Source organism: Tardiphaga sp. 172_B4_N1_3 (assembly GCF_052076035.1).
Lineage (GTDB): Bacteria > Pseudomonadota > Alphaproteobacteria > Rhizobiales > Xanthobacteraceae > Tardiphaga > Tardiphaga robiniae.
The window spans coordinates 5,052,833-5,109,816 of sequence record NZ_CP197238.1 but is presented as its reverse complement, the minus strand read 5'-3'; the positions used below and the strand labels follow the sequence as shown (position 1 = coordinate 5,109,816).

The 56,984-nt window shown below is 61.9% G+C and carries 54 protein-coding genes and 1 riboswitch (2 of these 55 running past the window's edge); of the genes, 28 read left to right on the top strand and 26 right to left on the bottom strand.

Features of this window, described 5'->3' with window-relative positions; translation table 11 throughout:
- Positions 1–384 carry the 5' portion of a GNAT family N-acetyltransferase gene (locus AB7783_RS24240; protein ID WP_068737851.1) on the bottom strand. It extends 126 nt beyond the left edge of the window, so 384 of the gene's 510 nt are visible here — the first part of the coding sequence; the start codon lies at positions 382–384; its stop codon lies beyond the left edge, outside the window.
- Positions 385–663: 279 nt separating this feature from the next.
- Between AB7783_RS24240 and AB7783_RS24235 the strand changes: the two genes are divergently transcribed.
- Positions 664–1,548: an alpha/beta hydrolase family protein gene (locus AB7783_RS24235; RefSeq protein WP_441278992.1), complete on the top strand. Its 885-nt coding sequence runs from the start codon at positions 664–666 to the stop codon at positions 1,546–1,548.
- 34 nt (positions 1,549–1,582) lie between these two features.
- Positions 1,583–1,993: a thiol-disulfide oxidoreductase DCC family protein gene (locus tag AB7783_RS24230; protein WP_439078940.1), complete on the top strand. Its 411-nt coding sequence runs from the start codon at positions 1,583–1,585 to the stop codon at positions 1,991–1,993.
- Positions 1,994–2,001: 8 nt separating this feature from the next.
- Here AB7783_RS24230 and AB7783_RS24225 read toward each other — a convergent pair whose 3' ends face one another.
- A complete protein-coding gene (locus AB7783_RS24225) occupies positions 2,002–3,255 on the bottom strand; it encodes a flavin monoamine oxidase family protein (protein WP_441278991.1) in 1,254 nt (417 codons plus the stop codon).
- Between the two features lie 93 nt (positions 3,256–3,348).
- Between AB7783_RS24225 and maiA the strand changes: the two genes are divergently transcribed.
- Positions 3,349–4,014 carry a maleylacetoacetate isomerase gene (maiA, locus tag AB7783_RS24220; protein ID WP_231078520.1) on the top strand — a complete coding sequence of 222 codons (666 nt, stop codon included), beginning with the start codon at positions 3,349–3,351 and terminating at the stop codon, positions 4,012–4,014.
- 193 nt (positions 4,015–4,207) lie between these two features.
- On the opposite strand, the gene typA is transcribed toward maiA, so the two are convergent.
- On the bottom strand, positions 4,208–6,031 hold the full coding sequence (gene typA, locus AB7783_RS24215) for a translational GTPase TypA (RefSeq protein ID WP_089266528.1): 1,824 nt from the start codon (positions 6,029–6,031) through the stop codon (positions 4,208–4,210).
- 232 nt (positions 6,032–6,263) lie between these two features.
- A complete protein-coding gene (locus tag AB7783_RS24210; RefSeq protein ID WP_441278990.1) occupies positions 6,264–7,817 on the bottom strand; it encodes an alkaline phosphatase D family protein in 1,554 nt (517 codons plus the stop codon).
- 144 nt (positions 7,818–7,961) lie between these two features.
- A riboswitch (cobalamin riboswitch) is annotated at positions 7,962–8,150 on the top strand.
- Between the two features lie 175 nt (positions 8,151–8,325).
- Between AB7783_RS24210 and AB7783_RS24205 the strand changes: the two genes are divergently transcribed.
- Positions 8,326–10,539, top strand: coding sequence for a TonB-dependent receptor (locus AB7783_RS24205; protein ID WP_441278989.1), 2,214 nt, complete (start codon positions 8,326–8,328; stop codon positions 10,537–10,539).
- Positions 10,540–10,541: 2 nt separating this feature from the next.
- Entirely contained in the window at positions 10,542–11,990 is a 1,449-nt protein-coding gene (locus tag AB7783_RS24200; RefSeq protein WP_441278988.1) for a PepSY domain-containing protein, read from the top strand.
- Positions 11,991–12,050: 60 nt separating this feature from the next.
- Here the strand turns inward: AB7783_RS24200 and AB7783_RS24195 are convergent, their stop codons facing one another.
- On the bottom strand, positions 12,051–13,469 hold the full coding sequence (locus tag AB7783_RS24195) for a TAXI family TRAP transporter solute-binding subunit (RefSeq protein ID WP_089266522.1): 1,419 nt from the start codon (positions 13,467–13,469) through the stop codon (positions 12,051–12,053).
- A 200-nt stretch (positions 13,470–13,669) separates the two neighbouring features.
- On the opposite strand from AB7783_RS24195, the gene AB7783_RS24190 reads away from it, so the two are divergent.
- On the top strand, positions 13,670–13,993 hold the full coding sequence (locus tag AB7783_RS24190; protein WP_338117629.1) for a 4a-hydroxytetrahydrobiopterin dehydratase: 324 nt from the start codon (positions 13,670–13,672) through the stop codon (positions 13,991–13,993).
- Positions 13,994–14,074: 81 nt separating this feature from the next.
- Positions 14,075–14,458: a YkvA family protein gene (locus AB7783_RS24185; RefSeq protein WP_120287796.1), complete on the top strand. Its 384-nt coding sequence runs from the start codon at positions 14,075–14,077 to the stop codon at positions 14,456–14,458.
- 21 nt (positions 14,459–14,479) lie between these two features.
- On the opposite strand, the gene AB7783_RS24180 is transcribed toward AB7783_RS24185, so the two are convergent.
- Positions 14,480–15,454: an NADPH:quinone oxidoreductase family protein gene (locus AB7783_RS24180; RefSeq protein ID WP_089266519.1), complete on the bottom strand. Its 975-nt coding sequence runs from the start codon at positions 15,452–15,454 to the stop codon at positions 14,480–14,482.
- A gap of 119 nt (positions 15,455–15,573) precedes the next feature.
- Here AB7783_RS24180 and AB7783_RS24175 point away from each other — a divergent pair, with 119 nt between their 5' ends.
- From AB7783_RS24175 to argG, 6 genes are all read left to right on the top strand, one after another.
- Entirely contained in the window at positions 15,574–16,413 is an 840-nt protein-coding gene (locus AB7783_RS24175; RefSeq protein ID WP_441278987.1) for an SDR family oxidoreductase, read from the top strand.
- Positions 16,414–16,615: 202 nt separating this feature from the next.
- Positions 16,616–17,236, top strand: coding sequence for an invasion associated locus B family protein (locus AB7783_RS24170; protein WP_120287794.1), 621 nt, complete (start codon positions 16,616–16,618; stop codon positions 17,234–17,236).
- Between the two features lie 203 nt (positions 17,237–17,439).
- Complete coding sequence (rlmN, locus tag AB7783_RS24165; protein WP_089266898.1) at positions 17,440–18,618, top strand: 23S rRNA (adenine(2503)-C(2))-methyltransferase RlmN; 1,179 nt, start codon at positions 17,440–17,442, stop codon at positions 18,616–18,618.
- Positions 18,619–18,620: 2 nt separating this feature from the next.
- The gene (locus AB7783_RS24160) at positions 18,621–19,097 is read left to right on the top strand and encodes a hypothetical protein (RefSeq protein WP_441278986.1); all 477 of its coding nucleotides are present in this window, start codon (positions 18,621–18,623) and stop codon (positions 19,095–19,097) included.
- Positions 19,098–19,142: 45 nt separating this feature from the next.
- On the top strand, positions 19,143–19,943 hold the full coding sequence (locus AB7783_RS24155; RefSeq protein WP_441278985.1) for a phosphatase PAP2 family protein: 801 nt from the start codon (positions 19,143–19,145) through the stop codon (positions 19,941–19,943).
- Positions 19,944–20,026: 83 nt separating this feature from the next.
- Complete coding sequence (gene argG, locus AB7783_RS24150; RefSeq protein ID WP_441278984.1) at positions 20,027–21,364, top strand: argininosuccinate synthase; 1,338 nt, start codon at positions 20,027–20,029, stop codon at positions 21,362–21,364.
- A 79-nt stretch (positions 21,365–21,443) separates the two neighbouring features.
- Here the strand turns inward: argG and AB7783_RS24145 are convergent, their stop codons facing one another.
- Entirely contained in the window at positions 21,444–22,112 is a 669-nt protein-coding gene (locus tag AB7783_RS24145; protein ID WP_441278983.1) for an O-methyltransferase, read from the bottom strand.
- A 90-nt stretch (positions 22,113–22,202) separates the two neighbouring features.
- On the opposite strand from AB7783_RS24145, the gene AB7783_RS24140 reads away from it, so the two are divergent.
- Together AB7783_RS24140 and AB7783_RS24135 are read left to right on the top strand one after the other, a co-directional pair.
- Entirely contained in the window at positions 22,203–22,841 is a 639-nt protein-coding gene (locus tag AB7783_RS24140; protein WP_441278982.1) for a TetR family transcriptional regulator, read from the top strand.
- A gap of 109 nt (positions 22,842–22,950) precedes the next feature.
- Positions 22,951–24,705, top strand: a complete 1,755-nt coding sequence (locus AB7783_RS24135; protein ID WP_441278981.1) for an alkaline phosphatase — start codon at positions 22,951–22,953, stop codon at positions 24,703–24,705.
- Positions 24,706–24,823: 118 nt separating this feature from the next.
- Here the strand turns inward: AB7783_RS24135 and AB7783_RS24130 are convergent, their stop codons facing one another.
- On the bottom strand, positions 24,824–25,903 hold the full coding sequence (locus AB7783_RS24130) for an OmpA family protein (protein ID WP_441278980.1): 1,080 nt from the start codon (positions 25,901–25,903) through the stop codon (positions 24,824–24,826).
- Positions 25,904–25,968: 65 nt separating this feature from the next.
- On the opposite strand from AB7783_RS24130, the gene AB7783_RS24125 reads away from it, so the two are divergent.
- On the top strand, positions 25,969–26,865 hold the full coding sequence (locus tag AB7783_RS24125; protein WP_441278979.1) for a hypothetical protein: 897 nt from the start codon (positions 25,969–25,971) through the stop codon (positions 26,863–26,865).
- A 196-nt stretch (positions 26,866–27,061) separates the two neighbouring features.
- Here the strand turns inward: AB7783_RS24125 and AB7783_RS24120 are convergent, their stop codons facing one another.
- Positions 27,062–27,301 carry a hypothetical protein gene (locus AB7783_RS24120; RefSeq protein WP_089266509.1) on the bottom strand — a complete coding sequence of 80 codons (240 nt, stop codon included), beginning with the start codon at positions 27,299–27,301 and terminating at the stop codon, positions 27,062–27,064.
- Entirely contained in the window at positions 27,302–27,787 is a 486-nt protein-coding gene (locus AB7783_RS24115; protein ID WP_089266897.1) for a pyridoxamine 5'-phosphate oxidase family protein, read from the bottom strand.
- A 149-nt stretch (positions 27,788–27,936) separates the two neighbouring features.
- Between AB7783_RS24115 and AB7783_RS24110 the strand changes: the two genes are divergently transcribed.
- On the top strand, positions 27,937–28,323 hold the full coding sequence (locus AB7783_RS24110; RefSeq protein WP_441278978.1) for an MAPEG family protein: 387 nt from the start codon (positions 27,937–27,939) through the stop codon (positions 28,321–28,323).
- A gap of 37 nt (positions 28,324–28,360) precedes the next feature.
- Here the strand turns inward: AB7783_RS24110 and AB7783_RS24105 are convergent, their stop codons facing one another.
- The 7 genes from AB7783_RS24105 to AB7783_RS24075 all read right to left on the bottom strand — a co-directional run bounded on the left by AB7783_RS24105 (position 28,361) and on the right by AB7783_RS24075 (position 38,206).
- Positions 28,361–30,352, bottom strand: a complete 1,992-nt coding sequence (locus AB7783_RS24105; RefSeq protein ID WP_441278977.1) for an ABC transporter ATP-binding protein/permease — start codon at positions 30,350–30,352, stop codon at positions 28,361–28,363.
- A gap of 60 nt (positions 30,353–30,412) precedes the next feature.
- Complete coding sequence (locus AB7783_RS24100; protein WP_441278976.1) at positions 30,413–32,542, bottom strand: ATP-binding protein; 2,130 nt, start codon at positions 32,540–32,542, stop codon at positions 30,413–30,415.
- A gap of 99 nt (positions 32,543–32,641) precedes the next feature.
- Positions 32,642–33,415, bottom strand: coding sequence for an ABC transporter permease (locus AB7783_RS24095; protein ID WP_093757930.1), 774 nt, complete (start codon positions 33,413–33,415; stop codon positions 32,642–32,644).
- Positions 33,412–34,200, bottom strand: a complete 789-nt coding sequence (locus AB7783_RS24090) for an ABC transporter ATP-binding protein (protein ID WP_441278975.1) — start codon at positions 34,198–34,200, stop codon at positions 33,412–33,414. The genes AB7783_RS24095 and AB7783_RS24090 overlap by 4 nt, the downstream gene beginning before the upstream one ends.
- Positions 34,201–34,230: 30 nt before the next feature.
- Positions 34,231–35,247, bottom strand: a complete 1,017-nt coding sequence (locus AB7783_RS24085; protein WP_246297930.1) for an ABC transporter substrate-binding protein — start codon at positions 35,245–35,247, stop codon at positions 34,231–34,233.
- Positions 35,248–35,636: 389 nt separating this feature from the next.
- The gene (locus AB7783_RS24080; RefSeq protein WP_441278974.1) at positions 35,637–36,950 is read right to left on the bottom strand and encodes a serine hydrolase domain-containing protein; all 1,314 of its coding nucleotides are present in this window, start codon (positions 36,948–36,950) and stop codon (positions 35,637–35,639) included.
- Between the two features lie 356 nt (positions 36,951–37,306).
- On the bottom strand, positions 37,307–38,206 hold the full coding sequence (locus AB7783_RS24075; protein WP_439065513.1) for an AraC family transcriptional regulator N-terminal domain-containing protein: 900 nt from the start codon (positions 38,204–38,206) through the stop codon (positions 37,307–37,309).
- A 173-nt stretch (positions 38,207–38,379) separates the two neighbouring features.
- Between AB7783_RS24075 and AB7783_RS24070 the strand changes: the two genes are divergently transcribed.
- Genes AB7783_RS24070 through AB7783_RS24060 form a run of 3 tightly spaced genes read left to right on the top strand, consistent with a single transcriptional unit; the run spans position 38,380 to position 40,467 of the window.
- Positions 38,380–39,138: an SDR family NAD(P)-dependent oxidoreductase gene (locus AB7783_RS24070; protein ID WP_439060337.1), complete on the top strand. Its 759-nt coding sequence runs from the start codon at positions 38,380–38,382 to the stop codon at positions 39,136–39,138.
- A gap of 31 nt (positions 39,139–39,169) precedes the next feature.
- Positions 39,170–39,844: a glutathione S-transferase family protein gene (locus tag AB7783_RS24065; protein ID WP_439060336.1), complete on the top strand. Its 675-nt coding sequence runs from the start codon at positions 39,170–39,172 to the stop codon at positions 39,842–39,844.
- Between the two features lie 26 nt (positions 39,845–39,870).
- The gene (locus AB7783_RS24060; RefSeq protein ID WP_441278973.1) at positions 39,871–40,467 is read left to right on the top strand and encodes an isochorismatase family cysteine hydrolase; all 597 of its coding nucleotides are present in this window, start codon (positions 39,871–39,873) and stop codon (positions 40,465–40,467) included.
- Between the two features lie 447 nt (positions 40,468–40,914).
- Here AB7783_RS24060 and AB7783_RS24055 read toward each other — a convergent pair whose 3' ends face one another.
- The 4 genes from AB7783_RS24055 to sdhC are packed head-to-tail and all read right to left on the bottom strand — an operon-like array spanning position 40,915 to position 44,360.
- On the bottom strand, positions 40,915–41,697 hold the full coding sequence (locus AB7783_RS24055) for a succinate dehydrogenase iron-sulfur subunit (RefSeq protein ID WP_441278972.1): 783 nt from the start codon (positions 41,695–41,697) through the stop codon (positions 40,915–40,917).
- Between the two features lie 24 nt (positions 41,698–41,721).
- On the bottom strand, positions 41,722–43,560 hold the full coding sequence (gene sdhA / locus AB7783_RS24050; RefSeq protein ID WP_439060334.1) for a succinate dehydrogenase flavoprotein subunit: 1,839 nt from the start codon (positions 43,558–43,560) through the stop codon (positions 41,722–41,724).
- A gap of 3 nt (positions 43,561–43,563) precedes the next feature.
- On the bottom strand, positions 43,564–43,965 hold the full coding sequence (gene sdhD, locus AB7783_RS24045) for a succinate dehydrogenase, hydrophobic membrane anchor protein (RefSeq protein ID WP_439060333.1): 402 nt from the start codon (positions 43,963–43,965) through the stop codon (positions 43,564–43,566).
- Positions 43,962–44,360 carry a succinate dehydrogenase, cytochrome b556 subunit gene (gene sdhC, locus AB7783_RS24040; RefSeq protein ID WP_439060332.1) on the bottom strand — a complete coding sequence of 133 codons (399 nt, stop codon included), beginning with the start codon at positions 44,358–44,360 and terminating at the stop codon, positions 43,962–43,964. Before sdhC ends, sdhD begins: the two co-directional genes overlap by 4 nt.
- 246 nt (positions 44,361–44,606) lie before the next feature.
- Between sdhC and AB7783_RS24035 the strand changes: the two genes are divergently transcribed.
- Complete coding sequence (locus AB7783_RS24035; RefSeq protein ID WP_441231171.1) at positions 44,607–45,455, top strand: sulfite exporter TauE/SafE family protein; 849 nt, start codon at positions 44,607–44,609, stop codon at positions 45,453–45,455.
- Positions 45,456–45,687: 232 nt separating this feature from the next.
- On the top strand, positions 45,688–46,548 hold the full coding sequence (locus tag AB7783_RS24030) for a cation diffusion facilitator family transporter (RefSeq protein ID WP_441278971.1): 861 nt from the start codon (positions 45,688–45,690) through the stop codon (positions 46,546–46,548).
- Between the two features lie 76 nt (positions 46,549–46,624).
- Here AB7783_RS24030 and AB7783_RS24025 read toward each other — a convergent pair whose 3' ends face one another.
- Entirely contained in the window at positions 46,625–48,139 is a 1,515-nt protein-coding gene (locus AB7783_RS24025) for a malonate--CoA ligase (protein WP_441278970.1), read from the bottom strand.
- A 414-nt stretch (positions 48,140–48,553) separates the two neighbouring features.
- Between AB7783_RS24025 and AB7783_RS24020 the strand changes: the two genes are divergently transcribed.
- The 3 genes from AB7783_RS24020 (at position 48,554) to AB7783_RS24010 (ending at position 50,826) form a co-directional block, all read left to right on the top strand.
- A complete protein-coding gene (locus tag AB7783_RS24020) occupies positions 48,554–49,141 on the top strand; it encodes a fasciclin domain-containing protein (protein WP_093757927.1) in 588 nt (195 codons plus the stop codon).
- Positions 49,142–49,396: 255 nt separating this feature from the next.
- Positions 49,397–50,032 carry a cytochrome b/b6 domain-containing protein gene (locus tag AB7783_RS24015; protein ID WP_441278969.1) on the top strand — a complete coding sequence of 212 codons (636 nt, stop codon included), beginning with the start codon at positions 49,397–49,399 and terminating at the stop codon, positions 50,030–50,032.
- Between the two features lie 11 nt (positions 50,033–50,043).
- A complete protein-coding gene (locus AB7783_RS24010) occupies positions 50,044–50,826 on the top strand; it encodes a molybdopterin-dependent oxidoreductase (protein ID WP_439060328.1) in 783 nt (260 codons plus the stop codon).
- Here AB7783_RS24010 and AB7783_RS24005 read toward each other — a convergent pair.
- Positions 50,813–52,000 carry a YbfB/YjiJ family MFS transporter gene (locus tag AB7783_RS24005; protein ID WP_441278968.1) on the bottom strand — a complete coding sequence of 396 codons (1,188 nt, stop codon included), beginning with the start codon at positions 51,998–52,000 and terminating at the stop codon, positions 50,813–50,815. The genes AB7783_RS24010 and AB7783_RS24005 overlap by 14 nt on opposite strands.
- Positions 52,001–52,138: 138 nt before the next feature.
- Here AB7783_RS24005 and leuB point away from each other — a divergent pair, with 138 nt between their 5' ends.
- The gene (gene leuB, locus AB7783_RS24000; RefSeq protein ID WP_441278967.1) at positions 52,139–53,251 is read left to right on the top strand and encodes a 3-isopropylmalate dehydrogenase; all 1,113 of its coding nucleotides are present in this window, start codon (positions 52,139–52,141) and stop codon (positions 53,249–53,251) included.
- A gap of 75 nt (positions 53,252–53,326) precedes the next feature.
- Here the strand turns inward: leuB and AB7783_RS23995 are convergent, their stop codons facing one another.
- Together AB7783_RS23995 and AB7783_RS23990 are read right to left on the bottom strand one after the other, a co-directional pair.
- Complete coding sequence (locus AB7783_RS23995; RefSeq protein WP_089266485.1) at positions 53,327–53,704, bottom strand: hypothetical protein; 378 nt, start codon at positions 53,702–53,704, stop codon at positions 53,327–53,329.
- A gap of 186 nt (positions 53,705–53,890) precedes the next feature.
- Positions 53,891–54,604 carry a hypothetical protein gene (locus AB7783_RS23990; RefSeq protein WP_441278966.1) on the bottom strand — a complete coding sequence of 238 codons (714 nt, stop codon included), beginning with the start codon at positions 54,602–54,604 and terminating at the stop codon, positions 53,891–53,893.
- Between the two features lie 205 nt (positions 54,605–54,809).
- Between AB7783_RS23990 and AB7783_RS23985 the strand changes: the two genes are divergently transcribed.
- Positions 54,810–55,844 carry an aspartate-semialdehyde dehydrogenase gene (locus AB7783_RS23985; protein WP_441278965.1) on the top strand — a complete coding sequence of 345 codons (1,035 nt, stop codon included), beginning with the start codon at positions 54,810–54,812 and terminating at the stop codon, positions 55,842–55,844.
- Positions 55,845–55,902: 58 nt separating this feature from the next.
- Here the strand turns inward: AB7783_RS23985 and AB7783_RS23980 are convergent, their stop codons facing one another.
- Positions 55,903–56,538 (bottom strand): carbonic anhydrase, encoded by a 636-nt coding sequence (locus AB7783_RS23980; RefSeq protein WP_068737916.1) that lies wholly within the window; start codon positions 56,536–56,538, stop codon positions 55,903–55,905.
- A gap of 209 nt (positions 56,539–56,747) precedes the next feature.
- Between AB7783_RS23980 and AB7783_RS23975 the strand changes: the two genes are divergently transcribed.
- Positions 56,748–56,984, top strand: partial view of an HpcH/HpaI aldolase/citrate lyase family protein gene (locus AB7783_RS23975; RefSeq protein WP_441278964.1) — the beginning only. It continues 642 nt past the right edge of the window; 237 of the gene's 879 nt are visible here — the first part of the coding sequence; its start codon is at positions 56,748–56,750; the stop codon falls past the right edge of the window.

The window sequence follows — 56,984 nt, the reverse complement described above, 5'->3', positions numbered from 1 at the left end:
CCAGATCACCATGCTCTTCAGCCCGCTCTGCACAAGATCGCGCTTGGCGGAGGCGAACAGCCGGCGGCCGAAGCCGAGGCCCTGGAATTCCGGACGCAGGTAAAGTTCGTAAATCTCGCCTTCGAACTGCAGGCTGCGGGCGCGGTTACGACCGTAATTGGCGTAGCCAGCGACCTTGTCGCCGAAGCACAAAACGCTGACGCGGCTGCCTTTGCGGATCGCGGAATCCCACCAGCCGGGACCGCGGCGATTGATCAGCTTTTCCAATTCGGGGCCCGGGATGAGACCTTGATAGGCCGCGCGCCAGGCTTCGTCATGGGTGGACGCCACCGCGGCTGCATCCGCAGCTTTGGCCGGCCGAACCTCGATCAGGGTTGTGCTCATGGAGGGATCAAAGCAAGTCGGCGGGCGCTCTTCAAGGTCCATCGTTAATTATCGGTTAACGTGTGGATTTTCAGCATCAGTTTACCGAAAGAGTTGTATCGAAAAAGGACAGAGCTGCATCCAATGCGCGCCGAACGCCATGTTTTCCACTGCTGGCACGTATCGCGCGAGTCGTGTCGCAGTTGCACACGCGTATCGATGTGCACAACTGCATCGATGTGATTCGCGGCGTGTAGAGTTCGACAGGCATTGCGTCCGCACGAAAGTCCCTGAGCGCTCATGAAACACGTCCAAGCGCTTTGCCTGCTGGCTGCATTGCTCGGAAGCGCCGCTACTCTCGCAGCCCAGACATCAGGCGCGCAGGCCCCGGAAGAAGCGCCGCATCGCCGGCAGGTCTGGTCGGTAGCGTCGCCCGATCCAAATACCAGTTCCCGCGCGGTGCTATTCCGCCCACCCGGCAATGGCCCGTTCCCGCTCGCTGTCATTGCGCATGCCACCACGCAGAATGCGCTGCGCCGCGCGCAGATGCCGCAACCGGAATATCGCGCACTGGCCTCCTGGTTTGTCAGGCGAGGCTACGCCGTGCTGGTGCCGGAGCGTCCCGGCCATGGCGCGACCGGCGGACGCTATCTGGAAGACCAGGGCGGCTGCGACAATGCCGACTATCTCGGCGCCGGCCGCGCCACGGCGGATAGTATCGCCGCAGCGATGACTGACATTCGCAAACAACCCTTCATTCGCAGCGACGGCACGATCGTCGTCGGCCATTCCGCGGGCGGCTGGGGCGCGCTCGCCATGGCCGGCGCCAATCCGCAAGGCGTCAGAGCGATCATTGCCTTTGCCCCCGGACGCGGCGGCCATGCCAATGACCGACCGAATGACGTCTGCGCGCCGCAGCGCCTGATCGCCGCTGCCACAGCCTTCGGCAAGACGGCGCACGTGCCTGTGATCTGGCTCGTCGCGCGCAATGACAGCTATTTTTCGCCGGACTTGTCACGCCAGCTGGCGGATGCGTTTCGCAAGGGTGGCGCCAGGGTCGATGTCCACGAGCTGCCGGACTTCCAGAGCGAAGGCCACTGGCTTGCGGAGAGCGACGGCGGTAACGACATCTATGGCGCCACGCTGGACAAGGCGTTGAAGGCAATCACGGCGAGGAAGCGATGACGCGCAAACCTGCGCAACCGGAATGGACAGTGCAGTGACCGAGCCCTGGCCCGATGACAATGTCATCCTTTATGACGGCGTCTGTATCTTCTGCTCGCGCTGGATCCAGTTCGTCGCCAAACGCGACACCGATCACCGCTTTCGTTTCACCCCGATCCAGTCCGACTATGGCAGCCGCCTCGCCCGCCATTTCGGCATCGATCCCGCCGATCCCGACACCAATGCGGTGATCCATGGCGGCGTGGCTTATGTCAGATCCGATGCGGCGCTGACGGTGTTGTCGACGCTGCCCGGCTGGCAGTGGGTGCGCGTGCTGTTCGCGGTGCCGAAGGCGCTGCGCAATCCGGTCTACAGCCTGATCGCAACGAACCGCTATCGCATCTTCGGAAAGACCGAGGCGTGTATCGTGCCGGATGCGGCGATGAGGGCGAGGGTGATGGAGTAAGCGAGCGTCTACGCTTTGCTCTGGTTGCCTGTAGCCATCACTTCCTTCGCCGCCCGCTCTCCACTCTCCCGCGCCCCATGCGCCGTCGAGAAGAAATTCGGCGATGTCGCTTCGCCGGCAAAGAACAGCCTGCCATCCACCGGCGCCGCGAGAACCGCGCGCGCATCGGCATGGCCGGGCCTTGCCGCCGAATAGGCGCCTTGCGCGAAGCGATCATGTCCCCAGCGGGATTCCGCGAGCGGCGTGAGCTTGCTGCGGATGTCCGAGCCGAGCAGCGCCACGATCTCGTCGATGCTTTGCGCGGCGAGTGCACCCTGGCCGGCGTCTTCCAGGTCGCGTGCGAACCTGCCCCCGAAGAAGCCGGCGATGCAGGGGCGGCCGGACGGGCGCAGATGAAAGCTGCCGACACCGGTGCGCATGGCGGCGCCGCGCAACCCGATATCGGACGGCCACTTCTCCGCGTCGGAGAGCGCCAGCATTACCTTGTTGTCGGCGCCGAGCGGCAGGCCCACGGCGGCCTCGACCTTGCCGGGCAACGGCGGCGTGAAGCGGATATTTTCATTGGCGATGAGATTGGTCGGCACGCAGACGATGACTTTCGCCGCGCTGAGCGTGCCGCGCGACGTCTCGATGCGGATGCGCGCACTGGAATGATCGATAACAGTGACTTCGGTGTTCAGCGCCACCGGACACGGCGCGCCATAGGCCGCAATCAGCGCGCCATAGCCATCGGGCAGGCGCCAGTTGATGTCCGTGTCCTCATAGGCATCCATGTCGTGCAGCGAGACGTGTTTGAGCTCGAAACCGTTGATATAGGTCGAGACCGCATCGATCATCGGATTCCATGGATTGCCGGGCTCGAGGCATGTCGCCGCCGGCGCATCGATCTCGTTTTCTGCGGCCTCCTCGGCGCGCTCATAGAACGCGTCGATCGCGGCGAAGAACTCATCGCGCTTCGCCTTTGAGAAGGCGACGTCATAAGCCTGATCGCGCCACGGCGGGCGCGACTTGTCGACGGCGAAGCCGAGCTCTTTCGCGATGCCGACGAAGTCATTCTTGTCGGCGGAGTGCAGCCATTCACAGCCCAGATCGAACGGAATGCCGGGGGCCGCCATGATCGTATGGGCACGGCCGCCGATCCGGTCGCGCGCTTCCAGCACGATCACGGAGAGCCCGGAACCTTCCAGCATACGCGCGGCGCCGAGGCCGGCAGCGCCGGCTCCGATGATGGCAACATCTACTTCGGAAGGCAGTCTGGTCATCGCGTCGGTATTCACAGCGGATGGGAAACGGGTGACAACGGGATAAAGGCTTGCTTGAATTATTCAAGCCACCGCTGCCCCCGGAGAAGATGCATGACAGCCCCACACGATTTCGAACTCTACGGCTTCTGGCGGACGTCCGCGACCTATCGCGTCCGCGTGGCGCTCAACCTGAAGGGATTGGAAGCGCACGAGCGCGTGATCGACCTCGACAAGGGCGAGCAGCGCGGCGACGCGTTCCTCAAGATCAATCCGCTCGGCGCGATTCCGGCCCTGATCGAGCCCGGCCACCTGCCGCTGACGCAGTCGCTGGCGATCCTGGAATTCCTCGACGAGATCCATCCGACCCCGCCGCTGCTGCCGAGCGATCCACACGGCCGCGCACGTGTGCGCTCGATCGCCGCGATGCTGGCCGCCGACACCCACCCGCTCATTACGCCGCGTGTGCGGAAATATCTCGCCATCACCGCCGGCTTTGACGATGCCGCAGTTCGCGCCTGGCTGGTGCACTGGTTCACCACGGGCCTCGTCGCCGTGGAGAATCGCCTCGCCAGCGAGCCCGCCACCGGCCGCTTCTGTCATGGCGACGAGGTGACCATCGCCGACATCTGTCTGCTCAGCATCACCGCAACCATGAAGGTGCTGAAGATCGAGATTGCAGGTATTCCAACCATCAATCGCATCGTCGCTACCTGCGAGGCGATGGACGCGTTTGCGAAGGCCGATCCGTTGAAGCAGGTGGGAGCGCCGGCAAATTGACTCCGCCCTCATCCTGAGGAGCCGCGCAGCGGCGTCTCGAAGGATGGCCACGAGCGTCGGCGCGACACCAACTCATGGTTCGAGACGGCACTGCGCGCCTCCTCACCATGAGGGGCGGAGTGAAGGCATCGCACCAAACAAAAATGCCCGGCTTTCGCCGGGCATTTCGTAACCAGTCAAAGAATGCTCTCGCTTACGCGATCACTTCCTTGGTCTTTTCGGCGCGCTTGCGGTCGTTGGCATCGAGATGCTTCTTGCGCAGGCGGATTGACTTCGGGGTGATCTCGACCAGCTCGTCGCTCTCGATATAGGCCAGCGCCTTTTCAAGGGTCATGCGGATCGGCGGCGTCAAACGCACCGCTTCGTCCTTCGACGTGGTGCGGATGTTGGAGAGCTGCTTGCCCTTGAGAACGTTGAGTTCGAGATCGTTCTCACGGGTGTGCTCGCCGATGATCATGCCCTTGTAGACCTTCCAGCCCGGCTCGATCATCATCGGGCCGCGATCTTCCAGCTTGAACATGGCATAGGCCACCGCTTCACCCTGGTCGTTGGAGATCAGCACGCCATTACGGCGGCCGGCGATCTCGCCCTTATAGGGCAGGTAGTCGTGGAACAGGCGGTTCATGATCGCGGTACCCTTGGTATCGGTCATGAGTTCGCCCTGATAGCCGATCAGGCCGCGGGTCGGCGCGTAGAACACCAGACGCAGGCGGTTGCCGCCCGACGGACGCATCTCGATCATCTCGGCCTTGCGTTCGCTCATCTTCTGAACGACCACGCCGGAGAATTCCTCATCGACGTCGATGACGACTTCCTCGACCGGCTCCAGCGTGTTGCCGTTTTCGTCCTTGGTGAGAACCACGCGCGGACGCGACACCGACAGTTCGAAGCCTTCGCGGCGCATGTTCTCGATCAGGATCGCGAGCTGCAATTCGCCGCGGCCCGACACTTCCATCGCGTCACGATCGGCGGATTCGACGACCTTGAGCGCGACATTGCCTTCGGCTTCGCGCAACAGGCGGTCGCGGATCAGGCGGCTAGTGACCTTGTCGCCTTCGGTGCCGGCGAGTGGCGAGTTGTTGACGATGAAGGACATCGACACGGTCGGCGGATCGATCGGCTGCGCCTGGATCGGAATTTCAACCGACGGATCGCAGAAGGTATCGGCGACAGTGCCCTTCGGCAGGCCGGCGATGGCAACGATGTCGCCGGCTTCGGCGAGTTCCACCGGCTGGCGCTCGAGGCCGCGGAAGGCCAGGATCTTGGTGATACGGCCGGTTTCGACGACCTTACCGTCACGCGACAGCACCTTGACAGCCTGGTTCGGCTTTACCGAGCCCGCCGAGATACGGCCGGTGATGATACGGCCGAGATAGGGGTTGGCTTCGAGGATGGTGCCGAGCATGCGGAACGCACCTTCTTCTACCACCGGCGGCGCGACATGCTTGATGACGAGATCGAACAGCGGCTTCATGCCGACGTCATGCGACGCATCCGGGCTGTCGGCCATCCAGCCGTTGCGGCCCGATCCGTACAGAATCGGGAAATCGAGCTGGTCGTCGGTGGCGTCGAGCGCTGCGAACAGGTCGAACACTTCGTTGACGACTTCGGTGATGCGGGCGTCCTGACGGTCGACCTTGTTGATGGCGACGATCGGCTTGAGGCCGAGCTTCAACGCCTTGCCGACCACGAACTTGGTCTGCGGCATCGGGCCTTCAGCGGCGTCGACGAGCACGATCACGCCATCGACCATCGACAGGATGCGTTCGACTTCGCCGCCGAAGTCAGCGTGGCCCGGGGTGTCGACGATGTTGATCTGGACTTCATCCCACAGCACCGAGGTGCACTTGGCGAGAATGGTGATGCCGCGCTCTTTTTCGATGTCGTTCGAATCCATCGCGCGTTCCTGGACGCGCTGATTGTCGCGATACGTGCCCGACTGCTGCAGCAGCTTGTCCACGAGAGTGGTTTTGCCGTGGTCAACGTGGGCGATGATAGCAATGTTGCGAAGGTTCATAGGTCTTCTTCTGGTTACGGTCTGGGTGCCCTTGAGCGGGTTCAACAAGACATGCTCGACAACAAAAGGCTTATGCCTTGCGCTCGAGCGCGTTCGATAACTGCCTCGTCTGAAAACGCGCTGGGGCAATCCCTCCAAAAGCAAACCCGGCCAGAAGGGGCCGGGTACTCGGACGCGTTGCGGCGCAATATAGGGGGAAATCGCCGAAAAACAATGCGAATCTGCCAAATGGTTAGCCCAATTTCGGGTCCAGAACCGTGGCCCAAAGGGCCATATCGGCCCGATCCCGCAGGGTAACGGTCATTTGGCCGCTTTGGCCGTCGATTTTGACGTGACCGAAGAACTGCATGCCGGCCGACGGGGGCAAATTCTGCTTATCGGGCCCCGGCGCCTTCACGAAACGGACCTCAGGACCGAAGGTATTGTCGAGCGCCGCCGGCCCGAAAGTTCCGGCGTGAAACGGGCCCGAAACGAACTCCCAGAACGGCTCGAAATCCTGAAACTGCGCCTTTTCCGGATTGTAGTAATGCGCCGCCGTGTAATGCACGTCGGCGGTCAGCCAGACCGTGTTGCGGATACCGGCCGATTTGATGAAGCGCAGGATATCGGCGATTTCCAGCTCGCGGCCCCGCACTGGTCCGTCGCCCTGCGCGATGGCCTCAGACCCGGTTTTGTCGGCGGCGTTGTCATAGACGACGAGGCCGATCGGCATATCCGAGGCGATGACCTTCCAGGTCGCCTTCGAGGCCATCAATGCGCGCTTCAGCCAGGCCATCTGCTCCGGACCGACGAAATACGCATCGGGACCATAGCTCTCCTGCAGGTTCGGGCCGTTGGGCCCACGATAGCTGCGCTCGTCCAGCATGAAGACATCGAGATGCGGGCCGTAATTCAGCGTACGATAGACGCGGCCAGGCTCGTTCGGATTGATCGAGATCGGATACATCTCGTGAAAGGCACGCGCACCGCGAGCCGCCAGCAGCGTGACGTCGCGCTCCTTGTAGGACGCGGGCAACTGCTTCGATGAAGACCAGTTGTTGGTGACCTCGTGATCGTCCCACTGGCCGAAGATCGGCACCTGCGCATTGAAGGCGCGGACATTATCGTCGAGCAGATTGTATTTGTGCGCGGCGCGGAATTCATCGAGCGTTTCGGCGACCTTCGCCTTCTCCGGCACCGTGATGGTGTTCTTCCAGATCGTGCCATCCGGCAATTTTGCTTCAGGCAGGATCGGGCCGTCGGCGTAGATCGTATCGCCGGAATGGATCAGGAAATCCGGATTATGCTTGCGCATGGTGGCATAGGTGACCATGCCGCCATCCTCGGCGTTGATGCCCCAGCCTTGGCCTGCGACATCGCCGCCCCAAACGAAAGACACATCGCGGCGATCAGCTGGCGCGGTGCGGAAGCGACCGATGACCGGCTCGCCAACGATGTCGGTATGCGAGAGATCGCGGAATTTGACGCGGTAGAAGATGTCCTGTCCCGCGGGCAGATTGTCGAGCAGCAGCTTCGCCGTGAAATCGGTTTCGGGCAGCGCCGCCATCGGCGGCAACATGCGCGCATTGCTGAAGGATTCGGTGGTGGCGACTTCCACCATCATCTGCGCCGGCCGATCCGCGCGCGACCAGATCTTGCCGCTGTTCGTCCCGACATCGCCGGACTGAATGCCATGTGACACCACCGGGCGATCGGCGGCGCGGCTGAGATAGGGCATCGCAAGGAAGCTTGCGCCTGCTGCGGCTGAGTGCGCGAGGAAGCGACGACGGGATAAACGTAGTGCCATGCGAACTCCTGATCCTGGCTCTGGCACCAGTGGCTCTAGGCAGATCGCTTGACGCTGCGATGACAGGTGATGCGCAATATCAACACCCGCCAAAGCAAGTTGCGAATGGCTGGCAGCTTGATTGACACATTTGGAAATTTCACCTTAACGTGAACGCGACGGTTCCCTTCGGGGATCAAAAGGGAATGCGGTGAGGGGATCCCCCGATTCCGCGGCTGCCCCCGCAACTGTAAGCGGCGAGCCTGCGCCAAGAGCCACTGGGTGTTCACCTGGGAAGGCGGCGACAGGCACTGACCCGCGAGCCAGGAGACCTGCCGCCAGTCGTGGTCACACGCGAGCACATTGGGCGGGGTGTCCTGGTGGAAGTCACACTGCCTGTTTGAAAGCGGCGGGGCGACTTGGTTTGCGGTGACGTGCCACGTAACCGCGAGTCCTGTTCATGACCTCCGTTTCTCCCGTTGCATTGAAGCGACATACTCCCTTTCTTTATTCTGTTGCTCTCTCCTGCTTGTTGTGTCCGAGCGAAAGCTGGTCGCAAACCTCACAGTCGAGCCAGACGCTCGATCCTGTTGTCGTTCAGCCGTCAGCGACACCTCAACGCGCACGCCGCGCCACGAACGGCAATGCATCGCGCGCTGCGCGCTCGCGGCAGCAGCGCAATGTCGCCGCCAATACCGGCGCGCCGGTTGCCACGCCGACAGGCCCCGTCTTCGCAGCGCCGACGCTCAACCTCACTGGCACCACATCCACCGGCAGCCGCCTCGGCCTGACGCGCCTGCAGACGCCGGCCAGCGTCGAGGTGATCTCCGCCGAGACCATGGCCGAACGCGGCCAGCAGAACGTGCTCGACGCGGTGACGCAGAACGCCACCGGCATCACCGCCATCGGAGATCCGGGCAATGGCGGCGTCGCCTACAGCACCCGCGGCTTCTCCGGCACGGATTCGGTGAAGATACTGCTCGATGGCACGCGGCTCTATGTCGGCGCGGGCACCGTGAACTTTCCGTTCGACACCTGGTCCACCGAGCGTATCGAGGTGCTGCGCGGTCCGGCCTCCGTGATGTTCGGCGAAGGCGCGGTCGGCGGCGCGATCAACATCATCTCGAAGATGCCATCATGGATTCCGCGCAATCAGGCCGAGATATCGCTCGACAGCAACATGGAACGCCGCATCGCCGTGGACAGCGGCGGTCCGATCAACAAGGACGTCGCCTATCGCATCACCGCCACCGGCAACATGTCGGACGGCTGGGTCGACCGCGGCAACAGCTCGAACATAGCGCTGCATGCTGCCGTGCAGGTCAAGCAGACCGAAGACGTGGTCTGGACGATCTCGACCGACTACGGCGATCGCCAGCCGATGCGCTATTTCGGCACGCCGTTGATCAACGGCCAGTTCGATCCGGCGCTGCGCTTCAAGAACTACAATGTAGGCGACAGCACCATCCGCTGGCAGGATAGCTGGAATCAGGTGAAGACCGAGTGGCAAGTGGCCGACGGCATCTCGATCCGCAACACGTTGTACTACCTGTACAGCAAGCGGCACTGGAAAGAGCTCGAAAATTATGCGTTCAATCCGGCCACCGGCCTGATCGACCGCAGCACCTATCTGGAAATCTTCCACGACCAGCAACAGATCGGCGACCGCTTCGACGCCACGTTCAAGGGCCATGTGCTCGGGATGGCCAACGAATTCGTCGCCGGTTTCGACGTCAACCGCATAGATTTCAAGCGCTCGACCAACTCGCCCTATGGTGGATCGTCGTCGGTCGACGCCATCAATTTCAATCCTGGCCTGTACTTCAGTCCCGATCCGCTCACGTCGGACTTCTCCAGCGTGACCAACCAGTACGCGGTGTTCGCCGAGAACCGGTTGTCGGTCACCGAGCAACTGTCCTTGATCGCCGGCGTTCGCCAGGACCAACCGACCGTCGAGCGGACCGACGTTCGCAATGCCGCCAACAGCTACAGCCGGGACTATTCTTCGACCAGTTGGCGCGCCGGTGTGGTCTACACACCGATCAAGGATCTGGCCTTTTACGGCCAGTATTCGGTCGCAGCCGATCCTGTGGGCGGCCTAATCACGGCGAGCAACGCCAACGCCAAATTCGATCTGGCCACCGGCAAACAGGTGGAGATCGGCGTCAAGCAGTCGTTCTGGGGCGGCCGTGGCGAGTGGACGCTGGCGGGCTATCAGATCGTCAAGAACAACCTGCTGACGCCGGACCGAACTGACCCGACACTGACACGGGTCGTGCAGGTGGGCCAGCAGTCTTCGCGTGGCATCGAGGCCTCGATCGGCGTCGCGCTCGATTATGGCTGGCGCGTCGACGCCAACACCGCGTTCGTGCGCGCGAAATATGACGATTTCATCCAGAACGTGGGCGGCATCGCTGTGAACTACGCCGGCAACGTGCCGTTCAACGTGCCGCAGAACGTCACCAACGTCTGGGCAACCTGGGCCTTTGCGGCGAACTGGTCGGCCAATGCCGGCTTCCAGATCGTCGGCAAAACGTATGCAGACAATGCAAACACGCTGGAGATGCCGAGCTACACACTGGTCAATGCGGGCCTGCAGTGGAAGCCGGACGTCAACACCACGGTGTCACTGCGCGTCTACAACCTGTTCGACAAGATCTATGCGACGTCGAGCTACAGCGACAATCAGTGGATGCTCGGCATGCCGCGCACGGCCCAGCTCGCCGTCAATGTGAAGTTCTGAGCTTGTCGCGCAAGCTGACACGCACACTCCGGCGGTGGCTGTATATCGGCCACCGCTGGGTCGGCATCGTCACCTGTCTCTTCTTCGCGATGTGGTTCATCTCCGGCGTGGTGATGATGTATGTCGCGTTTCCCGGCCTCTCCGATAAAGAGCGGCTGGCGGCATTGCCCGATATCGTCTGGGAGAAAGTGGCGCTCTCTCCCGACGAGGCGATGAAGAAGGCTGAGACCACGCACTATCCGCGTGAACTGCGATTGAACATGATCGCCGATGAGCCGGTGTATCGGTTGACTGGCTGGGACGGCAACCGGCAAACCATCTCCGCCGTCGATGGCCGCATGATCACTGACGTCTCCGAACAGCAGGCGCTTGCGGTTGCCGGGCATCATCCCGCAAGCAGGTCGCCCCGCCTCGAAGAAATCGTCGGTCGCGACCAGTGGAGTGTCACCGCACGCTATGATCCGCTGCGGCCGCTTTATCTCATCACCCTCGGCGACGACGCCGGCACCAAACTCTATGTCTCCTCACGCTCCGGCGAGATCGCACTCGATACCAACCGCACCGAACGCGTCTGGAACTGGCTCGGCTCGATCCCGCACTGGATCTATCCGACCGTGTTGCGCAAGGACGGCCCGCTGTGGCGGCTCGTCGTGCTTTGGATCTCCGGCATCTGTTTGATCGTCGGCGTTACCGGAATCTGGATCGGCATTCTGCGCGTGCGCCTCAAGCGGCGTTATGCGAGCGGCAACATCACGCCCTATCGCGGCTGGATGGCGTGGCATCACGTCACCGGACTGATCGCCGGGCTGTTCGTGCTGACCTGGATGTTCTCGGGCTGGCTGTCGCTCGATCCCGGCCGCGTTTTTGCCGACCGCAATACGCCACGTGAGGTATTGCAACCCTATGCCGGCCACGACGCGCCTGATATCGCTGCGGCCATTCGCGCACCGGCCGATAAGCCCGCGGTCGAAGCACGCTTCGTATGGATCGACGGCATGCCGCTGATGATCGTCGCGAAGCGCGACGGCACGAAGATGGCGATCAATCCGACAAGCGGCGAAATCGCAAGACTGCCGCAAGACCGCCTCTGGAACGCCGCAACAAAACTGCTTCCGGATTCGCGCCTCGAACGCCAGATAACCCTCGGAAAATACGACGCTTATTGGTACGCGCACCACAATGACCGCGAATTGCCGGTGTTACGCGCCAAATTCGATGACGACGCGCAAACCTGGTTTCACATCAGCCCGGTCACCGGCGACATTCTCAGCCGCGTCAACTCAAGCCGGCGTACCTATCGCTGGCTATTCAATGCGCTGCACAGTTTCGATTTTCAGTTGTTGTTGATGTATCGCCCGGCCTGGGACATCGTGGTGTGGCTGCTGTCGATTCTCGGCACCATCGTCTCGGTGAGCGGCGTCGTGATCGGCTGGCGCTATCTCAAACGCTAAAGCGTTTTCGAGCGAAGTGGTCCCGGTTCGCGTGAAGAAAACGCGTCAAAACGAAAGACTCTAGACCGCGAGCGGCCGCGGCGGCTGACGCAATTGCTCCGGCGGATTCATCGGCTCCGGCGGGATCATGCCGATCAGCGCCTTGCGGTCGGCGACGGCGTTGTGGAATTGCTCAAGCGCTATGTTGAAGGCTGTCAGCGTGCCTTCCTCGATGGCGCCGTGCTCGTAGCAATTCAGCGTATGACGTAGAATATCGTCAGCCTCCGCCTGCATCGTATCGAGCTCTTCGAGGGACTCGCTCTTGCGCGCGGCGGCAATCATGTCGAGCAGACGATCGCGCTCCGACACATTCACGTTGCGCTCGTCCTTCTTCAGATAGCTCGCGAACCAGGCGCCGATCGAGCCCATCGCCGAGAGCCCCATCAGGCTCCACCAGATGTAATCGCTGTAGCGATCAAGGAAGGTTTTTTCTTCGCCATCCACATAGGCGGCCGCGCCGGGATGCACAGGGATCACCGCATCCTTGTCGGTATCGGGCGTCTCGATCTTCGCCGCCAGCGGGAAATCGTTGATGATCTGCTGGCGGATCGCAAACAGCTGCCGCGTGAAGGCGGCGATGGTCACATCCGACAGGCTCTGCCGTGCCACGATGTGATGCGAGAAGCTGATGGTCTTGACGTCATCGTCCGGCCGCGCCGGCGCGCCGCCGAATGCGCCGGCAGGAATTTCCGATGATTCATACATCGGGAAATTCTGCGCGATGGCTTCTGCGGAATCGATCGCGAGGAAGGTCGGCGTGCCATCGCGGCTCGAGGCCTGGATCGCATCATTGGTGATCTTGCTGTTCACGGGACCGGCCGCAATGAACGCATCGACCTTCTGGTCCTTCACCGCCTCGGCCACTTCGGTGGTCGAGAACTGCACGATGGTGACCTTGGCGGGATCGACGCCGTATTGCCGCAGGATAATGTTGAGCAGGTTGACGTTGGCCTGCGTCTTGCCGATCACACCGACGCGGCGGCCGGCGAGCTGCGAGAATTTGGTGATCTTCGGGCCGGACTTCTTGCCCTTGGCGGCCGGCGGCACCCAGATCACAGCAACGTTCTTGCGCAGCGTGGCGACCGCGCGCGCATTCTTCGGCACTTCCAGATCGCCGCGGATGATCGCGAGATCGGCCTTGCCATCAGCAAGCGCCTTGGCGCTGGCAGTGGCACCTTCGGTGAGGATCGGTCGCAGCCGGACTGTATAGTGATCGCGCGAGAACGATTGCACCAGCGCCTGCACCACCTTGACGTCGTCGCTGTTCGGCGGACCGACGGCGATCCGCAGCGGTACCGGCTTCATGGCGAAGTAGTAAGCGCCTGCCACGGCTGCGACGATCGCCAGAGTCCCGGCCAGCGTGATCAGCGTCATCTTGCGCCGGATCGACCGCGGTGACGGCGGCCCTATCGGCCCGATAACATCGGGACCGTCTGCCATGGATCTGGAAAACAATCGCTTCAAATTCATCTGCGCCAAATGGGTTCGAGCGACAATGTAGCAAAGTTTCGGGTCGACGCGCCGTTCCACCGGCAGCATGGTTACCGACGGGCTTGGTTACTTTCCTGCATGCGCGGCATTTGCTGCCTTATTGTGGCATGGATCCCAACTGTGTCACCGGGCGTTAGAGTAAAGTTCAAGTGAAGCAGGAGGTTGGCATGGTGGAACGACTCTCGGCCGAGGCCCGCAAGGCGGCGCTCAAGGAGATCTCGGGCTGGAGCGAGGTTTCCGGGCGCGATGCCATCGCCCGGACCTTTACGTTCAAGGATTTCAACGAAGCCTTCGGTTTCATGGCGCGGGTCGCTCTGGTCGCCGAGAAGAGCGACCACCATCCGGAATGGCGCAATGTTTACAAGACAGTGGAGGTAGTACTGTCCACCCACGACGCCGATGGCGTCACCAAGCGCGACGTCGATCTGGCCAGGGCCATGAATACCATCGCCGGGCAACTCGGCCACTCCTGAGCGTTGCTGAATGTTGCGACGCCGGAGCCGGATCACCATTTACCGGAAAGGCTGCAAACTGCAGCCGTGAGGACATTGCCGATGGCAACCGACCACAGCGTGGGCTTCGAGCCAGCCGATGAACTGGCCAAAGACCGCGAAAGCGTACGCAAGCAGTTCTGGCACAAGCTCAAGCGACTGGCGGTCAAGCTGCCTTTCGCCGAAGACTTGCTGGCGGCTTACTACTGCGCCTTCGACCGGCAGACACCGCGCCATGTCCAGGCGGCGCTGCTCGGCGCCATCGCGTATTTCGTGCTGCCATTCGATTTCGTGCCGGACATGCTGCCCGTTCTGGGATTCACCGATGATGCCGCGGTGCTGGCCACCGCCTTGCGCATGGTGGCGAGCCACATCAACGAAGACCATCGCGCGGCTGCCAGAGCGGCCATCGCGCGTGGATTGGCGAAGGGTGAAACGGACGCGTAATCCGCGTCCGCCTCTTTAGTTTTATGGATGAAGGATCACTTTGCCCATGGCCTGACGGCCCGCCAGTACCTTCAACGCATCGGCTGTCTTGGCTAACGGGAAAGTCCTGTCGACATGGGATGAGATCTTCCCTTCGGCGGCCCACTTCACCAGCTTTTCCAGATTAGCGCGGTTCTTCTCGGGATTCTGCCGTACCCAGGCGCCCCAGAACACGCCGCGGATGTCGCAGCCTTTCAGCAGCGCGAGATTAAGCGGCATCTTCGGAATGTCGCCGGCGGCGAAGCCGATCACCAGGAAGCGGCCTTCCCAAGCGATAGCGCGCAGCGAGGCTTCGGCATATTTGCCGCCCACCGGATCGAAGATGATGTCGACACCCTTGCCGTCCGTCAGCTTCTTCAGACCTTCCTTCAGATCTTCGGTCGCGTAGTTCAGCCCAATATCCGCGCCGTGCTTCTTGGCGAATTCCAGCTTCTCGTCCGACGATGCGCAGGCGATGACCTTGAGACCCAAGAGCTTGCCGAGTTCGCAGGCCGCGAGCCCAGTGCCGCCCGCGGCGCCGAGCACGGCCAGCGTCTCGCCGGGCTTCGGGCTGGCGCGGTCTTCCAGCGCATGCAGCGCCGTGCCGTAAGTGATGATCACGCCGGCGGCGCGATCGAAATCGAGATTGTCGGGAATCTTCACGGCGGATGCCGCAGGCACCGCGATCTTTTCACGGGCGCCATTGTGGCCCACAGATGCGACCACACGGTCACCAACCTTGAAGCCGGTCACGCCGCTGCCGATGCTCTCGATCACACCAGCGACTTCCGCAGCCGGCGAGAACGGGAACGGCGGCTTGATCTGGTATTTGCCCTGGATCATCAGGATGTCGAAGAAATTCAGCGCCGCCGCCTTGATGGCGATAACGACCTGACCGTCACCGGCAACGGGATCATCGATATCGGCGAGAACGAGATCATCGGGTTCGCAGAATTGCGAGCAGAGAATGGCTTTCATCTGATCATCTGACCTTCGGCTTGAGACAGTTGAAGGGAGTCATGCCGGATTTGACGGCGCGCTACAATCTGATTCGAGAAAAGGTAATTCCGCCACGCGGCCAACCGAGGAACCGTCCCATGTTCGAGACAACGCTGCTCGCCAACAAGCGCATTCTGGTCACCGGCGGCGGTTCCGGCCTCGGTGCGTCCATGAGTCGCCGCTTTGCGGAGCTGGGTGCCGAGCTCATCATCTGCGGTCGCCGACTTGAACAGCTCGAACAAACTGCAGCACAACTGCGTACCGATCTCAGCGCCAAGGTCAGCACCTTCACCTGCGACATTCGTGACGCAGCGGCGGTCGAGGCGATGATGGAGACAATCTGGCGCGACGGGCCACTCGACGTCCTCGTCAACAATGCCGCGGCCACCTTCATCGCACAGAGCGAGCACCTCTCTGCCCGCGCCGCCGATGCGATCCTCGCACCGACGCTGCACGGCGCCATGTATTGCACCCTCGAAGCCGGACGGCGCTGGATCGCAGGACACCACAAGGGCGTCGTGCTGAGCATCCTCTCGACATCCACGATCACCGGGCGCGCCTTCACGGTGCCATCGGCGATGGCCAAATCTGGACTCCTTGCAATGACGAAGTCGCTCGCGGTGGAGTGGGGACCCAGAGGCATCCGCACCGTCGCGATCGCGCCCGGCCCGTTCCCCACCACCGGCGCGACCGGGCAGCTGCGGCCCGAGGGACGCGACAGCGGCCCTGCGGCGCAGAACCCGCTCGGCCGCGTCGGCGAACACAGCGAGCTCGCAAATCTCGCAAGCTTCCTGATTTCCGAGCAGGCCGGCTATATCAATGGCGAGATGGTGGTGCAGGATGGGGGCGCACACCTGCGCGCATCTGGCGCAGAGGATCTGCTGCAGTGGAGCGATGCGCAGTGGGCAGCGCAGCGTGCGGCGCGTACAAAAAACTGAGCAGAAAACTGAGGATGACTCCTGCGCCGTCAGCGCGCAGCAAGGCAAGGACTGCTATCCTTGCGGGAGTCGCGTCTGCCTTTTCAAGAAAGCGATTTGCGGATATGGCAGACATCGTGACGTCAGCGATTCCAGATCGTCTTGGTAAAGCCGTCTTGTTGCGAGCCATCTTCCAGTCACAATGATAGAGGATCGAGACTTGATGTCCGTGCGGCGATTCCTGACAGTTGTGTCGATGAGTGTAGCGATGGTCGGTATCTCCGATCTTGCGCAGGCGCAGAGCGCTGCATCGAAGGGCAAGGCCGCCGCACCGAAGGCAGCGCCCACACCGGCAAAGCCCGCAGCGGCGGCGCCGCCTGCTGCAGCGGGTGGCGCAGAGCCCACGCTGGTCGGACAGTTCGGCTCGTGGGGCGCCTACACCGCGACACCGAACGGCAAGAAAGTCTGCTTCGCGCTGGCCAAGCCGGCGTCGTCAAAGACCAATCCGGCGAACCGCCCGCGCGATCCCGCTTACGCCTTCGTCTCGACCCGCCCGGCCGAGAAGGTGACCAACGAAGTCTCGATCATGATCGGCTATCAGTTGAAGCCGGGCTCCGAGTCCACGCTGGAAGTCGGCGGCGCGCGCTATGCGATGTATACGCAGGGCGACGGGCTCTGGATCAAGAATGCCGCCGAAGAAGAGCGCATGGTGGAAGCCCTGCGCAAGGCGGCCGACGTGACCGTGAAGGGCGTCTCCGCCAAGGGCACCGAGACCACCGACACGTTTTCGCTGAAGGGCTTGGCCCAGGCGCTGGACCGGCTGGCGCAGGATTGCCGGCGGTAATTGCCGCCAAACACCGGCTAAATCCTTGTCGCCGTTAATATTGCCGCATTTCGCGCCTTTTCATTCGGGCGCGAAAAGCTTATTTGAGGTCGGCCTGTTTAAGGCCTGATTTCCCGCGACATCATAGATCGAACGCCATGACCCCCGTTTCAGCCGAGGCCGGCTCCGCCATCGACGCTTCCCGCGCATTGCCCGCGGGCGAGATGCCGCTGGAGAAGATCGCCACCGAGACCTATGTGCCGCTGGCCAAGCCGTCCCTGATCGGCCTGTCGCGCACGGAAATCGCGGAAAAGCTCGGTTCCATCGGCGTGGCGCCGGCCCAGCGCAAGATGCGGACGCAGCAGATCTGGCACTGGATGTATGTCCGGGGCGTCCAGACCTTCGCCGAAATGTCCAGTATTTCCAAAGGCATGCGCGAAGACCTCGAGAAGCATTTCACGGTGGCACGGCCCGAGGTCGTGGTCGAGCAGATCTCCAATGACGGCACCCGGAAATGGCTGCTGCGGCTGCCTTCAGGTACCGCCGGCGAGAAGGCCCACGAGGTCGAGTGCGTCTATATCCCCGAAACCGACCGCGGCACGCTCTGCGTCTCGTCGCAGGTCGGCTGCACCCTGAACTGCTCGTTCTGCCACACCGGTACCCAGCGGCTGGTCCGCAACCTGACGGCCGGCGAGATCGTCGGCCAGATCATGGTCGCCCGCGATCGTCTCAACGACTGGGCCGACCGTGAGACCCCAGACGGCAACCGCCGCGTCACCAATATCGTGATGATGGGCATGGGCGAGCCGCTCTACAATTTCGACGCGGTGCGTGACGCACTGCTGATTGTCTCGGACAATGAAGGCATCGGCATTTCGCGCCGGCGCATCACGCTGTCGACCTCCGGCGTGGTGCCGAACATCAAGCGCACCGGCGACGAGATCGGCGTCATGCTGGCGATCTCGCTGCATGCAGTACGCGATGAGCTGCGCAACGAGCTGGTGCCGCTCAACAAGAAATATCCACTCGAACAGCTGATGCAGGCCTGCCGCGATTATCCCGGCGCGTCCAACGCACGGCGCATCACCTTCGAATATGTGATGCTGAAAGGCGTCAACGACTCGCTCGAGGACGCCAAGCTGCTTGTGAAGATGCTCAAGGGTATCCACGCCAAGATCAATCTGATCCCGTTCAATCCGTGGCCCGGCACGCGCTACGAATGTTCGGACTGGGACCAGATCGAGAAGTTCTCCGAATATATCTTCAATGCCGGCTATTCCTCCCCGGTGCGCACGCCGCGCGGCCGCGACATTCTCGCGGCCTGCGGCCAGTTGAAGTCGGAGACCGAGAAACTGTCGGCGCGCGAGCGTCAGGCTTTGCGCGCGATGGCGATGACGGACTGACAATGGCGCTGATCGGCCGCCTGTTCGTCATCTTTCTCGGCTTCTGCGCCGCCTGTCTCGTTGGCGGCGCCATCGTGGTGTTCTCGATCCTGTTTCCGGAACTCAGCGCGCTCGATACCGGCGTCATCGACCCGAACACGATCAACATCCTGCTCGGCTTCGGCTTTATCTTCATCAGCGGCTTTGCGCTGATCCCGGCGATGCTCGTCGTCCTCATCACCGAGGCTTTCTATATTCGCAGCGTCATCGTCTATGCGCTCGGCGGCGCGGCGGTCGGGCTCGCCTGCTATCTCGGCCTGATCCCCTACGACCCTGCCACGACGAGTTTCGACGGCATCGTCCGCCGCCATCTCGAAGTCATGACCGGCGCGGGCATCATCGCGGGGCTGATCTACTGGGTGATCGCTGGCCGCAACGCTGGCGTCTGGCGGCAGCCACGGCGCGCGCCACCGCAGCCCGATGTCGCGGCCGGCCCCTAGTGCACTGCCTTTCCTTCAACTCCTGCCTCGGCTAAACCGCCCGCCATGAACCGGACCGGACTCCTCATCGCGCTTGGGCTGTTTGCCGTCATTGCCATTGTCTTCGGAATCTGGCCCGAACTCGACCTCAAGCTCGCGGCGCTGTTCTACGATCCTGAGACCAGACGCTTTCGCACGACGTCGCTGCCCTACGCGCAGTTCGCCCGCGATGCGGCGATGTGGATCGCATGGGCCTTTGTCGCGCCCTCGATCCTCGCGCTGATCGTGAAGCTGATCTGGCCGAACCGGCCACTGCTGGTGAAGGGCCGCACCATGGCCTTCCTGATCCTCACCATGCTGATGTCGGCCGGGATCCTGACCAATCTGACCTTCAAGACCTTCTGGGGCCGCCCGCGGCCGGTGATGGTCTCCGAATTCAACGGCCCCTGGCAGTTCAAGGCGTGGTGGGATCCGACCGGCCAATGCGGGCGCAATTGCTCGTTCTTCTCGGGTGAGGGCGCCACGGCCTTCTGGACCTACGCCCCCGCCGCGCTCGCGCCGCCGTCCGTGCGCCCCTACGCCTACGTGGCGGCCACTGTGTTCGGCATCGCCACCTCGGGCTGGCGGATGGCCTTCGGCGGCCATTTCTTTACCGACGTGACCATCGCCGGCCTCGTGTCGTTCCTGGTTATCTGGTTGATTCACGGATGGATTTACCGCTGGCCCTCGACCCGGATGACGGATGAGGACGTCGATCGCTGGCTGACCAGGATCGCCTGGCCCGGCTATCGCTGGCGGCTGCGCATGATCGGGCAGCAGCCAAAGCCGTCTTTCGTCAACCGGATCACCGAGCAGCACCACGATTGAGCGGCCTCAAGCGGATGCCGCGTTGACGCGCTTTGCCCGGCCGGGCTATCGCTGGCCGCAGAAATTGCCCGATTGGACGTTCCATGACCACGATCTTGAAGAGCCTGCCCAAGGGCAAAAACGTCGGCATCGCTTTCTCCGGCGGCCTAGACACGTCAGCGGCACTGCTCTGGATGAAGCAGAAGGGCGCCAAGGTCTTCGCCTATACCGCCAATCTCGGCCAGCCTGACGAAGCCGACTACGACGAGATTCCGCGCAAGGCGATGGAGTTCGGCGCCGAGAAGGCGCGCCTCGTCGATTGCCGCGCCCAGCTCGTCCATGAAGGCATCGCCGCGATTCAAGCCGGTGCCTTCCATGTCTCGACCGGCGGCATCGCCTATTTCAACACCACGCCGCTCGGGCGCGCCGTCACCGGCACGATGCTGGTCTCGGCCATGAAGGAAGACGGCGTCAATATCTGGGGCGATGGCTCGACCTATAAGGGCAACGATATCGAGCGGTTCTACCGCTACGGATTGCTGACCAATCCGGAGCTGAAGATCTACAAGCCCTGGCTCGACGATCAATTCATCGACGAACTGGGCGGCCGCGCCGAAATGTCGGCCTTCATGACCGCCCACGGCTTCGCCTACAAGATGAGCGCTGAGAAGGCGTATTCGACTGACAGCAACCTGCTCGGCGCCACCCATGAAGCCAAGGATCTCGAACAGCTCGACAGCGGCATCAAGATCGTCAACCCGATCATGGGCGTGCCGTTCTGGCGCGACGACTGCGCCGTCAAGGCCGAGAAGGTCGTGGTGCGGTTTGTGGATGGCCAGCCCGTTGCGCTGAACGGCCAGAGCTTCACCGATCCTGTCGCGCTGTTCCTCGAGGCCAATGTCATCGGCGGCCGCCACGGGCTCGGCATGAGCGACCAGATCGAGAACCGCATCATCGAGGCGAAGAGCCGCGGCATCTATGAAGCGCCCGGCATGGCGCTGCTGCACATCGCCTATGAGCGTCTCGTCACCGGCATCCACAACGAAGACACCATCGAGCAATATCGCATGAGCGGCATGAAGCTCGGCCGGCTGCTGTATCAGGGGCGCTGGTTCGATTCGCAAGCCTTGATGCTGCGCGAGACCGCGCAGCGCTGGGTGGCCCGCGCGATCACCGGCGAAGTCACGCTCGAACTGCGCCGCGGCAATGACTACTCGATCCTGAACACCGAGAGCCCGAACCTGACTTACGCGCCGGAGCGCCTGAGCATGGAGAAGGTCGAGGATGCGCCGTTTACGCCGGCAGATCGGATCGGCCAGCTCACCATGCGCAACCTCGACATCACCGATACCCGCGCCAAGCTGGATCTGTATTCGAAGACGGGTCTGTTGAGCGCCGGCGAAGGCTCGAACATTCCGAAGCTGGACAGCGACAAGAGCTGACGACCGTGGCGTTGTGACACGTAGGATGGGTTGAGCGTAAGCAAAACCCATCCTACTTTGGCGTCTAGGTCTAGCACCTTCATCGCTGCATGCGCATCGACAGCTCGACATCATCGCCGAACGGGACCGACAGGTAACCATTCGCAGGAGTGCGGACATAAGCGAGATAGTCGGGGCTGTAATCCGCATTGTCAGCAATGACGAAAGCACCGGGCTTGAGGCGGCTTTCGACGATCGCAAGCACCTCCGGATAGAGCGCCTTGGCGCCATCGAGCAGCAGCAGATCGATCGTATCGGGCAGATCGACCCGCAACGCCTGCCACGCATCGCCTTCCCGAAATTCAACGAGATCGATCAGGCCGCCTTCGGCGAGATTCTGCCGCGCGATGACGATCTTCGAGGGTTCGAATTCGCTCGTGATCAAGCGGCCTCCGCCGTTGTCGTTCAGCGCAGCCGCCATATGCAGCGTCGAAATCCCGAATGACGTGCCAAATTCGACGATCATCCGGGCGCCGGTCGATCGCGCCAGCATATAGAGCAGCGCGCCGGTCGCGGGCGACACGGCGAGCGGGACGTCCTTGAACCGGCTGTAGAGATCGACATAGTCGGTCTTGCTCTGCATTATCCGCAGCCGATCGTCCTCAGACAGGTCGGCGACGGCCTGGCTGGTGCGGGACCGTGCGGCATCTGCTTCCTCAAAAAGACGCTTGAGAAGGGGAGCGACGGGATCCGTCGAGAGTGTGGTCATGATATTTCCTGCGAAAGCAGCGCTTGATTGCGCCTCTCTGCAAATACGAATATTTATTCGCATTCGCTAATCGCATTGCGGAGGCGGCAAATGGCGCGTCGCACAAGCCCTTCAATTCATTCGAGAAAACTGCCGCAACAGGCCCGCTCCGAAGAGCTGGTCAGCGCCATTCTCAAGGCTGCTATTCAGGTTTTGGCGAAAGAGGGATTTCACCGATTCACCACCGCGCGCGTGGCGGAGAAGGCCGGTGTCAGCGTCGGATCGCTGTATCAATACTTCCCGAACAAGGCGTCGATCCTGTTTCGTTTGCAGAGCGACGAATGGCGAGACACCAACGACATGCTCCGCCAGATCCTGGAAGATGAAGGCGCCTCGCCACCTGCGCGTCTCCGCAAACTGGTCCATGCCTTCATCAAATCAGAATGCGACGAAGCTGATATTCGCCACGCGCTCGGTGGCGCCGCGCCGCTCTACCGGGACGCCCCAGAGACCCGCAAGGCGAAAGCGGCAGGACGGCGTACATTCACGGCCTTTATCGCCCACGCCCTTTCAACGGCGACTGAGGAAAAGCGATCGCTCGTCGTCGATGTCATCACCTCGACTTTAAGCGGAGTAGGAAAGGACTTTTCCATGCGCCCCCGGTCCGTCGCGGAGATCGCAGCTTTCGCGGATGGGCTGGCAGATATGCTCTGCAGTTATCTTGAGAGCTCCGCGAACTATGAGACCTAGCATTTTGGCCTCCGTTCCGTTGGCACGGCCGCACGTCACCTGCCAGTCATCCAACTGTCGTAATGAAGGCCAGCGCCCTAAGCGGGCCGCCTCAGGGGGAATATTCATCATGACGAGAACCTTTATTGCGGCCGCTGCGACGCTGCTACTGACGAGCACCTCGCTGCCAGCACAGGCGATCTACCCGCTCGACCGCGCTGATATCCTCGCGGGCGCGAAATTCGACTTCAAGGTCGAGTTTCCCGAACTCGTTCAGGCCGCCGACATCAAGGTGACGATCAACGGCGCCGATCAGACCGCAGCGTTCGGCAAATCCGCGGACTACATCGCGAAGGAAGACGGCAAGGATCAGTCCGCGCTGCTGCTGCGCGACGTGACGCTCGACAAAGCCGGGACTTACAAGATCGAAGTCAGCGACGGCGTACACAGCCGCGCGGTGACGTGGAACGTCTACGATACCGGCCCGCGCAAGGCGAAGAATGTGATCCTGTTTATCGGCGACGGCATGTCGCTGGCGCACCGCGTCGGCGCCAGAATTCTTTCGAAGGGCATCACCGAAGGCAAGAGCCGCGGCAAGCTCGCGATGGACGACATGCCGCATATGGCGATGGTGGCAACGGCGGGCTCCGATTCCATCATCACCGATTCCGCGAATTCGGCCAGCGCCTATGCCACCGGCCACAAGACCGCAACCAATGCGATGGGCGTCTATGCGGATCGCACCGCGAATGTGTTCGACGATCCGCAGGTCGAAACCATCACCAGCCTCGCGAAGCGCAAGCTCGATCTGGCGATCGGCATTGTCACCAATACCGAGGTCGAGGACGCGACACCCGCTGCGATGATCGCGCATACCCGGCGCCGCGCGGCCTATGACGAGATCGTCGCGCAGTTCCTTGCGGCCAAGCCGGACGTGCTGATGGGCGGCGGCGCTGCGAATTTCCTGCCGCAGGCGGCCGCGGCTTCGAAGCGTAAGGATGACGTCGACTATGTCGCGCGCTTCCGCGATGCCGGTTATTCGGTGGCGACCACGGCGCCCGAACTGAACGGCCTCGCCAAGAAGCCGGAGACGCGCAAGCTGCTTGGACTTTTTACGCCTGGCAATATGGACGGCGTGCTGGACCGCAAGTTTCTCGGCGGTGGCGGCGTGAAGAAATTTCCGCAGCAGCCTGATTTGACCGAGCAGGTGCATGGCGCGCTCAAGGTGCTGTCGCGCAACGACAACGGCTTCTTCCTGATGGTCGAGTCCGGCCTGATCGACAAATACGCCCATCTGCTCGACATGGACCGCGCCGTCTATGACGTCATCATGCTCGACAATGCCGTGAAGCTCGCCCGCGACTGGGCAGGCAAGCGCGGCGACGACACGCTCATCCTCGTCGTCTCCGACCACAGCCATCCCAACAGCCTGGTCGGCACCGTCAATGACGACATGAGCAAGGAGTCAAACCTGCCGCTGCGCGAACGGCTTGGCGTCTATGAGAAGGCCGGCTTCCCGAACTATCCCGCGCCGGACGCCGAAGGCTATCCATCGCGCGTCGATGTCAGCCGGCGGCTTGCGATCATGTCGGCGAGCCTTCCCGATCACTACGAGACGCTGCGGCCGAAGCTCGACAACCCGAACGATCCGACCGAGAAGGGCGAAGAGCCCGGCACTTTCAAGGCCAACGAGAAATACAAGAATGCGCCGGGCAGCATGCTGCGGCTCGGCAATCTGCCGGCCATGATGGGCGCCAGCGTGCATTCCGGCGAGGACGTAATCCTCACCGCCACCGGCCCCGGCAGCGACCGTGTGAAGGGTTCGATGGACAATACGGAAGTGTTTCGCGTGATGGTGGATGCGTTGGGGCTGGCGGCGAAGTAGCAGCGTCTTTTCCCTCCCTCAAGCCGCGCAGTGGGGAGGGAAGCCATTGGCAGCAGCGTACTATCAAAACAAAAATGGCCGGGATCACTCCCGGCCATTTTCTTTCATCTCAAACCGCTCAGCGACGCGGCGGCGCGGTGCCTGGAGGCGGTGGCGGCAGCGAGGCCTGACCGCCATTCAGAAGCGGCGTGATGTTGCGGATCGTGACGCGGCGGTTCTGGCGCTCTGGACCGTCGGTCTGGATCTTCAGATACTGCTCGCCATAACCCTGCGACGTCAGGTTTTCCGCCGGCACCTGGAATTGCTGGGTGAGCAATTCTGCCGCCGACTGGGCGCGGCGATCCGACAGCGACAGATTGTCGACGTCGGAGCCGACCGCATCGGTGTGACCCTCGATCAGGAACACCGCTCGTGGATTGCGCGAGATCGCCCGGTTGAGACCATCTGCGATCACCTGCAGCTTCGAGGCCTGATCCGGCGGGATATCCCACGAGCCAAGTTCGAAGTTGATCGAGTCCAGATCGATCGACGGCATGCGCTGGCGCACCGTCGGGCTGTAGCGGATTTCATCGAGCGTATAGCGGCGCTCGATGCGATCCACCGGAGGCGCGATCAGCGTATCGTAGACAAGATCGGGCGAGGCCTGATCGTAGTCGACGATGTAACGGTTCTGCGGAATCCGGATCATCGGCGGCGGCAAATCGACATAGAAGCCAAGTCCACCCGGACCGCCGGGGCCACGCGGACCGCGGAACGAGTTATCGATGATGATGATCTCGCGTCCCTCACGATCCCTGCGGATACGTCGCAGCAGCTGGCCGTCGCGGCCGACCACCGTGATGATCTGCGAACCGTCGGGACGGATCACGATGGTCCGATCCTCACCGCCGACCCGATCCGTACGGATGTCACGCGCGCCGTAGCGGAAGCGATCGACCTCGTTGTGGCGGATGAACGACTGACCGCTCGGATCCTGCACGATGATGCGTCCAGGCTCGGTGATGATCGTGCGACCACCTTCCTGGCGCTCGCTGCGCTGGCCGCGGAAATCGCCCATGTTGCGCGGCCCCTGGGGGGCAGCGCCCGGTGCGATCGGCGTCAGCGCTACTGCCGGCGGCGGCGCCTGAGGGATCGGTGCCGTCACGGTCGGTGCGGGCGGCTGCACGACCTTGATGTTGCCGCCACCGGGGGCGACCACGAGAGGTGCAGCAGTGCTCGTGGGCGGCGCAGCGGCGGGCGCCGTAGCGTTGGGCGCGGTGCCGGGTGCACCGGGCGCGCCTGCGCCCGGACCACCAGGAGGACCACGGCGGCCATCCGAACCTCGTCCGTCAGGACCACGGCCATCAGGGCCACCGGGGCGACCAGACGGAGGCGCACCCGCAGCAGGCGGTGTGCCCGGCGCAGCCGGAGCTGCCGACGGCGCTGGTGCTGCTGCAGGAGGCGTTGACGCAGGGGGAGTCGCAGCCGCTGGCGGCGTTGCCGGTGTTGGAGCCGGTGTCGGCGCAGCAGCAGGTGCCTGCCGCGCGGCAGGCGGTGTTGCTGCAGGCGGTGTCGCCGGCGCTGCGGCTGGTGGCGTTGCAGGCGCGGGGCGTGCGCCGGCCGGCGGCGTTGCACCGGGTTCACGGCGCTCAGGACGCCCTTCGCCGGGCTCGCGACGTTCGGGACGCGCAGCGGGCGGCGTTGGCGCTGCCGGAGCTACAGGCGCAGCGGTGGGCGCTGGAGGTGCGGCGCGCGGGGCCGGAGGCGCGACGGGAGCCGGCGGCGGAGTTGGGCGCGGCGGCGGAGCGGCGGCCGGAGGAGGAGGCGTGGGGCGAGGCGGTGCAGCCGCAGGTGGTGGGGGTGGCGGCGGTGCCGGGCGTGGAGGAGCAGCTGCAGGCGGCGGTGCAGCAGGAGGCGCCGGAGGCGCGGGACGCGCAGCAGGAGGGGGAGCCGGTGGTGGCGGCGGTGGCGCCGCAGGGCGCGCGGCAGGCGGCGCAGCTGCTGGCGGAGCCTTGGGTGGTGCCTTCGGGGGAGCCTTGGGCTCGCCTTCAGGCGCAGCAGGTGCGGCCTGCGCGAGCACGATCGGCGCATCGACACTCGACGCATAAGCAGCGGTCGCTGCGATATGCGCAACGCCGAGCGTCGTCGTGGCCAGCAATACGAGACGAAGTTTTGTCATGATAGACCTTGGGCCCCCGGATAAGGATCTTCAACAAACTGATTTTTGTCGGCCGAACAAATCGGCACATTGATCAACTGATATGCATTGGGCCGGAATGTGGCGACAGGCAAATGCAAATTCGTTTTTATTTTCGACACGACAATGGCCCAAACGCGCTTTGTTCATTGCGCGTTCAGGCCATCGATCTGTAGTTCGCTACATCACTGCAGGCGGCTGCTGACCCGGATTGATATCAGGATTTGGCACCGGCATCTCATCAGGCACATCTCCAGGTAACTCTTCGGGTCGCGACGGCTCACCGGGATCGCGCACCGGCGGCGGTACCTCGGGCCGCGGATTGCCCGGCGGGCTCTCCTGCGGCGGTTCGGAGGGTTGACCGGGCTTGATCGGCGGATCCTCGACGGGATCGATGCCGGGTGAATCGTCTTTAGGCATCTAGATTGCGACCTTACGGTTGGTGCCGATGTCCGGACGCGTACCAGTCACAGCCGCAGCGGCCATCTTCACATAGCTGATCACAGTGCCCGGCGAGTCCCAGAACTCGGCATCGTCAGGCGTGAACTTCAGCACACGAATATTCGGATCTTCCGCGCTGTCCCACCACGCCTTTGCGGAGGTGGTGAACAGCTCCTTGATCTTGGCGCGATCGTTCGAGACGGCAGCAGTGCCGCTCACCGAGACATATTTCTGATCGCTCGCATCTGCGAAAGAGAGATTCACGTTCGGATTGCGCTTGATCTCATCATCCTTGTGTCTACGCGCATCGCTGAGGAAGTAGACCGCATCGGCTTCGCGATCCACATAGGCAGCCATCGGGCGCGCCCGCAGCTTGTCGCCATCATGCGTCACCAGCATGGCGAAGCCGATCTTCTTCATCAATTCCCAGGCACGTTCGATATCACGGGTATTGTCATTGGCCATCATCTGTCTCCCTTGGGGCTGAACTAACAACGGCGCGATCGATGCGATGTTCCGCGACAACGGGCCGGATGAAGGCGGGTTTGACAGCGGAACAGGAACCGCCCATCAAGACGCAGTTTGGCCATACTATTTTGACCTGGGGGATTTCGATGCCGTTCGCCTATTGGAGCATTCTGATTGCTGCACTGCTGCCGCTGATCATTATTGGTTATGCCAAAGCGGGATCGCGCGATAACAGCGCGCCGCGCGACAGCGCCGAAAACCTCTCAGGTGCCAAACGCCGCGCCTATGCTGCGCACCAGAATGCCTTCGAGAGCTTCCCGTTCTACGCTGTCTCGGTCATCGCCGCGCTGAACTTTGGCGCATCGGCGACGACCGTGAGCGTGCTGGCCGCGCTCTATCTCGCGTTTCGGATTGCGCACGCGCTGCTGTACATCGCGGATAAATCGTCGCTGCGCTCAGCCGCCTATGCCGGCGGGCTCTTCGCCAATATCGCGATATTCCTGTCGCCGGCGCTGAAGATCAACTTCTTCTAAGTCGAAACGCGCAGCAAGCACCTCATAGCGCATGGTGTCACGCCGCGCTCCTGGCCGGCTTACGCTGGCGCAGGAAGCGGCCGAGCAGACGGCGCTTACCCTTACGCGGGATGAGATCGATATCGCTGACCAGCCTGGCGCCGCCTTTGCGACGTTCCAGCACGATCTTGCGGCTGTGGAAGGCTTCAAGCTCGACTCGATGCGCGACCGATACAACCGTGGCGTTGGGCAGCTCCTTGGTGAGCAGCTCCATCATCTTGTCCTGGCTCTTCGCGTCCAGCGCCGATGTCGCTTCGTCCAGCACAATGATATCAGGGCAGTGCAAAAACAGCCGCGCGAAAGCGAGACGCTGCTTCTCGCCGCCGGACAGTGTCTGGTCCCACGGTGCATCCTCCTCGATCTTCTCCTTGAGATGGCCGAGCCCGACCTTGTCGAGGGCCTCGCCGATCTGCTCGACGGTCCAGTCCTCAGACGCCGCGGGATAGGCGGCTGCGCGGCGCAGGGTGCCTGACGGCACATAGGGCTTCTGCGGCAGCATAAAGAGCCGCCGGTCCGGATGGAAATTGACGCTGCCACCACCCCATGGCCACAGGCCCGCAATGGCGCGCACCAGCGTGCTTTTGCCGGTGCCGGACTCGCCCGCGACAAGCAAACGTTCACCAGGCTCGATCTTCACTTCGGCGTCGCCGACGACGGCAGTGCCGTCGTCGAGCGTCACGGAGAGATCATGCAGGCTCAGCATCGTCTCATCCGTCGTTTCGCCGCGCTTGATACGGCCGATACCGTCACCAAGCTCGGCGCGTTCGAGACCATCCAGCGACATCATCAGCGAGGCGATGCGGCGCGCGCAGGCGTTCCAATCGGCAAGGCGCGGATAGTTGTCGACCAGCCAGCCGAATGCACTCTGCACGATGGTGAACGCAGACGCCGCCTGCATCACCTGACCGAGCGACATGCTGCCGTCGAGAAATTTCGGCGCGCACAGCAGCAGCGGTACGACGGGCGCGATCAGGCTCGAGCCCTGCGACACCAGCGTGGTGCGCATATGCTGTCCGGCGAGACGCGCCCATTGTTTGAGGACATTGCCGAAGGTCTTGTCGATCCCGTCGCGCTCTTCTTCCTCGCCGCCGAGCAGCGCGATGCTCTCGCCGTTCTCGCGCACGCGGGTGAGCGCATAACGATACTCGGCCTCGGCCTGGTTCTTGTCCTCGGAGATCTGCACGAAACGGCGGCCGATTACCATGATCGAGCCGGATGCGATGGCGGCATAGATGATCGCGGCAATCACGAGGAAGCCGGGAATGGTGATGACGCTGCCGCCCACCGTCAGCGTCAGCGCGCCGCCGATGGTCCACAGCACGACGATGAAGGTGGTGGCGGACAGAAATGCCGCGATGACGCCGGAGACGAAGTCGACGGGCGAGTCGGTCGCGATGCGCAGATCCTCGGCGATCCGATATTCGGGATTCTGGTGATCGCCACCGACAAGATTGAGCTGATAATAGCGACCGCTGGTGAGCCAGCGCGACACCACAGAATTGGTCAGCCATGCGCGCCAGCGACGCTGGATACCCATGCGGCCATAGACCTGCGCGACGCCAAGTAGCACGCTGCCGATGGCGAGCGGAAAGAACACGCCGGTGAGATGAAACACGCTGGCCGCATCGCGTTTCTCGATGGCGTCGAAGATCGCGCGGTTCCAGACATTGATGCCGTATTGAAACGCCACATTGGCGACGATGAGCAGCAGCAGCCCGACCGAGAACACCCAGGCTAGTCTGTCGCCCGACTTGCCCCAGAAGCCGCGCGCGCTGATCCAGAACCGCGTCAGGAGATAATCCTTGCGCACCTGCTCGGCTTCTTCCGGCGTCAGGTCCGGATCGGGCTCGACGACTTCAGGCGGCGGCGGCTCGATATGCTTGCCGTCCTCGCCAACGACCCCGACAATCGGCCCCTTCGCGTCGGATGCGTCAGAGACGGACTTGGGATTGGATTCGGGCTTGGAATCGTTAACAGACTGCTTGTTCATGGCGCGATAACGCCAGGAAAATCAGAAGGTTCCCGCCAGTTCCATCGGGTTCCCGGCGACTCAGACGGCTTCGCGCTGAGCCTTGCGCCATGTGCCGGCCTTGGTGAGCACCCGCGACAATTGCTCGATCGAATAGGGCTTATGCAGCAGCTCGAACCCGAAGGTGCCGTTCTGCGCAAGCACGTGACTGTAGCCGGAGGTCAGCACCACCGGCAGATCCGGATAGAGTTTTCGAATCTCCTGCGCCAGTTCGATGCCGGTCATTCCAGGCATCACGACATCGGAGAACACGACGTCATAGTGCGTGGCATGACGGGCGAGTTCGACGAGCGCTTCCTGAGCGTTCGGCCGCAACACCGTGGTGTAGCCAAGCTCGCTCAGCGCATCGGTCGCAAAAGTCCCGACGTCGCGATTGTCCTCCACCACCAGCACCGACATGCCGTGGCCATCGACGACGGGCGCTTCGCTCGCCGACAGCGCCGGCGCGATGCTGTCGCCGGAGACGCGCGGCAGATAAAGCGTGAAAGTGCTGCCCTTGCCGACTTCGCTGGCGACCACGACCTCACCGCCGGATTGTTTGGCAAAGCCGAACACCTGCGAAAGTCCGAGGCCTGTGCCCTGCCCGACTTCCTTGGTCGTATAGAATGGCTCGAAGATGTGCTCGAACTGATCGGCAGGAATACCGCTGCCAGTGTCGGATACTGAGATCGCCACATAGCCGTCAGACCTCAGGGCAAGCGCAACGGGGACTTGCTCTGCCGCGCTGACGGCGATCGTCAGCCGCCCCTCGCCCGCCATGGCATCGCGCGCGTTAACCGCGATGTTGATCAACGCGGTTTCGAACTGGCCGATATCGGCATCCACAAACAACGCCTCATCGGGCACATGGGTCATAATTTCGATGGGCGCCCCCGTCAGCGTGCCGATAATCTCGCTCACCGAATGCACGCATTGGCCGACGTCGAATACTTCAGGCTTCAGCGTCTGGCGCCGCGCAAAGGCCAGCAATTGCGCTGTCAGCTTGGCGGCGCGATTCACTGTTTCGGAGATCGCTGCAATGTAGCGGGCACGACGATCTAGCGAGAGATCGGGCCGTTGCAGCAAATCGACTGACGAGCGGATCACGGTGAGGAGATTGTTGAAGTCATGCGCGACGCCGCCAGTCAACTGGCCGAGTGCTTCGAGCCGCTGGCCATGTTTCAGCGCTTCTTCGGCCTCACGCCGTTTCATCGCTTCGAAATTAAGCCGGCGGGTGCGACGGATCGCGAATGCCAGCAACAGGAACAGCAATGCCGTCGCAGGAACGCCGAAGATCAGATGATAGCTGATGGTGCGCAGCCAGCGCGCACGGATCGCTGACGTCTCAAGACCTGCCGCGACATAGACCGGATAGCCGGCGAGCTGCTGATAGCCGATACGGCGCTCGACATTGTCGCCGGGCGAGACAAGCGTGACCAGTCCTCCAGCAGGATGGGCCGACAGGGTGCGGCCCACGGGCCCCTTGGGATCGAGACGCACCTCACGATCGAGCTGCGGATAACGTGCCAGGATCGAACCATCGGTGAGACCAAGCGCAAAGAAGCTCCCGGCATCGTGGCCGATGCGCGCATAGAAACGATCGAAATATTCCGGAAAGACAGAGGCCTGCACCACGCCGGCGAAGCTGCCGTCGGCCGAGACCCGCCTGCGGCTCACACCAAAGAACGGCGCCCCCTGATAGGGCGGGCGCGGCAACAATGATTGACCGATGAACGTGCCGGCATCACCTGCGATATGGACCCTGTAATAATCGCGATCAGAGAAATCGAGATCCGGCAGCGTTAGATCCAGACTGTTGACCAGCGCGCGACCTTTATTGTCGAACACCCAAACCGACTTCAGCTGCGGCAGCGCATCGGTGAGCTGCTTCAACCGGCCCGCCATCTGGTCCGATTGCGCACGCAGCTCGTCGTCGGATTTACCGCGCACGATCTCGTTCATTTCGGACAGGCTGCGATCGATGGTCTCGAACACTTTCAACGCGTGTTCATGTGCCACATCGAGCGCGCGCTCGATCTCGCGGTCGGCGATCTCGCGCGTCGACACCCACGACGTCGCCGCCGCAAACAGAAACAGTGCAAGCGGAAGGGCCAGCGATGCAGCCATCATCCATTGCAGCGTTCTCAACGAATTTTGGTGTTCGGTCTTCACAGCACCTGCCCGACTCCCTGCAGTCTAGCGCAAGGGCGGTGTCTCACCAACCGCTCCGCGGGCGGGAACCCGCCGTGGGCGGGAGGAGGTCCTGTGGCGTTAGCCGGCCGCGCTCATTTGCGACCGGAAGGCCCATTTGGTGAAATGCTGCTCGATCCCCGCGAAGACCGCGTACATGAGCACGCCTTCAAAGGCGAGCAGCAGCAAGGCGGCGTAGACATTCGCCATACGGAAGCTGGCACCCTCCAGCGCGATCAGATAGCCAAGCCCGGCATTGGCGCCGAGCGTCTCCGACACGACGGTACCGACGAAAGCCAGCGTGATGGCGATCTTCAGCGAGCCGAAGAAATATGGCAGCGCACGTGGAATGCCGACCTTGAGCATAATGTCGAGCTTGCCAGCGCCGAGGGCCCGCAACACGTCCTCAAGTTCCGGCTCGGTGGTCGCCAGACCCGTGGCGATATTGACCACGATCGGAAAGAACGAAATCAGGAAGGCGGTGACGATTGCCGGCACTTCGCCGATGCCGAACCACAGGATCAGCAGCGGGACAATGGCGACCTTCGGGATCGTGTTGAAGCCGATCATCACGGGATAGAGCCCGCGATAGATCGCCCGCGACCAGCCCACGACGAGACCGAGAATGATGCCGAAGCCCACGGCCAGGGCAAATCCGACCATGGTCACCCAGAGCGTGACCCAGGAATGATAGAGAAACACACGCCAGAGTTTGAACATCGCCGCAAAGGCGGCCGATGGCGGCTGCAGCACCGACGTGTTGACCTTGAAGACGATGCAGGCCAGCTCCCAGACCAGGAAGATGGCAATGGTGAAGAGCCAGGGCGAAAGCTTTTCGAGAGTCCGCGGGTTCATGACTGGCGCACCTGTGCGATCTTCATGCGCAGCTCCATCACGATGTCGCCGAAATCCTTTTCATAGGTCACCTGCAGATCGCGCGGGCGCGGGAAATCCACTGGCTTGATCTGGACGATGTGACCGGGGCGCGCGCTCATGACGTAGATATTGTCGGCGAGGAACGCCGCCTCGCGCAGATCGTGCGTCACCAGAATCACCGTGAAGCCCAGTCGCTGCCAGAGATCGCGCAGCACGCACCACAGCTCCTCGCGCGTGAACGCGTCGAGGGCGGCGAAGGGCTCGTCGAGCATCAGCAGCGCCGGCTCGTGGATCAGCGAGCGGCACAGCGACACGCGCTGCTGCATGCCGCCGGACAATTCCCAGGGATAACGGTCGCTGAAGCCGGCGAGACCGACGGTAGCCAGAAGCTGCTCGGCCTTGGCGCGGAACTCCACTTTCTTGGAACGAAACTGCGAGCGATGTGGTTCTACGATTTCCAGCGGCAGCAGGACGTTGTCGATCACCTTGCGCCACGGCAGCATGTTGGCGTTCTGGAACGCCATGCCGGCCATTTTGACCGAGCCTGTCACCTGTTTGCCGTCGATGGCGATAGTGCCGGCCGTCGGCTTGTGCAGGCCCGTGACAAGCCGCATCAAGGTGGACTTGCCGCAGCCGGAGGGGCCGACCACCGCGGCGAATTCGCCGCGCTGGACTTTGAGCGTCGCATCCTGGAGCGCGACAATGTCACCCGAGGCGCCACGGTATTTGAGCGTGACGCCGTCGATATCTACGAACGCTTCCATGCGCGACGACCTGGCCTTCTGTCGTGACGCTTAGAATTTTCGCGCGTCGGCTGGGGGCAGATATTCCGAGGTGAACAGATCCCCTGCCTTCGGCTTCGGATTCTTGAACTCGTAGGTCACGGCGATCTGATCGATAGCATCCGTCATGCGCTTCTCGTCGATGCCGCCGACGCCATTGGCCTTCACCCACGGGGTCACGAAGTTGTCCTTCAGCGACATCTTGAGACGGGCGAGTTCGATCTTCTCGTCGGCGGTCTCGTTGCGCTTCATCACCGACTTGATGGCCGTGTCGGGGTCCTTGATGGTGTCGATGATGCCTTTGACAGTTGCGCGCACGAAGCCAGCGACGAGTTTCGGATTGGCCTTTGCGAATTCGGGGTTCACCATGATGGCGTTGCCATAAAGCACGATGCCGTAGTCCGACATCAGCATCACCTTGATGTCCTTCTCGGCGATGCCCTTGGACATCAGGTTGAAGTAGGACGAGAACGAGAAGCCGGTGATCGCATCGACTTTGCCGTCGGCGAGCATCGGCTCGCGTACCGGGAAGCCGACATTCTCGATCTTCACCTTGCTGTCGTCGATCTTGTTTTCTTTGACGAAGGCCTTCCACTGCGCGAAGGCGCCGTCCGGCGCCGGTGCGCCGAGGATCTTGCCTTCGAGGTCCTTCGGCCCATTGATGCCGGACTTCGCGATGCTGACAATCGAGAAGGGCGGCTTGTCATAAACCATGAGGACGCCCTTGACGTCCTTGTCCGGATTCTGGTCGCGGAAGCGCGCCAGCGAATTGATGTCGAAGAAGCCGATCGGATAGGTGCCCGCCGCGACCCGCGCGATGCCGGCGACCGAGCCTGGACCGGAGTCGATGGTCACGTTGAGGCCTTCGGCCTTGTAGTAGCCCTTGTCGAGCGCAACGAAATACGGCGCGGACGGACCTTCGAATTTCCAGTCGAGCGCGAATTTGACATCGGTGTCGGCGCTCGCAGATAGCGCAGACGCCAGCAGCGCTGCACCCGCCATGACGCTCAAACCCAGCTGACGAAACATGAAAAACTCCCCCTGATCAATTATCAGGCACAGGCTAGCACAGCCCGTGCCAACCTTGGCGAGTCCCCTTTTCAACGAGAAATAGCGCCGCGGCTCCGAGGGATCGGGTTCGAGGAGGCAATATGCTTAAATCGTGAGCAAAAAAGAACACCGGCCTGCTTGCGCAGACCGGTGTCCTGATCGGTGTCTGAGGACAGCCCACTCAAAGTCCGTGAGTTCATATCTCATGATTCGAGGCCCCGGTTCGGGAGCTTGAATCATGCCTATCTTAGTATTTGCAACGCCGACTTGAGGTCCGAAATGAGTCGGATAGCGGACATTCCGCAGACATGTCAAAAGCGACGCGAATAACCAACAGCGGTCGATGCCGGGTCTGCCGCGAGCTATTGTCAGCCTAGCTGATCGACCAGTGCCGACCATAGGGCCCATGGCTCCGCTCGATGTACCGGGTCCTCAATTGCAGTGTGCACCATGACAATCTTAGAGGGCGGATCAACGCAAATATACTGGCCCTTGTATCCTAACAACGCGAACTGTCGCCTCTCGCCGGGAAACAGCCACAAGAGATAACCGTAGCCAAATCCTTTCGTCGCCGCGCCCGGCAGCAAATAGCGATCCGAGGCTCGGACTGTTGTTGCATCAATCATCCATTGCGCCGGAGCGATTTGCTTGCCATCCCATGCGCCATCATGCGCCAGCAAGCGCCCAAGCCGGGCGTAATCGCGCAGAACGGCATTGAAGCCAAAGTGCCCTAGTTCAAATCCTTCTGCGTCTATCAACCAATTAGCATCGGCTTCCGCGCCGATAGGCTCCCACACTTTCTCGCGCAGATAATCGGAGGCTGACTTGTTGACAGCACCTTGAAGCACCATGCCGAGCACGTCGGCTTCGATGCTGGCGTAGTAAAATCTCGTTCCCGATGGGGCGATACGATGATTGAATTGCACGATGCTCTTAACAGTGCCCAACTTCCATTCCGGGAACGCGATCCCCATGCCGTTCCACAGGCGATTAAGGTCGCGTCCTCCATCTCTCGTTTCACCGAAATCGACGCCGGAAGACATGTGCAACAGATCGCGGATTGGTGTCCTGCCGTACTCGGTACCTACAAAGCCCGGCACATAGATTTCAGGGGTATCATCGACCGACTTAATCGCACCCTCTGAGATAGCGATGCCGATCAACAGTCCGGTTATTGACTTGACCATCGACTGGGACACGAACCGATCTTGATCAGTTCGCGCGTACTGATAGCGCTCGAAGATAATCTGATCGTCCTTGGCGATCAGCAGCCCAGTAACCGGATTGCGCGACATGTAGTCGAGGGGAGAAAACTTGCTTCCCTGAAAATTGTAGTAAACTTCCGCCTTTGAGCACTTGAACTTCCAAGGCATCATAGATCGCTTGATGAGCCGTGTAGGATAGATTCGGTCGATGTGGGTAAATGCACCGACACGGTGTCTTGGCTCCCAAGGGCCGCCTTGCCTCCGCGCTTCCCCAATGTCGGGAAGGGGATAGCCATCTTTTGCGCCGTAAAGCTCGGCGTTTGGACCTGTTGTGGAGAAAATCGGACCAGTGCAGTCTTGCGACGCGTCGGGGAATGTTGGTTCTGCGGTTGCGAAGATGGGGCCGCCCATCGAACAGGCGAGTGTAGCAACCAGGGATGAAACGGCCCTACGACGAGAATATTGCTGCGCCGACATGCAGTCCTCCAAATGTCCTGCAAGTAGACACCGAATTGCGCGGAAACTCCAAAGGAGCATGTCTCTTATTGGCACCAAAGGGACCTGAGGCGATGTCAGGTTTGAGTCTGCAATCCGCCGGATAGCGAAATGGGGTGAGCTTGCTCACGATCCTCGATTTATGAGTACACGCCCTAGTAGGCGGCCGTCTTCGTCCGTCCCGATCATTGGGTCCTGTGCCATCGGCATGACGTTGCGCCTCACGCTTTCCGGAGAGGATGGTGACTTGGGAAGTCCAGCGCGACGGCTCGCATTGGGCGATGCCCCCCGGATCCCTTGAACAGCCTGGCGTCAACAGCATCGAAGTTGACAGCCGTCTAATTGATCATTTGATTGTCGATTGACTGCCTGAGCTTGCGCACGTCGCGGACGGGCGGAGCCCCGAACTGCCGAAGATACTCGCGGCTGAACTGAGAGGCGCTTTCATAGCCGACCGCATAGGCGACGTCGGAGGCACTATGGTCGCCGGCGAGCAGCAACTGGCGTGCTTCCTGAAGGCGTATCTGCTTCTGATACTGGATCGGGCTCAATCCAGTCAGCGCGACGAAGTGGCGATGCAGGCTGGCGCGGCTCATGCCGGCGGCTTCGCATAGCGCCTCGATCCGCAGCCGCGTGTTGCCGCGGTCGCGAATCCATTCAACCGCGCGGCGGATGCCGCCGATCGCGCCTTCCGGGCGGGCGATGTGGCGCAACAGTCGCCCCTGCGGGCCTTGCAGGAGACGATAGAGCAATTCGCGCTCCGCCATCGGCGCGAGCGCCGGGATGTCCGCCGGCGTGTCGAGCAACGCCAGCAGTCGTAGCAGCGTATCACGTAGCTGGGGCGTCATCGGATTGATCGCGATGCCGCTGCCTGGCGATTCCGCGTCGCGCACCGCCGGCATCGTCGATGCGACCTCGGCGAGAAGTGCCGGATCAAGGACCAGCGAAACCGCCACAAAAGGACTGCCGTCGTCAGCGTCATGGATCTGTCCGCTCAAGGGAAGATCGAGTGCGCTGACCAGATATTGAGACGCGTCATAGCGCAGCAACTCGTCGTGGATGGCCACCTCTTTCGATCCCTGCAGGATGAAGCAGATCATCGAACGGTAGAGACATGGCGACGTGCCCGAGGTCGCCTGTCCGACGCCGATTTCCAGGCGCGGGATGGGCGTGAGGGTCATTCCGGTCCGCCCGTGGCGGAGCGCGAGATCGCAAAGGGGCTTCAGGCTGTCGGTCATGCCAAGGAGTATGACATCAATCCTCACGTCCGCAAAGAGCCTGAGACAATCAGGCAAGTAATTGAGAGCATCAGGCGGGGCTTTGGACACAGCAAGCGCCTATCTGGCTGGCAGCGAACGTGACGCCTAAGCGGCGCGCCGTCCGGAAAATCCAAATCACAAGGAATGTAGCCATGTCTCAGAAGATCGCACTCATTACCGGCGCCAGCCGCGGCCTCGGTCGCAGCATGGCGCTGCACCTCGCCCGTCGCGGCGTCGGCATCGTCGGCACCTATCGCCAGGGCGCCGCGGAAGCCCAGACGCTGGTAAGCGAGATCGAGGCGCTGGGCGGCACAGCGGCGATGCTCGCGCTCGACGTCACCAAGGTAGCAAGCTTCCCGGCCTTCGCCGCATCCTTCGCCGAGACGCTCCGGAGCCGCTTCGGCAGCGACCGGTTCGACTATCTGGTCAACAACGCCGGTGCGGTCGTCCACGTGCAGGTCGCTGACGCAAGCGAGGAACAGTTCGATATGATGATCGACATGCACCTGCGCGGACCGGTGTTCCTGACGCAGGCATTGCTACCGATCATCGCCGATGGCGGACGCATCCTCAACGTCTCGACGGGCTTCACGCGCACGTCGATGGCCAGCTTCGGCCTTTATGCGGCGGCCAAAGCTGGGCTCCAGACGCTGACCCGGTTCATGGCGCTCGAGCTCGGCGCGCGGCAGATCCGCGTCAACGCCATCGCGCCCGGCGCCATCGCCACCGATTTCGGCGGTGGCCGGGTCCGCGACGACGAACAGGCCAATGCCTTCGTCGCGAGCAAGATCGCGCTCGGCCGCGCCGGTCAACCCGATGATATCGGTGGCGCAGTCGCAGCGATCCTGTCCGATGACATGGGCTGGGCCAACGGCACTACCTTCGATGTCTCGGGTGGTCAGTCGCTCTGATGCTGCATCCGGCTCCATCGGAGAAACCATCATGACCGACACCGATCTTACTCTCATCAGCCACCCACTGTGCCCGTTCGTCCAGCGTGCCGCGATCGTCCTGCTCGAAAAGGGGGTGGGGTTCGACCGGGTCAACGTCGATCTATCAGCCAAGCCCGACTGGTTCCTGGCCCTGTCGCCGACCGGCAAGGTGCCGGTGCTGAAGGTGCACCAGCCGAACGGTGAGGATGCGATCCTCTTCGAAAGCGTGGTTATCTGCGAATATCTGAACGAGACGCAGGGTGGCGCGGCGATGTACCCCGACGATGCATTGCTGCGTGCGCGGCATCGCGCCTGGATCGAATTCGCCACCCAGACCTTTACGGAGGGCTGGCAGTTCCTCCACGCCAAGGACATTGCGACCGCCGACGCGAAGCGGGCCGCCTTCCGTGATCGGCTGAGCAAGATCGAGGCGGAACTGGGCGACGGCCCCTATTTCGCCGGGGCGGACTTTGGTCTGGTCGATGCGGTCTACGCACCGCTGTTTCGCTATTTCGGGATCACCGATCCGGAAGTAGCGGACCCGATCTTTGCTGGCCTGCCACGTGTGACGGCGTGGCGCGCGGCACTTGCCGAGCGATCCAGCGTCCAGAACGCCGTGATCGACACCTATCCCGACCTGTTTCGCGATCACCTGCGCCAGCAGGGCGCGATGATCGCGGCTTAACAACTAGAATTCCAAGGAGTGATATCATGACCGACCCATCCAAGAGCGCGCTGATCCTGGTCGAATATGTCAACGACTGGCTCTCCCCGACCGGCGGCATTTATCCGGTGTTTCAGGACCGGGAGCAGGTCGACACCGCTATCGCCAATTCGAAGATCATCCTCGAAGAGGCCCGCCGTGGCGGCCTGCACGTGATCCACGCAGCGCTGAAGTTCGAGCCGACCTTCAAGGTGCTGGGCGAGGCCAAGTACGGCCTGCGCAAGATCACGCGCGACCATGGCGCGTTCCTGGGCGAGCAGGCCGATTTCTTCCCCGGCTTCGAGCCGGCGGCGGGCGAGCATGTCGTTCGCGAGCGCGCCGGCGGCAGCAGCGTTTTTGTTGGAACCACGCTCGACGGCTACCTGCGCAACAACCGCATCTTCGACATCTACCTCGCCGGCTTCTCGCTGCGACAGTGCGTCGAGTCTTCGATGCGCAACGCGCACGACCTCGGCTACCACACCAACGTCATCTACGACGCGTCAGCCGGCTATACTCGCAAACAGCAGGACGACTTCGTCGCCGAGATCGCCCCATTTTACGCCAACGCCGTCACCACGCAGGAGTTCGTGGCTAAGGCATAATCCGCCGCTGGACCCGGCCCGGTTATAGGGCCGGGTTTCCGTCGGCCGTAGATGCGAGGCGATACGATGATTGGGATCAGGGTCGAACTCACCATCGCGCCGGGTAACACCGACGCATTCGAACACGCCTTAGCGGTCCAAGCCGCCGCAGTGCGTGCCAACGAGCCGGGTACCGGCCGTCAAACCTGACGGATCATGAGAAGGTCAAACAATTTTATACGGTTTCGGAAAAGCTACCCGACCCGCAGGCGGCCCTTACGGTTCGTAATACCGGCCCTTGATGGGCGGCTGACGAAGAGCAGAAACGACTATTTGTGCGCCGACAATTGGCTCTATCCCTGAACGAGCTACGGCGCCGCGACTTTCGTCATGGCGCCGTAAGGACTCTATTGTTTAGTAAGAACTTTATTGTCCAAAGACAATCGGCAAACCCGGATCCTTAAAACGTCAGACCTGACGCTCGACCATCTTCATCTTCAGCTCGGCGATGGCTTCAGAGGGGTTGAGACCCTTCGGGCACGCCTTGGCGCAGTTCATGATGGTGTGGCAGCGATAGAGCCGGAACGGATCTTCGAGATTGTCGAGGCGCTCGCCGGTGGCTTCGTCGCGCGAATCCTTGACCCAGCGGGTGGCCTGAAGGAGGGCAGCCGGACCGAGAAAGCGGTCGCTGTTCCACCAATAGCTTGGGCACGAGGTCGAGCAGCAGGCGCACAGGATGCATTCGTAGAGGCCGTCGAGCTTCTCGCGGTCCGAATGGCTCTGCTTCCATTCCTTCTGCGGGGTCGGCGTGGTGGTCTTCAGCCACGGCTCGATCGACGCATACTGGGCGTAGAAGTTGGTGAGATCCGGCACCAGGTCCTTCACGACGGGCTGATGCGGCAGCGGATTGACCTTGATGACGCCGTCGTCGACTTCGTCCATCGCACGGGTGCAGGCCAAGGTGTTCTGGCCATCGATATTCATGGCGCAGGAGCCGCAGACGCCTTCGCGGCAAGAGCGGCGGAAGGTCAGCGTCGGATCGATGTTATTCTTGATCCAGATCAGACCATCGAGAACCATCGGACCGCAGTCGTTGGTATCGATGTGATAGGTGTCGACCGACGGGTTCTTGCCGTCATCCGGATTCCAGCGATAGACGCGGAATTCGCGCGTCTGCGTGGCGCCGGCCGGCTTCGGCCATTCCTTGCCGCCGGTGATCTTGGAATTCTTCGGAAGTGCGAACTCAGCCATTCTCTCAAGCCTTCGCTGTCATCATTAGTACACGCGCGCTTTGGGCACGATGTACTGAACGTCGTTGGTCATCGTGTAGTCGTGCACCGGGCGATAATCGATGGTGGTCTTGCCGCCCCCATCGATCCACGCCAGCGTGTGCTTCATCCAGTTCTTGTCGTCGCGATCCGAGAAGTCCTCGCGCGCATGCGCGCCGCGGCTCTCGGTGCGGTTCGCAGCCGAGTCCATGGTGACGATGGCCTGAGTGATCAGGTTGTCGAATTCGAGGGTCTCGATGAGATCCGAATTCCACACCAGCGACCGGTCAGACACGGCGATATCGCCGATACCGCCATACACCTTGTGGATCAACTCCTTGCCTTCGTTCAGCACTTCACCAGTGCGGAACACGGCGCAGTTGGTCTGCATCACATGCTGCATGTTCTCGCGGATCTTCGCGGTCGAAGTGCCACCCTTCGCATAGCGGTAGTGATCGAGACGGCTCAGCGCGCGGTCGGCCGAGTCCTTCGGCAGGTCGGGCTGCTTGGCATTCGGCGTCAGCTTCTCAGCGCAGCGCAGCGCGGCCGCACGGCCGAACACCACGAGATCGATCAGCGAGTTGGAGCCGAGACGGTTGGCGCCGTGCACCGACACGCAGGCAGCTTCGCCCACGGCCATCAGGCCCTGCACCACCGCATTGTCGTCGCCGTCCTTCTTGGTGACGACTTCGCCGTGATAGTTGGTCGGGATGCCGCCCATGTTGTAGTGCACCGTCGGAACGATCGGAATCGGCTCCTTGGTGACATCGACGCCGGCGAAAATGCGCGCCGAGTCGGAGATGCCCGGCAGACGTTCGGCCAGCACCTTCGGATCGAGATGGTCGAGATGAAGGAAGATGTGATCCTTCTTCTTGCCGACGCCGCGGCCTTCGCGGATTTCGATGGTCATGGCGCGCGAAACCACGTCGCGCGAGGCGAGATCCTTGGCTGACGGTGCGTAACGCTCCATGAAGCGCTCGCCTTCGGCATTGACGAGATAACCGCCTTCGCCGCGCGCGCCTTCGGTGACGAGACAGCCCGAACCGTAAATGCCGGTCGGATGGAACTGAACGAATTCCATGTCCTGCAGCGGCAAACCAGCCCGCAGCGCCATGCCGCCGCCGTCACCAGTGCAGGTATGCGCCGAGGTGCAGGAGGCGTAAGCGCGGCCATAGCCGCCGGTGGCGAGAATGACGGTCTGCGCCTTGAAGCGATGCAGCGTGCCGTCGTCGAGCTTGAGTGCAATGACGCCGCGGCAGACATTCTGATCGTCCATGATCAGATCGATGGCGAAGTATTCGATGAAGAACTCGGCCGAGTGACGCAGGGCCTGGCCGTACATCGTGTGCAGCATGGCGTGACCGGTCCGGTCAGCGGCCGCGCAGGTGCGCTGGGCCTGGCCCTTGCCGTAATCCATGGTCATGCCGCCGAACGGGCGCTGATAGATCTTGCCGTCTTCGGTGCGCGAGAACGGCACGCCCCAATGTTCGAGCTCGTAAACGGCATCGGGCGCGTTGCGCACCATATATTCGATGGAATCCTGATCGCCGAGCCAGTCCGACCCCTTCACGGTGTCGTACATGTGCCAGCGCCAGTTGTCCTCGTGCATGTTGCCGAGCGAGGCAGAGATGCCGCCCTGGGCAGCAACCGTGTGCGAGCGGGTCGGGAACACCTTGGTGATACAGGCGGTGCGCAGACCAGCTTCGCCGCAGCCGACGGTCGCGCGCAGGCCGGCGCCGCCGGCGCCAACGACAACGACGTCATAGGTGTGATCTTCGATGGGATAGGCGTGGCCGTTGGTGGCGGGGCCGCCAACGCCGTTCGCGCCAGTGCCGTTGACGGCCATGCGCTACACTCCGGATGAAAGTTTAAGGATGGCGTAGATCGATGCCAGCGCCACGGCGGCAGAGAAGAAATTGTTGCCGATGATCGAGATCAGCTTGATCTTCTCGTCATGGACATAGTCTTCGATCACGACCTGCATGCCGATCTTCATGTGCCAGACGCTGGCAACGATGAAGAGCAACATGACGATGGCGACAATAGGCGAACCAAGGACCTGCGCCACGCCGGCCTGATTGCTTCTGAAAACCGACATCACGATGAAGATCACAGGGATCATCAGCAGCAGCATAGCCACGGCGGTCAGGCGCTGACGCCAGAAGTCTGATGTGCCCGAATGCGAGGAGCCGAGACCACGGACGCGGCCGAGCGGCGTGCGCACCGACTTCGGAGAGTTGGAACCGCTCATCGTCCGCCTCCGATCGCGTAGGCAATGATCCAGAGCAGGATGGTGATGCCGATGCCGCCGATCAATGCCGCCCAGGTGAGCCATTCACGCTCGGATGGCTTGAAACCGTAACCGAGATCCCAAACCAGATGGCGGACGCCGCTCATGGCATGATGGATCAGCGCCCACGTGTAGCCGAATGCGATCAGGCGACCGATGATGCTGCCGGTGAAGGCCTGTACATGGGCATAGGCGGCTGGGCCGGACGCAGCGGCGATCAGCCACCAGACAAGAAGCAAGGTGCCGAAATACAAGGCGACGCCAGTAGCGCGATGCACGATGGACAGCGCCATCGTCAGGGTCCAGCGGTACACTTGGAGATGCGGCGAAAGGGGTCGTTCGATCCGAGCGGTCATTTAGCAACTTTGACAGGTTAATGGGCAGACGGTGCCCGATTGGGGATCGCGTAGAGCAATTCTATTTACGAACTCAAAACAACCAGTGCAATCGCGAAATGACATACTCCGAACAATCGTTCAGAGCTTCAAATGAGCCTTGCATTTGCGGGTATTGACAGTTGCCGGGCTTGTTGCTGACAGCCTTGGTGAAGCGCGATTCATGAGAACTTCATGATGCGATAGCAAATGGCAATCGGGGCGGGAATGGCTGGGCTCAATGTAACCGAGATTGTCGAACTGGCGGCGCTTCTTATTGCCGTCGGCGCACTGGCCGGTTTCCTGGCAGGTGTCTTCGGGATAGGCGGAGGCGCCATCCTGGTCCCCGTATTTTACGAGTGTTTCCGCATCGCCGGAGTGCCTCTGGAAGTACGGATGCCGCTCTGTATCGGCACCTCGCTGGCCATTATCATCCCGACCTCGATCCGGTCCTTCCGTGCCCATATGGCCCGAGGCGCCGTCGATATTGAGATCCTGCGGAAGTGGTGGTGGCCGATCCTGATCGGCGTCGTCATCGGCAGCGTCACAGCCCGTTATGCCCCGGAGCGGCTGTTCAAGATCGTTTTCGTTGCCGTTGCCTGGTCCGCGGCGGCACGGCTGCTGCTCGCGCGCGACGGCTGGAAGCTCGGCGACGACTTGCCCGACGGCCCACTGATGAAGATTTACGGCTTCTTCGTCGGTCTTCTCTCCACGCTGATGGGCATTGGCGGCGGATTGTTCTCGAACCTGCTGATGACCTTTTATGGCCGGCCTATCCATCAGGCGGTGGCGACATCCTCAGCACTCGCCGTGCTGATCTCGATCCCCGGCGCCATCGGCTACATCTATGCCGGCTGGCCGGCCGCCGCGCGCTTTCCCGATGTCGCAGCGCTGCAGCTTCCCTTCGCTGTCGGTTATGTCTCGCTGATCGGCGCGCTGCTGGTGATGCCGACCAGCCTGCTGGTGGCGCCGCTCGGCGTGAAGGCGGCACATGCGATGTCGAAGCGCGCGCTGGAAATGGCGTTTGGAATTTATCTATTCATCGTCGGCAGCCGGTTTGTCATCGCTCTAATATGACCCCATAAATCAGGGCGGCCGACGCACAACAGCTACCGTAATAGTATCCGGATCATAACTTGCTATGGATGCCGTCAGACCACGCGACGGAACACCGATGGCGCACTCACATCACGATCATGACGACCACGGTCACACACACGACCATGCCGGCCACGACCACGCGCAAGGCGATCACGCCGGTCATTCCCACGGTCCCGGCGGACATGTGCATGCGCCCGCTAATTTCGGCATGGCTTTTGCCGTCGGCATCAGCCTCAATACCGTCTTCGTCGTCATCGAGGCGATTTACGGCTATGCCAGCGGCTCGATGGCGCTGGTGGCCGATGCCGGGCACAATCTCTCGGATGTGCTCGGGCTGATCGCGGCATGGACCGCGGCTGTGCTGTCAAAGCGCGCGCCAACGCCGCGCTTCACCTATGGTTTGCGCGGGTCCTCAATTCTCGCAGCGCTCTTCAACGCCGTGTTCCTGCTGGTTGCTGTCGGGGCCATCGCCTGGGAGGCCGTGCTAAGACTGTTCAATCCCGAACCGGTAGCCGAGATCACCGTGATGATCGTCGCGACCATCGGCATCGTCATCAACGGCGTGACCGCCTGGCTGTTTGCCTCGGGCCGCAACAGCGACCTCAACATCCGCGGCGCCTATCTGCATATGGTCGCCGACGCTGCGGTCTCGGTTGGCGTGGTCATTGCCGCGATCGTTATCATGTTCACCGGCTGGCTGTGGATCGACGCCCTGACCAGCCTCGTCATCTGTGTGCTGATCGTCTGGGGCACCTGGAGCCTCTTGCGCGACTCCACTGCGATGTCGCTCGCCGCCGTTCCGCGCGGCATCGACCCCGTTGCCGTGCGCAGCTACCTCGAACAATGCCCCGGCGTCGCGCAGGTGCACGACCTGCATATCTGGCCCATGAGCACCACCGAAGTGGCACTGACCTGTCACATGGTGATCCCGTCAGGCGCGCCTGGCGATGCCTATCTGATGGAAGTCGCCGCACGCCTGAAGCGCGACTTCGGCATCGAGCACGCGACGATCCAGATCGAGATGGACCCGAATTCGGCCTGCGCGCTCGCGCCGGAGCATGTGATCTAGGGTATGGCCACACATAGCATCTCATGGTTCGAGACGGCGCTGCGCGCCTCCTCACCACGAGGGATCGTGCGAGGACCTACTTCAAGTAGATATCCTTGTAGCTATCGCGCAGTACGTTCTTCTGCACCTTGCCCATGGTGTTGCGCGGCAGATCGTCGACGAAGATCACGCGCTTCGGCATCTTGAACTTGGCGATCTGGCCATCCAGCGCCTTGAGCACGGAGGCCTCGTCGATTGCGGTCTTCTTGTCGCTCACGACCACGGCGGTGACGCCCTCACCGAAATCTGCATGCGGCACGCCGATCACGGCGCTTTCTATCACGCCGGGCATGGCGTCGATCTCGCTTTCGATTTCCTTCGGATAGACATTGAAGCCGCCCGAGATCACCAGATCCTTGCCGCGGCCGAGAATGTGGACATAGCCCTTGGCGTCGATCTTGCCGAGGTCGCCGGTGATGAAGAACCCGTCGTCGCGGAACTCCGCCTTGGTCTTCTCCGGCATCCGCCAATAGCCCTGGAACACATTCGGCCCTTTCACCTCGATCATGCCGATGGTGTCGCGCGCGAGTTCCTTGGCCGTTTCGGGATCGATGACGCGCACGGAGACGCCGGGAAGCGGGAAGCCCACCGCGCCGGGTACCCGCTCGCCGTCATAAGGGTTCGACGTGTTCATGTTGGTTTCGGTCATGCCGTAGCGCTCGAGCACAGCATGGCCGGTGCGCGCGAACCATTCGCGATGCGTATCGGCCAGCAGCGGCGCGGAGCCGGAGATGAACAGCCGCATGTGGCTGCAAGTCTCTTTCGTCAGGTTCGGCGACTGCAGGATACGCGTGTAGAAAGTCGGCACGCCCATCAGCACGGTGGCGCGGGCCATCAGCTTGATGATGAGTTCCGGATCGAGCTTGGGCAGGAAGATCATCGACGCGCGCGCAAACAGCGTCACATTGCTCGCCACGAACAAACCATGCGTGTGATAGATCGGCAGGGCGTGGATCAGCACATCGTCCCTGGTGAAACGCCAATATTCAACAAGGCTCAGCGAGTTCGACGCCAGATTGTCGTGGCTCAGCATCGCGCCCTTGGAGCGACCGGTGGTGCCCGACGTATAGAGGATCGCGGCGAGATCTTCGTTCTTGCGCTCGACCGTGCTGAAGTCCGGCTTCTCTTTCGCTGCGGCATCGGTCAGCGAACCCTTGCCATCTGCCCCCAGTGTTTCGACCTTGGCGCCGACCTTGGCCGCAATAGCGGCAAAGCCCTCGGCCTTCGAGGGATCGCACACCACCAGCGACGGCTCTGCGTCGGTAATGAAGTAATCGAGTTCGTTCAGCGTATAGGCGGTGTTGAGCGGCAGATAGACCGCGCCGGCGCGCACGGTCGCCAGATACAGCACCAGACCGGGCACCGACTTTTCGGTCTGCGCCGCGACGCGGTCACCCGGCTTGACGCCGCGAGCCACCAGCACATTGGCCATCTGGCCCGCCAGCGCGATCAGATCGCCGTAGCTGATGTGCTTACCCTCCGGCGTCTCGATCGCGAGACGCGAGGCATCGTCGAGTTTGTCGAACAGGCGAGAAAACAGATTGGCGTTCATGGCAAGGTCACGCGGTGCAGGAGTGCGGGAGCGACCGGTGCAGCTAGCCCAACGATCGCGTCAATTTGTCCCGTTCCTTAGCAAGAATGGCCATATCTAGGCAACGCATCCTGCAGGCGGATGGACCGCCATATCTGGTGGATCAGCCCGTCGGGTCGCGTCATCTCGTCGCGACTTCCGCTCATGATTGTATCAAACGCGATGCATCGCACTCGTCATTGATTGCCTCGCGCGAACGAAATGCACCCGCAAAAGTTTCAGCGGCACCGAAAAATATAGCCTGAAACTGGTCCCGAGACCTCGCGTAACTCGGGCATCGACGGCGCAATCTGGCCTCCAGGGGATTGCCGCGGTTGATGCCATTCATCGCACCAGCGAGATCGCTGGTCACTTACATCACTCGGGAGACGATCCATGTCCAAGCGCATTGCACTTCTGTCGGCCATCGCATTCAGCACCCTCGCCATCACTGGCGCCGTGCTTGCCCCCGCGCAGGCCGAAGACAAGAAGATGATGAAGAGCGAAATGTCGGGCGAGAAGACCGTCATGGTCGGCGGCGCGCCGATGTATCCGTCGAAGAACATCGTCGAGAACGCCGTCAACTCGAAGGATCACACTACGCTGGTCGCCGCCGTGAAGGCCGCCGGCCTGGTCGATACCCTCTCCAGCAAGGGCCCGTTCACGGTGTTCGCACCGACCAACGCCGCCTTCGGCAAGCTGCCGGCTGGTACCGTCGACACGCTGGTGAAGCCTGAGAGCAAGGCGACCCTCACCAAGATCCTGACCTACCACGTGGTGCCCGGCAAGCTGAACGCCGCCGACCTCAAGGACGGCCAGAAGCTGAAGACCGTGGAAGGCGAAGAGCTGACCGTGAAGGCTTCGGGCGGCAAGGTGATGATCGTCGATGCCAAGGGCGGTTCCTCGACTGTAACCATCGCCGACGTCAACCAGTCGAACGGCGTGATTCACGTCATCGATACTGTCCTGATGCCGAAAGCCTGATCTCCGGCTTCTGCGCAACAAGTTCGCGCATCCTGACTTGTCCCCACGGGATGCGCGCGCGTCCCCGAAGGATACCGAGGGGCGCAAAAGGAGCGAGCCGGGGCAGCCCGGCTCGCTTTTTTGTGATCGATATGAGCCGGCCCGACCGGGGTTGTTACAGGAGCCGCCGTAACGAACGACCGGTTATGCCGTATAGCTGGTAATAACTCGCGTCACCGAGCACCAATCGAACCACTGCTCAGCCAGGATATGCCTATGTCGAGCATCACAGCCGCCGGCGACCGCGCCGCAACCAAAGTTACGAATACCAAAGTCATCCAGCCCGCCTGGGTGCGCGTCGTGCACTGGATCAACGCCGTCGCGATCGTGCTGATGATCATGTCGGGCTGGCAGATCTACAACGCCTCGCCGCTGTTCAATTTCACATTCTCATCATCCATTACGCTGGGTGGTTGGCTCGGCGGCGGCATCATGTGGCACCTCGCCGCCATGTGGCTGCTGGTGGTCAACGGCCTCGTCTATCTCACTCTTGGCATGGTCACCGGACGCTTCCGAAAGAAGCTGCTGCCGATCTCGGCGAAGGGTGTACTCGACGACACCAAGGCTGCGCTGACCGGCAAGCTCTCGCACGCTGACCTCTCAACCTACAATCAGGTGCAGAGGCTGCTCTATACCGGGATCATTGTGGTCGGCATTCTGATCGTGCTGTCGGGTCTCGCGATCTGGAAGCCCGTCCAGCTGCAATATCTTACTGCGCTGTTCGGCGGCTACGACACCGCCCGCTATGTGCATTTCTTCATGATGGCCGCCATTGTCGGCTTCCTCGTCATCCACGTCGCTCTGGCCCTGATCGTGCCCAGGAGTCTGCGTGCAATGATTATCGGACGCTGAGGGATACGACCATGATCAGGAAACTCCGCTCCCTCATCATTCCCGGCGTCGACAAGAATCTCCTCGTCAAGGATGCCACCAAACTGATGCCCGATCTGTCACGCCGCCGTTTCATCGCGTCGGGTGCAAGCTTCGGCGCATTGACTTTGCTCACCGGCTGCGACGTGAGTGACAGTCTCTCGGCTGAAAACCTGCTGACGCATATGTCGAAGTTCAACGACATGGTTCAGGCCCGAATCTTCAATCCGAACACGCTGGCGCCGACGTATTCCGAGAAGGACATCAAGCGTCCGTTCCCGTTCAACGCCTTCTACGCCGAGGACGACGCACCGAATGTGGACGGCAAGGAGTGGAAGCTCGAAGTGTCCGGTCTGGTGCAGGACAAGAGGTCCTGGACGCTGGATGAACTGCACAAGCTGCCGGAAGTATCGCAGATCACCCGCCATATCTGCGTGGAAGGCTGGAGCGCCATCGGCTCCTGGCAGGGCACGCCGCTGCGCGACTTCCTGAAACTGGTCGGCGCGGACACCAATGCGAAGTGGGTTCATTTTCGCTGCGCCGAGGACTATGCGAGCTCGCTCGATATGCCCACTGCGATGCATGCGCAGACGCAGATGACCTTCAAGTTCGACAACCAACTCCTGCCGCGGGCCTATGGTTTCCCGATGAAGATCCGCGTACCGACCAAACTCGGATTCAAGAATCCGAAATACGTCGTCGCGATGGAAGTCACCAACGACTACAAAGGCGGCTATTGGGAAGATCAGGGCTATAACGATTTCAGCGGGAGCTGATCGGCTTCTGGAACATCGCCAGCACCGCACCGAACACCAGCGTCGCTGCTGAGACCACAAGAGCGGATGTGAGACTGCCGGTCGCGTCCGAAATGGCACCCACCGCGATCGGACCCAGAGTCTGGCCGATGCCGAACACGATCGTCACCGCCGCGATGGCCTTCGACCATGCCGCGCGAGGATAGTTGAAGCGCACGAAGGCCGTGGTCGCCGCAACCACCGCGAAGAATGCAACGCCGAAAATGGCGGCGGAGATGCCGAGCACCACAGGCGAATGCCCGAGCAGCGGCATCGCTGCGCCTACCGCATTGGTGCCGAGAATGATTGCCATGGCGCGGCCGCTCTGGCCACGCGCCAGCACGTTACGCCACAGCCAGGGCGACGCGAACGAACTGACGCCAATCAGGCACCAGAACGCACTCTGCGCCACGGCGCTTCCGCCACCATCACGCACATAGGCGATCATGAAGGTCATGTAGGCGATGTAGCCCGCGCCAAATAGGAAATAGGCAATGAGGTAGATCCACATCGGGCGGATCGCGAGCGGCGCCTTGTCGTCCGTTGACGTGTCATCAGCCGCATCGACGCGCGGGCGCAACAGCGGCAGGCCGATCACGACCGATACGAGACCGAGGACCAACCACACGATCCACCAGGAGCCCGGACCAAAGCCCTGCAGCACGAACGGCGCGATCAGACCGGACAGGAGGATACCCATACCTGGCCCGGCATAAAACAGACTGAGCAGATAGGACGACCGTTCGGGATAAGCGAGGCCGATGGTGGCGGCGAGCGCGCCGCCGGCCACGAACGAAACCGCCGCGCCAAAACCGGTGACCAGCCGCGCGATGCTGAGCAGCGTAAAATCCACGGTGACGCCGCAAATGATGAGCGACAGGATGCAAGCAAGCGTACCGCCCTGAATCACCGCGATCAGACCGAAGCGCCTGCCGAGCCCGGCCGCAACCAGTGCGCCGGCGAGATAGCCCGCGGCGTTGACGGTATTCATGAAGCCGGCCGCCGAATAGGACCATTGCAGGCTGTCGCGCATATCGGGCAACACCAGCGAATAGGCAAAGCGGCCGATGCCGAGCCCGATGGCCGGCGCGAGCGACAGGACGAGTATCAGCCACGCCGGGTTAGGGCGCGCCGGGGAAGGCACAGATGACGTCACGGGGATCTCCGCTGCGTCAGCAATGTCGCAGGTTTCACGGCACCCGCAATCATCCCTTCGGCAACACTGTCTTGCCATTCCTGCAATGACGTCTTAGCACTCGCGGCAATCAGTAACGGATTGCAAGGGCACTTGAATATGGCAACGCACAAATTGCTGCTTCTCCCCGGCGACGGCATCGGCCCTGAAGTGATGGCCGAGGTGAAGCGCCTGATCGACTGGATCGATGCCCAGGGCATCGCCAAATTCACGATCGAGAACGGCCTGGTTGGCGGCGCCGCCTATGATGCCGACAAGCTCCCTATCACCGATGCCACAATGGCCAAGGCGGATGCGGCCGACGCCATCATCTTCGGCGCCGTCGGCGGCCCGAAGTGGGACAGCGTGCCCTATGAGCATCGCCCCGAGGCCGGCTTGCTGCGCCTGCGCAAGGATCTCGGCCTGTTCGCCAATCTGCGCCCAGCCGTGTGCTATCCCGCGCTGGCGGAATCATCGAGCCTGAAGCGTGAGGTCGTCGAGGGCCTCGACATCATGATCGTGCGCGAGCTCACAGGCGGCGTCTATTTCGGCGAACCGAAGACCATCACCGATCTCGGCAACGGCCAGAAGCGTGCCGTCGATACGCAGGTTTACGACACCTATGAAATCGAGCGCATCGCCCGCGTCGCTTTCGATCTCGCCCGCAAGCGTCAGAACAAGGTGACGTCGATGGAGAAGCGTAACGTCATGAAGTCGGGCGTGCTCTGGAACGAGGTTGTCACCCAGGTGCATGGCCGCGAATACAAGGACGTCACGCTTGAGCATCAGCTCGCCGATTCCGGCGGCATGAACCTCGTGAAGTGGCCGAAGCAGTTCGACGTCATCGTTACCGACAACCTGTTCGGCGACATGCTCTCGGATATCGCGGCGATGCTGACCGGTTCGCTCGGCATGCTGCCCTCGGCCTCGCTCGGCGAAGTCGATGCCAAGACCAAAAAGCGCAAGGCAATGTATGAGCCGGTGCATGGTTCGGCGCCGGACATTGCCGGCAAGGGCATGGCCAATCCGCTGGCGATGATCGCCTCGTTCGGCATGGCGCTGCGTTACTCGCTGGAGATGGGCGAGTTGGCCGACAAGGTCGACCAGGCCATCGCCGCGGTGCTGGCAAAGGGTCTGCGCACGGCCGATATCAAGTCGGAAGGGTCAACCGTGGTGAGCACATCCGGCATGGGCGAAGCACTGCTGAAGGAATTGCAGACGCTGCACGCTTAAGTGCGCTCGAACCTCTCCCACAAACAAAAAATGCCCGGCTGAGCCGGGCATTTTCGTATTTGGATGTCGCCGCGCTCAGTAGAGCGGGAAGCGCTCGGGATAACCGCCGAGATCCCACTGCGAGTTGAGCGGCTGGCGGTCCAGCGGACGGTTGTTGTTGTCGCGGGCGAAGGAGTAACCGGGCGGATAGGCATAGTCAGTGAACTTGCGGTCACCCGGGAGCACTTCGACGCCGGCATCGAGCCAAGAGCGACGCGTCACGTAAACGCGGGTGCGGCCCTGCTGATAGGACACGTTCGGGCCGCGCGCGCCATAAACAGCGTCACGGTCAGAAACACGAACCTTCTTCTTGGTGGCGGCATCGGCCGGCGAGACAGCAACAGCGGTCGCGATGACGGCAACCGTCGCGAACAACATGGCGAGAGTTTTCGCGGCGGGGAATTTCAAGGTCATCAGGTCCTCATTGCAGTCAGAAGATCGGCATTCAAAAGCCGAGTCGGCAAATCCGATTTGCGGTCAATTTAGCTGGCCGAGGTATCCGGCCACAAGGTCTATCCGGCCACAGTCGTCGATATAATGCGCGGTGTGGCCGAATGTTGCATGTAATCCAAGGCCTTGGTCCTGCCCATCACGAAGAGGTCACAGACTGCCCCGCAGCAGCGGATTCTGGGCGCCGGTGACCCAATCGGCTGAAATGGTCGACAGTGCCGCACCGCTGATGCAGTCGGCCCGCTTCAAATCTGCCTGGGCAAAGGCCTCCTGCAGCCGGGGTTCATTGCCGGCGGTGAGCAGCACCAGCCGGTTCAGGGTGCAGGCGATTGCCGCCCGTCGCGCCGGCAGGCCTTCGCCTTGGCACGACCAGCCGGAAATCCTGAGATTGGCCACCTCCAGCGTCTTCATGAAGCCGAGGCAGCGCTTGTTGTCTTTCAGCCGGTCGGCAAAGCCCATGAGGGCGACCGGCCCGAACTTGCTGTCGATAATGCCCTCGCCCACCACCTCGCGAACGCCGCCGGGGTCCATGCGGCCCGCAATGTCCGCTGCCGGCGGACCTGCCCGCTCAGCCTCGGCACCAGGACGATACAATTCCAGCTCGGCCACCGGAGGTTCTCCGGGCGACGTCCAGCGCAGGATGTCCTTCCGCCCCCCGTCGGGATGCCTCATGATCTCGTAAGACGCTGTTTTACCTGACGAATCGAACTGACTGACGGCAAAAGCGGGATAGGAGCGGCTGGCGACACTCCAGCCAGCCTTGGCGGCTGGTTCGCTGCTGAGGTCGAATTCCAGTCCGTCGAAAACCGTAACCGCGGCCATGACAACCAGTGCCAGCGCCCCCATATAGGCGAGCAGACGCACGGCGATGGCACCGCACTCGTCGGCAAAGCTCTGCAGGGCTGGATGGACACCTGCCGACTTTGGGTGGTGCGAAACCAAAATTGAACGCATCAAACCACGCAAACACGCTTAGGACGTTGTCTTTGCGACGTTTCTCGCATAGAAGCGCGGCTCTTCCCTTTCCACGGTATGTGGGGGTGAAGCATTTTTCTTCGGAGAGTGAACGATGGGTTACAAAGTCGCGCTGGTCGGAGCGACCGGCAATGTCGGGCGTGAAATGCTCAGCATTCTGGATGAACGTAAATTCCCCGCTGACGAGGTCGTGGCGCTCGCGTCGCGCCGCAGCATGGGCGTTGAGGTTTCCTTCGGCGACAGAACCCTGAAATGCAAAGACCTTGCGACCTATGACTTCAGCGATGTCGACATCTGCCTGATGTCGGCCGGCGGAGCCGTGTCCAAGGAATGGTCGCCGAAGATCGGCGCAGCCGGTGCGGTCGTGATCGACAACTCGTCGACCTGGCGCATGGACCCGGACGTGCCGTTGATCGTGCCGGAAGTGAATGCCTCGGCCGTTGATGGCTTCACCAAGAAGAACATCATCGCGAACCCGAACTGCTCGACTGCGCAGCTCGTGGTGGCGCTGAAGCCGCTGCACGACAGGGCGACCATCAAGCGCGTCGTCGTGTCGACCTATCAGTCGGTGTCGGGCGCCGGCAAGGATGCGATGGACGAGTTGTTCTCGCAGACCAAGGCCGTCTACACCAACTCTGAGCTGGTCAATAACAAATTCCCGAAGCGTATCGCCTTCAACGTCATCCCGCAGATCGACGTGTTCATGGAGGACGGCTACACCAAGGAAGAGTGGAAGATGATGATGGAGACCAAGAAGATTCTTGATCCCAAAATCAAAATGTCCGCGACCTGCGTGCGCGTGCCGGTGTTCGTTGGCCACTCGGAAGCGGTCAACATCGAATTCGAGAACCCGATCTCGGAAGATGAAGCCCGCGATATCCTGCGCAATGCGCCAGGCTGCCTCGTGATCGACAAGCGCGAGCCGGGTGGCTACGTCACGCCCTATGAGGCCGCCGGCGAAGACGCCACCTATATCAGCCGCATCCGCACGGATTCGACGGTCGATAACGGTCTCGTTCTGTGGTGCGTGTCGGACAACCTCCGCAAGGGCGCCGCGCTCAACGCCGTGCAGATCGCGGAATGCCTGATCAACCGCAAGCTGATCACGGCGAAGAAGAAGGCCGCGTAAGCGGACCTTCGATCTCCAACAATCAAAAGCCGGATGCTGAGCATCCGGCTTTTTTGTTTTACGCCACCGGCCGAAACTCTTTCGCGGCCTGATCGAGCACGGACAGCGAGCCGACAGCGACACCGAAGTAAGCGCCGTGCAATTCCAGCTCGCCGCTCTCGACCTTGCTGCTCACGAACGGGAACGTCATCAGGTTTTCCAGACTGCGGAACACGGCGGCCTTCTCGATACGGGTGACGAAATCCTGAAACGCCTCGTGCTCGCGAATCTCGACCTTCTCGTCGGGCTTGATGAACATCGACATCCAGCGGCCGATGAAGTCACCCGGCGACAGCGGCGCCGCGTTGTCGACGAAAGCGCGGATGCCACCGCATTGCGCGTGACCGAGGATCACGATGTGTTTCACCTTCAGCACCTGCACCGCATATTCCAGTGCCGCCGAGACGCCGTGGGCACCGCCGTCGGGCTGATAGACCGGCACGAGGTTGGCGATGTTTCGCACCACAAACAGCTCGCCCGGGCTGGCGTCGAAGATGACCTCTGGCGATACGCGCGAGTCGCAACAGCCGATCACCATGACTTCCGGCGATTGGCCCTTTTCCGATAATTCGCGGAAGCGCGACTGCTCGGTCGGCAATCGCTCCGACGTAAAGGTCTGGTAGCCGGCGATCAGTTGCTTCGGAAATGATGTCATAGTCTGCCTCGTTCGGAGCATGATCCCGAAAAGTGGATACCGGTTTTCGCCGACAAACGGGGTCGTTTGTCGAGAGATCACGCTCAAACATACGGTCCCCACGGATAACCATAGGACGCCAGCGCGAACAAGCCTTCCGGGCGGCGGGCTGAAATGTTATCGCGGATGCCTGAATAACGAACAGGCCATAGTTACAGGGAAATGACGCCATGATCCGTCCGCGCCGCAGCCATTTGTTCATGCCCGGCTCGAACCCGCGCGCGCTGGAGAAGGCCCGGAGCGTGGCCGCTGACGGCATCATCCTGGACCTTGAAGACGCTGTGGCGCCGGACGCCAAGGGAACCGCGCGCGACGCCACCGCGCAGACGTTGGCCGCCGGCGGCTTCGGCAAGCGCGAGGTCATCATCCGCATCAATGCGCTGGATTCGCCGTGGTGGATCGACGAC

Excerpts from the sequence above, each read along its gene's own strand:
- AB7783_RS24235 (WP_441278992.1), top strand. The coding sequence starts at position 664 with ATGAAACACGTCCAAGCGCTTTGCCTGCTGGCTGCATTGCTCGGAAGC.
- AB7783_RS24225 (WP_441278991.1), bottom strand. The coding sequence starts at position 3,255 with ATGACCAGACTGCCTTCCGAAGTAGATGTTGCCATCATCGGAGCCGGC.
- maiA (WP_231078520.1), top strand. The coding sequence starts at position 3,349 with ATGACAGCCCCACACGATTTCGAACTCTACGGCTTCTGGCGGACGTCC.
- typA (WP_089266528.1), bottom strand. The coding sequence starts at position 6,031 with ATGAACCTTCGCAACATTGCTATCATCGCCCACGTTGACCACGGCAAA.
- AB7783_RS24210 (WP_441278990.1), bottom strand. The coding sequence starts at position 7,817 with ATGGCACTACGTTTATCCCGTCGTCGCTTCCTCGCGCACTCAGCCGCA.
- AB7783_RS24195 (WP_089266522.1), bottom strand. The coding sequence starts at position 13,469 with ATGGCAGACGGTCCCGATGTTATCGGGCCGATAGGGCCGCCGTCACCG.
- AB7783_RS24185 (WP_120287796.1), top strand. The coding sequence starts at position 14,075 with ATGGCAACCGACCACAGCGTGGGCTTCGAGCCAGCCGATGAACTGGCC.
- AB7783_RS24180 (WP_089266519.1), bottom strand. The coding sequence starts at position 15,454 with ATGAAAGCCATTCTCTGCTCGCAATTCTGCGAACCCGATGATCTCGTT.
- AB7783_RS24175 (WP_441278987.1), top strand. The coding sequence starts at position 15,574 with ATGTTCGAGACAACGCTGCTCGCCAACAAGCGCATTCTGGTCACCGGC.
- AB7783_RS24170 (WP_120287794.1), top strand. The coding sequence starts at position 16,616 with ATGTCCGTGCGGCGATTCCTGACAGTTGTGTCGATGAGTGTAGCGATG.
- rlmN (WP_089266898.1), top strand. The coding sequence starts at position 17,440 with ATGCCGCTGGAGAAGATCGCCACCGAGACCTATGTGCCGCTGGCCAAG.
- AB7783_RS24160 (WP_441278986.1), top strand. The coding sequence starts at position 18,621 with ATGGCGCTGATCGGCCGCCTGTTCGTCATCTTTCTCGGCTTCTGCGCC.
- AB7783_RS24155 (WP_441278985.1), top strand. The coding sequence starts at position 19,143 with ATGAACCGGACCGGACTCCTCATCGCGCTTGGGCTGTTTGCCGTCATT.
- argG (WP_441278984.1), top strand. The coding sequence starts at position 20,027 with ATGACCACGATCTTGAAGAGCCTGCCCAAGGGCAAAAACGTCGGCATC.
- AB7783_RS24145 (WP_441278983.1), bottom strand. The coding sequence starts at position 22,112 with ATGACCACACTCTCGACGGATCCCGTCGCTCCCCTTCTCAAGCGTCTT.
- AB7783_RS24140 (WP_441278982.1), top strand. The coding sequence starts at position 22,203 with ATGGCGCGTCGCACAAGCCCTTCAATTCATTCGAGAAAACTGCCGCAA.
- AB7783_RS24135 (WP_441278981.1), top strand. The coding sequence starts at position 22,951 with ATGACGAGAACCTTTATTGCGGCCGCTGCGACGCTGCTACTGACGAGC.
- AB7783_RS24120 (WP_089266509.1), bottom strand. The coding sequence starts at position 27,301 with ATGCCTAAAGACGATTCACCCGGCATCGATCCCGTCGAGGATCCGCCG.
- AB7783_RS24115 (WP_089266897.1), bottom strand. The coding sequence starts at position 27,787 with ATGGCCAATGACAATACCCGTGATATCGAACGTGCCTGGGAATTGATG.
- AB7783_RS24110 (WP_441278978.1), top strand. The coding sequence starts at position 27,937 with ATGCCGTTCGCCTATTGGAGCATTCTGATTGCTGCACTGCTGCCGCTG.
- AB7783_RS24105 (WP_441278977.1), bottom strand. The coding sequence starts at position 30,352 with ATGAACAAGCAGTCTGTTAACGATTCCAAGCCCGAATCCAATCCCAAG.
- AB7783_RS24095 (WP_093757930.1), bottom strand. The coding sequence starts at position 33,415 with ATGAACCCGCGGACTCTCGAAAAGCTTTCGCCCTGGCTCTTCACCATT.
- AB7783_RS24090 (WP_441278975.1), bottom strand. The coding sequence starts at position 34,200 with ATGGAAGCGTTCGTAGATATCGACGGCGTCACGCTCAAATACCGTGGC.
- AB7783_RS24085 (WP_246297930.1), bottom strand. The coding sequence starts at position 35,247 with ATGTTTCGTCAGCTGGGTTTGAGCGTCATGGCGGGTGCAGCGCTGCTG.
- AB7783_RS24080 (WP_441278974.1), bottom strand. The coding sequence starts at position 36,950 with ATGTCGGCGCAGCAATATTCTCGTCGTAGGGCCGTTTCATCCCTGGTT.
- AB7783_RS24075 (WP_439065513.1), bottom strand. The coding sequence starts at position 38,206 with ATGACCGACAGCCTGAAGCCCCTTTGCGATCTCGCGCTCCGCCACGGG.
- AB7783_RS24070 (WP_439060337.1), top strand. The coding sequence starts at position 38,380 with ATGTCTCAGAAGATCGCACTCATTACCGGCGCCAGCCGCGGCCTCGGT.
- AB7783_RS24065 (WP_439060336.1), top strand. The coding sequence starts at position 39,170 with ATGACCGACACCGATCTTACTCTCATCAGCCACCCACTGTGCCCGTTC.
- AB7783_RS24060 (WP_441278973.1), top strand. The coding sequence starts at position 39,871 with ATGACCGACCCATCCAAGAGCGCGCTGATCCTGGTCGAATATGTCAAC.
- AB7783_RS24055 (WP_441278972.1), bottom strand. The coding sequence starts at position 41,697 with ATGGCTGAGTTCGCACTTCCGAAGAATTCCAAGATCACCGGCGGCAAG.
- sdhA (WP_439060334.1), bottom strand. The coding sequence starts at position 43,560 with ATGGCCGTCAACGGCACTGGCGCGAACGGCGTTGGCGGCCCCGCCACC.
- sdhD (WP_439060333.1), bottom strand. The coding sequence starts at position 43,965 with ATGAGCGGTTCCAACTCTCCGAAGTCGGTGCGCACGCCGCTCGGCCGC.
- sdhC (WP_439060332.1), bottom strand. The coding sequence starts at position 44,360 with ATGACCGCTCGGATCGAACGACCCCTTTCGCCGCATCTCCAAGTGTAC.
- AB7783_RS24035 (WP_441231171.1), top strand. The coding sequence starts at position 44,607 with ATGGCTGGGCTCAATGTAACCGAGATTGTCGAACTGGCGGCGCTTCTT.
- AB7783_RS24030 (WP_441278971.1), top strand. The coding sequence starts at position 45,688 with ATGGCTTTTGCCGTCGGCATCAGCCTCAATACCGTCTTCGTCGTCATC.
- AB7783_RS24025 (WP_441278970.1), bottom strand. The coding sequence starts at position 48,139 with ATGAACGCCAATCTGTTTTCTCGCCTGTTCGACAAACTCGACGATGCC.
- AB7783_RS24020 (WP_093757927.1), top strand. The coding sequence starts at position 48,554 with ATGTCCAAGCGCATTGCACTTCTGTCGGCCATCGCATTCAGCACCCTC.
- AB7783_RS24015 (WP_441278969.1), top strand. The coding sequence starts at position 49,397 with ATGTCGAGCATCACAGCCGCCGGCGACCGCGCCGCAACCAAAGTTACG.
- AB7783_RS24010 (WP_439060328.1), top strand. The coding sequence starts at position 50,044 with ATGATCAGGAAACTCCGCTCCCTCATCATTCCCGGCGTCGACAAGAAT.
- leuB (WP_441278967.1), top strand. The coding sequence starts at position 52,139 with ATGGCAACGCACAAATTGCTGCTTCTCCCCGGCGACGGCATCGGCCCT.
- AB7783_RS23995 (WP_089266485.1), bottom strand. The coding sequence starts at position 53,704 with ATGACCTTGAAATTCCCCGCCGCGAAAACTCTCGCCATGTTGTTCGCG.
- AB7783_RS23985 (WP_441278965.1), top strand. The coding sequence starts at position 54,810 with ATGGGTTACAAAGTCGCGCTGGTCGGAGCGACCGGCAATGTCGGGCGT.
- AB7783_RS23980 (WP_068737916.1), bottom strand. The coding sequence starts at position 56,538 with ATGACATCATTTCCGAAGCAACTGATCGCCGGCTACCAGACCTTTACG.